The organism is Longimicrobiales bacterium (assembly GCA_028823235.1).
In the GTDB taxonomy this organism is placed as follows: domain Bacteria; phylum Gemmatimonadota; class Gemmatimonadetes; order Longimicrobiales; family Gaopeijiaceae; genus UBA2589.
Genome location: JAPKBW010000004.1, coordinates 57,672 through 115,342 on the forward strand (window position 1 = coordinate 57,672; position 57,671 = coordinate 115,342).

Annotated in this window: 49 protein-coding genes, 1 other RNA gene and 1 pseudogene (2 of these 51 cut by a window edge); 9 read left to right on the top strand and 42 right to left on the bottom strand. The window is 61.5% G+C overall.

What is annotated here, in order from left to right:
* The 3 genes in view from OSA81_03125 to OSA81_03135 are tightly spaced (at most 5 nt apart) and all read right to left on the bottom strand, a layout consistent with a single transcriptional unit that may run on beyond the window.
* Positions 1 to 503: the start of an alanine racemase gene (locus OSA81_03125; GenBank protein ID MDE0897986.1), read on the bottom strand. 592 nt of this gene lie to the left of the window's left edge; 503 of the gene's 1,095 nt are visible here — the first part of the coding sequence; its start codon is at positions 501 to 503; its stop codon lies beyond the left edge, outside the window.
* The gene (locus OSA81_03130) at positions 500 to 1,012 is read right to left on the bottom strand and encodes a TlpA disulfide reductase family protein (GenBank protein MDE0897987.1); all 513 of its coding nucleotides are present in this window, start codon (positions 1,010 to 1,012) and stop codon (positions 500 to 502) included. The genes OSA81_03125 and OSA81_03130 overlap by 4 nt, the downstream gene beginning before the upstream one ends.
* Positions 1,013 to 1,017: 5 nt before the next feature.
* A complete protein-coding gene (locus OSA81_03135) occupies positions 1,018 to 2,241 on the bottom strand; it encodes a sialidase family protein (protein MDE0897988.1) in 1,224 nt (407 codons plus the stop codon).
* A 241-nt stretch (positions 2,242 to 2,482) separates the two neighbouring features.
* On the opposite strand from OSA81_03135, the gene OSA81_03140 reads away from it, so the two are divergent.
* Positions 2,483 to 5,662 carry a hypothetical protein gene (locus OSA81_03140; GenBank protein MDE0897989.1) on the top strand — a complete coding sequence of 1,060 codons (3,180 nt, stop codon included), beginning with the start codon at positions 2,483 to 2,485 and terminating at the stop codon, positions 5,660 to 5,662.
* A gap of 131 nt (positions 5,663 to 5,793) precedes the next feature.
* Here the strand turns inward: OSA81_03140 and OSA81_03145 are convergent, their stop codons facing one another.
* Genes OSA81_03145 through OSA81_03155 form a run of 3 tightly spaced genes read right to left on the bottom strand, consistent with a single transcriptional unit; the run spans position 5,794 to position 8,321 of the window.
* Complete coding sequence (locus OSA81_03145) at positions 5,794 to 6,747, bottom strand: MlaD family protein (GenBank protein MDE0897990.1); 954 nt, start codon at positions 6,745 to 6,747, stop codon at positions 5,794 to 5,796.
* Position 6,748: 1 nt separating this feature from the next.
* Positions 6,749 to 7,513, bottom strand: a complete 765-nt coding sequence (locus OSA81_03150; GenBank protein MDE0897991.1) for an ATP-binding cassette domain-containing protein — start codon at positions 7,511 to 7,513, stop codon at positions 6,749 to 6,751.
* 10 nt (positions 7,514 to 7,523) lie between these two features.
* Entirely contained in the window at positions 7,524 to 8,321 is a 798-nt protein-coding gene (locus tag OSA81_03155) for an ABC transporter permease (GenBank protein ID MDE0897992.1), read from the bottom strand.
* Between the two features lie 374 nt (positions 8,322 to 8,695).
* Between OSA81_03155 and OSA81_03160 the strand changes: the two genes are divergently transcribed.
* Complete coding sequence (locus tag OSA81_03160; GenBank protein ID MDE0897993.1) at positions 8,696 to 9,448, top strand: SDR family oxidoreductase; 753 nt, start codon at positions 8,696 to 8,698, stop codon at positions 9,446 to 9,448.
* Between the two features lie 114 nt (positions 9,449 to 9,562).
* Here OSA81_03160 and OSA81_03165 read toward each other — a convergent pair whose 3' ends face one another.
* Positions 9,563 to 12,298, bottom strand: coding sequence for a M14 family metallopeptidase (locus tag OSA81_03165; GenBank protein MDE0897994.1), 2,736 nt, complete (start codon positions 12,296 to 12,298; stop codon positions 9,563 to 9,565).
* A 124-nt stretch (positions 12,299 to 12,422) separates the two neighbouring features.
* On the opposite strand from OSA81_03165, the gene OSA81_03170 reads away from it, so the two are divergent.
* Positions 12,423 to 14,453, top strand: a complete 2,031-nt coding sequence (locus OSA81_03170; protein ID MDE0897995.1) for an Ig-like domain-containing protein — start codon at positions 12,423 to 12,425, stop codon at positions 14,451 to 14,453.
* Between the two features lie 2 nt (positions 14,454 to 14,455).
* Here OSA81_03170 and OSA81_03175 read toward each other — a convergent pair whose 3' ends face one another.
* Entirely contained in the window at positions 14,456 to 15,652 is a 1,197-nt protein-coding gene (locus OSA81_03175; protein ID MDE0897996.1) for a YncE family protein, read from the bottom strand.
* 157 nt (positions 15,653 to 15,809) lie between these two features.
* Between OSA81_03175 and OSA81_03180 the strand changes: the two genes are divergently transcribed.
* Positions 15,810 to 17,834, top strand: a complete 2,025-nt coding sequence (locus OSA81_03180) for an Ig-like domain-containing protein (protein ID MDE0897997.1) — start codon at positions 15,810 to 15,812, stop codon at positions 17,832 to 17,834.
* 57 nt (positions 17,835 to 17,891) lie between these two features.
* Positions 17,892 to 19,139, top strand: coding sequence for a hemolysin family protein (locus tag OSA81_03185; GenBank protein MDE0897998.1), 1,248 nt, complete (start codon positions 17,892 to 17,894; stop codon positions 19,137 to 19,139).
* Here OSA81_03185 and lspA read toward each other — a convergent pair.
* Positions 19,131 to 19,691, bottom strand: coding sequence for a signal peptidase II (gene lspA, locus OSA81_03190; GenBank protein ID MDE0897999.1), 561 nt, complete (start codon positions 19,689 to 19,691; stop codon positions 19,131 to 19,133). The genes OSA81_03185 and lspA overlap by 9 nt on opposite strands.
* Before the next feature lie 282 nt (positions 19,692 to 19,973).
* Here lspA and OSA81_03195 point away from each other — a divergent pair, with 282 nt between their 5' ends.
* The 3 genes from OSA81_03195 to OSA81_03205 all read left to right on the top strand — a co-directional run bounded on the left by OSA81_03195 (position 19,974) and on the right by OSA81_03205 (position 24,806).
* Entirely contained in the window at positions 19,974 to 21,383 is a 1,410-nt protein-coding gene (locus OSA81_03195; GenBank protein MDE0898000.1) for a serine hydrolase, read from the top strand.
* Positions 21,384 to 21,563: 180 nt separating this feature from the next.
* The gene (locus OSA81_03200) at positions 21,564 to 22,262 is read left to right on the top strand and encodes an SGNH/GDSL hydrolase family protein (GenBank protein ID MDE0898001.1); all 699 of its coding nucleotides are present in this window, start codon (positions 21,564 to 21,566) and stop codon (positions 22,260 to 22,262) included.
* 390 nt (positions 22,263 to 22,652) lie between these two features.
* A complete protein-coding gene (locus OSA81_03205) occupies positions 22,653 to 24,806 on the top strand; it encodes a TonB-dependent receptor (protein ID MDE0898002.1) in 2,154 nt (717 codons plus the stop codon).
* 461 nt (positions 24,807 to 25,267) lie between these two features.
* Here OSA81_03205 and ssrA read toward each other — a convergent pair.
* Both ssrA and dusB read right to left on the bottom strand, forming a co-directional pair.
* Positions 25,268 to 25,625, bottom strand: a transfer-messenger RNA (tmRNA) gene (ssrA, locus tag OSA81_03210).
* Positions 25,626 to 25,729: 104 nt separating this feature from the next.
* Entirely contained in the window at positions 25,730 to 26,731 is a 1,002-nt protein-coding gene (dusB, locus tag OSA81_03215; protein MDE0898003.1) for a tRNA dihydrouridine synthase DusB, read from the bottom strand.
* Positions 26,732 to 26,861: 130 nt separating this feature from the next.
* Between dusB and OSA81_03220 the strand changes: the two genes are divergently transcribed.
* Positions 26,862 to 27,314 (top strand): PTS sugar transporter subunit IIA, encoded by a 453-nt coding sequence (locus OSA81_03220; GenBank protein ID MDE0898004.1) that lies wholly within the window; start codon positions 26,862 to 26,864, stop codon positions 27,312 to 27,314.
* Positions 27,315 to 27,347: 33 nt separating this feature from the next.
* On the opposite strand, the gene OSA81_03225 is transcribed toward OSA81_03220, so the two are convergent.
* From OSA81_03225 to OSA81_03375, 31 genes and pseudogenes are all read right to left on the bottom strand, one after another.
* Positions 27,348 to 27,797 carry a hypothetical protein gene (locus OSA81_03225; GenBank protein MDE0898005.1) on the bottom strand — a complete coding sequence of 150 codons (450 nt, stop codon included), beginning with the start codon at positions 27,795 to 27,797 and terminating at the stop codon, positions 27,348 to 27,350.
* Positions 27,798 to 28,033: 236 nt separating this feature from the next.
* Positions 28,034 to 29,932, bottom strand: a complete 1,899-nt coding sequence (selB, locus tag OSA81_03230; GenBank protein MDE0898006.1) for a selenocysteine-specific translation elongation factor — start codon at positions 29,930 to 29,932, stop codon at positions 28,034 to 28,036.
* On the bottom strand, positions 29,925 to 30,689 hold the full coding sequence (recO, locus tag OSA81_03235; protein ID MDE0898007.1) for a DNA repair protein RecO: 765 nt from the start codon (positions 30,687 to 30,689) through the stop codon (positions 29,925 to 29,927). The genes selB and recO overlap by 8 nt, the downstream gene beginning before the upstream one ends.
* Positions 30,690 to 30,691: 2 nt before the next feature.
* On the bottom strand, positions 30,692 to 31,813 hold the full coding sequence (locus OSA81_03240) for a hypothetical protein (protein ID MDE0898008.1): 1,122 nt from the start codon (positions 31,811 to 31,813) through the stop codon (positions 30,692 to 30,694).
* The gene (locus tag OSA81_03245) at positions 31,794 to 32,384 is read right to left on the bottom strand and encodes a bifunctional nuclease family protein (GenBank protein ID MDE0898009.1); all 591 of its coding nucleotides are present in this window, start codon (positions 32,382 to 32,384) and stop codon (positions 31,794 to 31,796) included. The genes OSA81_03240 and OSA81_03245 overlap by 20 nt, the downstream gene beginning before the upstream one ends.
* 78 nt (positions 32,385 to 32,462) lie before the next feature.
* A complete protein-coding gene (gene metK / locus OSA81_03250) occupies positions 32,463 to 33,641 on the bottom strand; it encodes a methionine adenosyltransferase (GenBank protein ID MDE0898010.1) in 1,179 nt (392 codons plus the stop codon).
* Positions 33,642 to 33,781: 140 nt separating this feature from the next.
* Positions 33,782 to 35,578: a phosphoenolpyruvate--protein phosphotransferase gene (ptsP, locus tag OSA81_03255; protein ID MDE0898011.1), complete on the bottom strand. Its 1,797-nt coding sequence runs from the start codon at positions 35,576 to 35,578 to the stop codon at positions 33,782 to 33,784.
* Positions 35,575 to 35,859 carry an HPr family phosphocarrier protein gene (locus tag OSA81_03260; GenBank protein MDE0898012.1) on the bottom strand — a complete coding sequence of 95 codons (285 nt, stop codon included), beginning with the start codon at positions 35,857 to 35,859 and terminating at the stop codon, positions 35,575 to 35,577. Before OSA81_03260 ends, ptsP begins: the two co-directional genes overlap by 4 nt.
* Positions 35,856 to 36,608, bottom strand: a complete 753-nt coding sequence (locus OSA81_03265) for a PTS system mannose/fructose/sorbose family transporter subunit IID (protein MDE0898013.1) — start codon at positions 36,606 to 36,608, stop codon at positions 35,856 to 35,858. Before OSA81_03265 ends, OSA81_03260 begins: the two co-directional genes overlap by 4 nt.
* Positions 36,605 to 37,270: a PTS sugar transporter subunit IIC gene (locus OSA81_03270; GenBank protein MDE0898014.1), complete on the bottom strand. Its 666-nt coding sequence runs from the start codon at positions 37,268 to 37,270 to the stop codon at positions 36,605 to 36,607. The genes OSA81_03265 and OSA81_03270 overlap by 4 nt, the downstream gene beginning before the upstream one ends.
* 8 nt (positions 37,271 to 37,278) lie before the next feature.
* The gene (locus OSA81_03275; protein ID MDE0898015.1) at positions 37,279 to 37,758 is read right to left on the bottom strand and encodes a PTS sugar transporter subunit IIB; all 480 of its coding nucleotides are present in this window, start codon (positions 37,756 to 37,758) and stop codon (positions 37,279 to 37,281) included.
* A gap of 8 nt (positions 37,759 to 37,766) precedes the next feature.
* A complete protein-coding gene (locus tag OSA81_03280) occupies positions 37,767 to 38,156 on the bottom strand; it encodes a hypothetical protein (GenBank protein MDE0898016.1) in 390 nt (129 codons plus the stop codon).
* On the bottom strand, positions 38,149 to 39,093 hold the full coding sequence (gene hprK / locus OSA81_03285) for an HPr(Ser) kinase/phosphatase (GenBank protein MDE0898017.1): 945 nt from the start codon (positions 39,091 to 39,093) through the stop codon (positions 38,149 to 38,151). The genes OSA81_03280 and hprK overlap by 8 nt, the downstream gene beginning before the upstream one ends.
* Before the next feature lie 28 nt (positions 39,094 to 39,121).
* Positions 39,122 to 39,448: an HPF/RaiA family ribosome-associated protein gene (locus OSA81_03290; protein ID MDE0898018.1), complete on the bottom strand. Its 327-nt coding sequence runs from the start codon at positions 39,446 to 39,448 to the stop codon at positions 39,122 to 39,124.
* Between the two features lie 46 nt (positions 39,449 to 39,494).
* Positions 39,495 to 40,649 (bottom strand): glycosyltransferase family 4 protein, encoded by a 1,155-nt coding sequence (locus OSA81_03295; GenBank protein MDE0898019.1) that lies wholly within the window; start codon positions 40,647 to 40,649, stop codon positions 39,495 to 39,497.
* The gene (nusB, locus tag OSA81_03300; protein ID MDE0898020.1) at positions 40,646 to 41,113 is read right to left on the bottom strand and encodes a transcription antitermination factor NusB; all 468 of its coding nucleotides are present in this window, start codon (positions 41,111 to 41,113) and stop codon (positions 40,646 to 40,648) included. The genes OSA81_03295 and nusB overlap by 4 nt, the downstream gene beginning before the upstream one ends.
* Entirely contained in the window at positions 41,110 to 41,607 is a 498-nt protein-coding gene (gene ribH, locus OSA81_03305; protein ID MDE0898021.1) for a 6,7-dimethyl-8-ribityllumazine synthase, read from the bottom strand. The genes nusB and ribH overlap by 4 nt, the downstream gene beginning before the upstream one ends.
* The gene (locus tag OSA81_03310) at positions 41,604 to 42,803 is read right to left on the bottom strand and encodes a bifunctional 3,4-dihydroxy-2-butanone-4-phosphate synthase/GTP cyclohydrolase II (GenBank protein ID MDE0898022.1); all 1,200 of its coding nucleotides are present in this window, start codon (positions 42,801 to 42,803) and stop codon (positions 41,604 to 41,606) included. Before OSA81_03310 ends, ribH begins: the two co-directional genes overlap by 4 nt.
* A gap of 10 nt (positions 42,804 to 42,813) precedes the next feature.
* Entirely contained in the window at positions 42,814 to 43,413 is a 600-nt protein-coding gene (locus OSA81_03315; protein MDE0898023.1) for a riboflavin synthase, read from the bottom strand.
* Positions 43,413 to 44,534, bottom strand: a complete 1,122-nt coding sequence (gene ribD, locus OSA81_03320; GenBank protein MDE0898024.1) for a bifunctional diaminohydroxyphosphoribosylaminopyrimidine deaminase/5-amino-6-(5-phosphoribosylamino)uracil reductase RibD — start codon at positions 44,532 to 44,534, stop codon at positions 43,413 to 43,415. The genes OSA81_03315 and ribD overlap by 1 nt, the downstream gene beginning before the upstream one ends.
* Positions 44,535 to 44,550: 16 nt before the next feature.
* Positions 44,551 to 45,498: a hypothetical protein gene (locus tag OSA81_03325; GenBank protein MDE0898025.1), complete on the bottom strand. Its 948-nt coding sequence runs from the start codon at positions 45,496 to 45,498 to the stop codon at positions 44,551 to 44,553.
* On the bottom strand, positions 45,495 to 46,523 hold the full coding sequence (gene purM / locus OSA81_03330; GenBank protein MDE0898026.1) for a phosphoribosylformylglycinamidine cyclo-ligase: 1,029 nt from the start codon (positions 46,521 to 46,523) through the stop codon (positions 45,495 to 45,497). Before purM ends, OSA81_03325 begins: the two co-directional genes overlap by 4 nt.
* The gene (locus OSA81_03335) at positions 46,516 to 47,445 is read right to left on the bottom strand and encodes a PfkB family carbohydrate kinase (GenBank protein MDE0898027.1); all 930 of its coding nucleotides are present in this window, start codon (positions 47,443 to 47,445) and stop codon (positions 46,516 to 46,518) included. Before OSA81_03335 ends, purM begins: the two co-directional genes overlap by 8 nt.
* Positions 47,446 to 49,131, bottom strand: coding sequence for an arginine--tRNA ligase (gene argS / locus OSA81_03340; protein ID MDE0898028.1), 1,686 nt, complete (start codon positions 49,129 to 49,131; stop codon positions 47,446 to 47,448). It lies immediately after the preceding gene.
* A gap of 2 nt (positions 49,132 to 49,133) precedes the next feature.
* Positions 49,134 to 49,445: a zinc ribbon domain-containing protein gene (locus OSA81_03345; GenBank protein MDE0898029.1), complete on the bottom strand. Its 312-nt coding sequence runs from the start codon at positions 49,443 to 49,445 to the stop codon at positions 49,134 to 49,136.
* Positions 49,446 to 49,532: 87 nt separating this feature from the next.
* Entirely contained in the window at positions 49,533 to 51,068 is a 1,536-nt protein-coding gene (locus OSA81_03350; protein MDE0898030.1) for a methylmalonyl-CoA mutase family protein, read from the bottom strand.
* Positions 51,068 to 51,292, bottom strand: a pseudogene (locus OSA81_03355) (2-oxoglutarate decarboxylase). Before OSA81_03355 ends, OSA81_03350 begins: the two are co-directional and overlap by 1 nt.
* Positions 51,293 to 51,588: 296 nt before the next feature.
* Entirely contained in the window at positions 51,589 to 52,887 is a 1,299-nt protein-coding gene (locus tag OSA81_03360) for a TRAM domain-containing protein (GenBank protein MDE0898031.1), read from the bottom strand.
* 2 nt (positions 52,888 to 52,889) lie between these two features.
* A complete protein-coding gene (locus OSA81_03365; GenBank protein MDE0898032.1) occupies positions 52,890 to 54,386 on the bottom strand; it encodes an acetyl-CoA carboxylase biotin carboxylase subunit in 1,497 nt (498 codons plus the stop codon).
* Between the two features lie 295 nt (positions 54,387 to 54,681).
* Positions 54,682 to 56,232 (bottom strand): acyl-CoA carboxylase subunit beta, encoded by a 1,551-nt coding sequence (locus tag OSA81_03370; GenBank protein MDE0898033.1) that lies wholly within the window; start codon positions 56,230 to 56,232, stop codon positions 54,682 to 54,684.
* Positions 56,232 to 57,671, bottom strand: the 3' portion of a protein-coding gene (locus OSA81_03375; GenBank protein MDE0898034.1) for an ABC transporter substrate-binding protein. The gene runs 537 nt beyond the window's last position; only the last 1,440 of its 1,977 coding nucleotides appear in the window; the start codon falls outside the window, past its right edge — the gene reads right to left on this strand; it ends in the stop codon at positions 56,232 to 56,234. The genes OSA81_03370 and OSA81_03375 overlap by 1 nt, the downstream gene beginning before the upstream one ends.

Below are 57,671 nucleotides of genomic sequence, written 5' to 3' on the forward strand. Positions count from 1 at the left end.
AACATCACGCCCCGGAAGTCGACTCCCGCCGTTTCGGCCGCGAGTCGTGCGAGGATGGCAACCTGGTCCGCTGCCCGGAGCCCGACCCGACCCATGCCGACGTCCTGCTCAACAAGGATGCCGACTGTACGTCCCGCAGCAGCGGCTGCAGCAGCAAGCGGCTGCAACACCTCAGGCGAGTCAACCGCAACCTTGAGGTCTACGGATTCCGGGAGCCTCGTCATCCGCTCCAGCTTGGCTGGCCCCACCTGGGGGTAGGCGAGCAGGATGTCGTTTGTGAGCGACGACATCACTTCCGCCTCACGGAGTGTTGCAACCGTCAGACCCTGCGCGCCTGCGTCGAGCTGAATCTGCGCGACCGTCAGCGACTTGTGCGTCTTGACGTGTGGGCGCCACGAAAGCCCATGCTGCGTTGCATAGGCCGTTACCTGCTCTGCGTTCGCTCTCGCTCGATCGAGGTCGACGACGCCTGCCGGCGTCTCGACTGTAGAAACATCGATCAAGACAGCACGTCCCCGAGTGCCTCGAGGAAGTCTGGATCGCCCTCCGGAATCGGCCCATAGCGCATCCAGCGCAGGACGCCCTCCCGGTCGATCAGGAACGTGGCCGGGAGTCCCAGTACCTGATAGAGCTCCATTCCCATCATCTGCGGATCGTGCAGAATCGTGTACGTGACTCCGTACTCCTCAACGAACATCGCGACGTCGCCTGCCGCGTCGCCGGTATCCATAGAGATTCCGACAATTTCGAAGCCCTCGGCCTTGTGCTCCTCGTAGATGTCCTGGAGGTAGGGCGTCTCCATACGACAAGGGGTGCACCACGTCGCCCACAAGTTGAGGAGCACCGCCTCACCACGCAGGGATTCGAGCGTGACCTCCTCTCCCGCCAGCGTGGTCGCCGCATATTCTCGAGCGGGCTGTCCAATCTGCGGAGGGCCAGCGTTGTCCGGCGGGACACAGCCCGCCACCATCACGGCCACGACCGCACCGATCACGATCTTCCGCATTTGCATCCTTATCATCTCCCCAACTGAAGTTTCGTCACACGCACCTGCGGCTCTCCACCTGACACATCCGTCCAAGCGAGCAGCAGGGCGCCGTCTCCGGTCTGGGCCAATCGCGGGAATCCACTCGGCCGCTCTGCGGACGTCGTAGTCACGGCCACGCTCTCGGTGACATCGCCGTCGGGCGTCACTCGCCGGAGCCGCACTTCGGCCCCTTCTCCTCCCGTGCCCTCAAGCCAGACGACGATCACAGAACCGTCTCCTGCCTGTAGAAGATCCACTCGACCCACCGGGCTGCCATCGTCGATCACGATCGGTGCGCCGAAGCTGGCGCCGCCGTCTTTTGAAAATGCTAGGTTGGTTCTCGGGACGTCACCGGCCCCCGTGAACCAGGCTACGGCGACCTCTTCACCCGACGCGGTTAGCGCCGGCCCGTTCACCGGGCAGCCCGCGATCTCCCACCCGTCATCATGAACTGGAGCACCCTCCAGCCACGTTCCGTCGACCATGCGCGCCACGTAGATGTCGCGGATCTCAGCCTCGGTGCGATTGCGATAGGCGACGACCGGCCCTACTGAGGTCATGCCGGTTGCAGTCTGGCAGCAATCGCACACTCGGCCGTCGATGAGCATTTCCGGCCCGGGCGTTCCATCGGAAGATACCGTACGGTATCTGACCGTCATTTCCTTGCTGCCAGGTGTCCCGTCCGGAAGGTCAGCGTACTTGCGACCGTCGAGCCAGACAAAACCGATGTGATCACCGTCTGCGGTGGCAGACACGAAACCGTGTTCGGTAGCGGAGGTGTCATCGTGCGGGGTCCACGGTTCGGACCAGGTACGTCCCTGGTCCGTGGAATGCGCGATGCGCACACCGTAGTCGTATCCACCCGCAGCACCGCGCTGGAGCCAATGGGCCCACAGGGTCCCATCCGGCCCGGGGCGGATCGAAGGGAAGTCAGCCCAGTTAACGAAGAATCGATCGCTGCTGGCGACAGTCATCGGTTCGTCCCAGCTGGCCCCGTCGAAGCGAGAGAACCTCAGATCATGTCCAGGCTCGGTCTTTTCGAGCCAGCTCATGTAGACAACGCCATCGGTCGACGAGAGGAAAGGCTCCCCGCTCGAAGTGCCAGCGGGAGAGACCTCCGGCGTGGCGGTGACAGTGAAGTCCTCAGCCGAATCCTGACTACAACCCAATACGAGTGCCGCAGCGGCGATGAAAGAAAGCGAGTGTCTACTCATGGCGTATGCATATCTGGCGAGAAGAGTGGCACCGGTCAGGCTTTCTGAAGGCGCGTCCGGCAATAGAACGGCGCGACCGGGCAACGTCGAGTGGAACCCATGGGTATCAGGGTGGGGTTTCCATTGACACGCGGCGTAGCAGGCTAACAAACCGTAGCTTTAGAGCTTGAGACAAAGAAGGCGGCTCCGGGGGCAAAGTGTGCAAGTCCCTGGCGAATGATCGTCAAGAGGAGTAGACCGGGTGGCAAAGAACTATATAGATGAGGTCGCGATGAAGATGTCCCTGCCGACGGCAAATATCCGCCGAGCACTGATGGTCCTAGCCATGGTGGGCCTTGGTGCCTCCTGGATGCCCTCCGAGGCTACAGCTCAATATTTTGGGCGAAACAAGGTTCAGTTCGACGACTTTGATTTTCAACTTCTGTCGACGGATCACTTCGACTGGTACTTCTATCCGGAAGAAGAAGAAGCCGTCATGGACGCCGTCCGCATGGGCGAGCGCTGGTACGAGCGACTGGCCAGGGCCTTCCAGCACGAGTTCGAAGCCTCGAAACCGGTCATCCTCTACGCTGATCATCCCGATTTTCAGCAAACCAATACGCTTTCCGGATTCATCGGTGAGGGTACCGGTGGCGTGACAGAGTCCATGAAGAACCGTGTCATCATGCCGATGACGGGTTCCTACTGGGACACCGACCACGTTCTCGGCCACGAACTGGTCCACGCTTTCCAATACAACATTGCCCAGTCGAGGCGAGGCGGAGGTCTCCAGGGTATGTCGACCCTGCCCCTCTGGCTCGTCGAGGGCATGGCAGAATATCTGTCGGTAGGACGGGACGATCCATTGACGGCGATGTGGATTCGAGACGCGATTCGTCGGGACGAACTTCCGACGATCGATCAGCTGACCAACGACCGCCGTTTCTTCCCCTACCGCTTCGGACAGGCCCTCTGGGCCTACATCGGCGGCACCTATGGCGACGACGCGGTGATGCAGATCTACCGCCGCGCGCTGCGCGTTGGATTCGAAGGGGCCATTCAGGGGGTCCTGGCGATGCCGACCGACTCACTGTCAGTCCGCTGGCGAGAGGCCGTCGAGGAGGAGTACCTCCCCTTCATGGAGGGACGCGACGAGCCCCAAATGGCCGGGAAGCCAATCCTCTGTCCATGCACGGGATCCGGGAAGGTCAACATCTCGCCGTCGCTCAGCCCGGATGGAAAGTACGTCGCGTTTCTTTCCGAAAAGGATCTCTTTTCGGTCGACCTCTACATGGCTGAAACCGCGACCGGGCGCATCATCCGCAAGCTTTCGAGTGCGAACTCCGACCCGCATATCGACGCACTTCGGTACATCGACTCGTCAGGGACTTGGTCGCCAGACGGAGCACTCTTCGCCTATGTGGTCGTGGCGGGAGGGGACAATCAACTCTTCATCGTGAGCGCCGACAACGGTGTCGTGCAGCAGCGGATCAGCTTCGAAGGGATTGGTGCCGCAACGAACCCCACGTGGTCACCGGATGGTCGAACCATTGCCTTCTCTGGATCCGTCGGTGGCATCTCAGACCTGTACCTGTACGACCTCGAGACCGACGACATCACGCAGCTGACGGACGACAAGTACGCGGACCTTCAGCCAACCTGGTCACCAGACGGTTCCACCCTGGCTTTCGCGTCTGATCGCGGACCCGAAACCGACTTCGAGAGACTGGTCTACAGCAAGTTCCAGCTGACGACTCTGGAAGTCGCGACCGGGGAGATCGAAGTCCTTCCCGTGTTTGGGAATGTCAAGCACATCAACCCACAGTATTCGGGCGATGGGCAGACGATCTACTTCATCTCCGACCAGGACGGGGTCAGTGACATCTACGGGCTGAGCATGCAGACCGGCTCTGTTGACCGTCACACGAATGTCGCGACGGGCATCAGCGGGCATACGTACCTCTCGCCTGCGATGTCGGTTGCCCCGAACGGGACTGTCGCCTTCACGATCTTCGATCAGCTCGAGTTCCACATCTATACGAACTCGGTGGACGAACCTGCGTCTCGAGTTACCGTGGTGGACAACGCCGCCATGCAGCCCGGCCGGCGGCTCTCACCCGCGAACCCGGACCGATTCAGCCGCATCGCGACGTATCTGACAGACGCCGAGACCGGCCTCATGCCCTCCGGCACGTATCGGCCCGAAGACGCCGAGGAGTACAGCCCGAGCTTGGGAATCGACTATGTCGGCCAGCCCACAATCGGCGCTGGTACGGATAGCTACGGGAACTACATCGGTGGCGCGACGTCTGCGTACTTCTCCGACATGCTCGGGGACAAGGTCCTCGGGGTATCCCTCCAGGCGCAGGGCACGTTCAAGGACCTCGGTGGGCAGCTCTTCTACGCAGACCAGTCAGATCGATGGAACTGGGTCGTGAGTGGTGGGCGCGTTCCCTACCAATTTGGCCAAATCTATTACTCGGCAGACGACCTCGGCACATATCAGGGCCTGGTGCGACAACGCATCTACATCACGTCAACGACGGGACAGATGCACTTCCCCTTCTCGACTACGGAACGGGTCGAATTCGGGCTCGGCCTCCAGAGATACAGCTACGACTTCGAGTTGGAGAAATACTATTACAACCAGTTTGGGTCGACCGTCGGATATGACAGGGAAAGCCTTGATGCTCCGACTCCACTCAGTCTGTTCCAGGTTTCCGCAGCGCTCGTTGGTGACAATTCCTATTTTGGCTTCGTGTCGCCGATCCGTGGCGGACGCTACCGCGTGGAGGTTGAACAGACCCAGGGCACGGTCGACTTTACGACGGTCATCCTCGATTACCGACGCTACTACGCACCTCATCAGAACTTAACATTGGGCGTTCGGGCAATGCACTACGGTCGCTACGGCCTCGCGCCCGATGAGCAGTCTTCAGATGGCTTCGGCATCCTGAATCCGCTCTTCCTCGGCTATGAGACTTTCGTAAGGGGGTACTCCTGGGAAAGCTTCGAGGCATCCGAATGTAGGAATGGGGCAACCACAGCGAACACCTGTCCGTCGCTCAACCGCCTGTATGGCAACCGGCTGGCCCTTGGATCCTTCGAGATGAGGATTCCCTTCATCGGTGCCGAGCAGTATGGAATCATCAACTTCCCGTTCCTGCCGACCGAACTGGTTGCATTCGTCGATGGCGGCTTGGCTTGGGACAACCAGTCCTGCTTCCGAGATCCGAATACACGTCAGTCCGTGTGCTCGATCTCTGAGCCGGTGCTGGAGTGGAGCCGGTCGTCGTCGGAACGCGTACCGGTCGTCTCTACAGGGTTCTCAGCCCGCATGAACATTATGGGATTCATGATTCTGGAAGCGTACTACGCGTATCCCTGGCAGCGACCCGAGCGCGGATGGCACTGGGGCTTCAACATGGCGCCTGGCTGGTAGCACCACCGGGCACGAATGAATCCGGGGCGGCTCGCGGAGACCTGAAGAGGCCGTTCCGCGGGCCGCCCCGTGTCACTCCCATGGACCGCCTGCGAGAGATATAGAGAGGCCGAAGCCCGGAGTGTCTAGGCCTAGAAGATCGAAATATTGATGTACTTCGACGGGTTCGCCTGCAGATCTTCGAGCAGCGCACTCAGCGTAAGGGCCGCGCTGTTCAGGCTCACGTAAAGCGTCTCGTCGGTCGAGAGACGCCCAAGAGTGCCTTCCCCCCGCTCCATTCGCCCAAGAACTGTGTTGAGTGATGCAACTGCTTCATCAAGGCTCTCACTCGTGCTGTTGAGCATGGCCATCGCGGAATCGGCCCTTGCGACAGCAGACGCGATGTCGGGCCCAGCCACAGACGCCGCTTCGAGGCCCTGGGCCGCGTTGGTCAGGCTGGCCGTGAGATCCGCGAGCGCACCGCGCTGGTCCCTGGTAACCGAGGACAGATCGCTGAGTAGTTGTTCGAGTTCACGTGCAGTCCCCTGCACCGACTCGACGGTTTCCTGATTAAGCATATCGTCGAATGATCCGAGGACCGACTCAGCACGTAGACTGAGCTTATCGACAGTTGCCATCATCCCACCACCTACGGCCCCTTCACCTTGGAGCGTGTCGAAGTCAGCATAAACTCCAGGGCCAGAGCCCCGCACGAGCTCGAGTGCTCGACCACCGAAGAGTCCAGATTCACCCATGACCGTTTCTGAGCCCACCGGAATCTGCCACCTGCCGTCAATCTCCATGGTGATCACGACCCGATCGTCCGCGACCATCTCGAAGTCGTGCACGCGACCGATGTTCACGCCCTGCATTTGAATGGGGTCGCCCGACCGGACACCGCCGGCATGGCTCACCTCAGTCACGAGCATATATCGCCCACGAAAGGTTGCCGGATCGGTCATGTAGAAAAGAACGACGATGGATGATATCAGCCCCAGCAGGACAAACATGCCTACCTGCGCTTCCTTGCCTCCCGCCCCTCGCGGCACTGCCGCAACGATGTCCTGATCTGACGCGCCTCGGCGTCGGCTCTCCGCATCTCTCATATCATGTCACAGCCATGTCGAGGGCGGCAAACGCTGCAGCCCGATCAACGAATGCCCGAACCACACGATCCGGGCTGTCTCTGAACTCTTGGGGCGTTCCGCAGAACCGAAGCGTGCCGCTATGCAGCATCGCAACCCGATCGCAAATGGTCAGACCCATTTCCACTTCGTGCGTGACCAAGAGCGAGGTCACCTCCAGCTCCCTCGAAAGGCGTTTGATCAGGCGTTCGACCGCCGCAGTGTTGATGGGATCGAGTCCGGTCGTGGGTTCGTCCCAAAGCAGGATCTCGGGACGACCCACGATCGCCCTTGCGATCCCAACACGTTTCTTCATTCCGCCCGACAACTCTGCCGGGAGTTTTCGTAGAATTTCCCGGGGCTCGAGGTTCACGATTTCCAGCGCATCCCATACCCGTCGCGCGACTTCTGCTCGCGACATTTTGATGAGTTCCTCTTCGGGAAGGCCCATCTCCACGTTTCCGAAAACGGTGAGGGAATCGAAGAGCGCTGCATTCTGAAAGACGTACCCAATTTTCTTTCGGATCGCCTCGAGACTTCCAGGAGGACCGTCGTAAACCGAGACGCCAGCGATCTCCACATCCCCGTAGTCGGGCACGATGAGCGACAAAGTCGTCTTGAGCAGAACACTCTTTCCGACGCCAGACGGCCCAAAGAGCGCAAACATTTCGCCGGTCTCAACCGTCAGGTCGACGCCTTGTAATACCGGGATGTCGAAGGCCTTGTGGATATCTTTGTATCTGATCATGGCGCGTGTCCTACTGCAGCAAGAGCGGCGGGAACATCGCGTCGACAATCAGGATCGTGAGGATCATGAACATGACCGCCTGCGTCGTCTGCAGCCCAACGCCCTCGGCGCCACCCTTCGTCCGGAGGCCCATGTGCACCGATATCAGCGGGATAACGAATCCGAACACGACAGCCTTGGATAGCCCATAGAACAGGTCCCAGCTATGCCAGAACAGCCGGGCACCGTAGAGGAATGTCTCCTGACCGAGGTCTGCTGATACGCCGGCCATTAGCATTCCGGCCCAGACACCGATCACATCCGCGAAGGCAACAAGGAGGGGCATGGTGATAATGCCCGCGATGATTCGGGGGGCAGCAAGGACCGCGATCGGATCTCGCCCCAGAGACTTAAAGGCGTCGATCTGCTCGGAAACCACCATAGTCCCCAGCTCGGCCGTGATTCTGGCGCCAATGCGACCGACAAGCACGATCGCCGTGAGCAGCGGACCAAGCTCAAGAACGATGCTTTGAACGACCAGTGTCCCAAGCACGTAACGCGGCGAAGACGACACCAGCTGATAGCCCCCCTGCTGGCTAGTTACAATGCCCGCGAGAGACGCCGTAACGAACACGATCGGGAGGCTCTGAACACCCATAACGTGCATCTGTGTGAGCACCTCTCTGCCGCTCACCTTGAGACGCACAATCGCCACAATGGAGGCCCAGGTAAGCATGCCCAGCGCACCCGCGTGATCGAGGGTGATGCGATAGGCGCGTCCGAGCTTGGCGAACCAGCCCGCCACGACGGATGTCAGAGGAAGTGCCACGACCCGGAGGCTACACCGATTATGAGGTGAGGTGGGATCTGGCCCATCAATCTAGGGCAGCATCCGCATGTACGAAAAATGAAATTTCGGCCCAAACATCTTGAAATTCAACCTTCGAGGGCATGAGCACGCACGCATCGGGTCGAGATACCGAGGGTGGAGTGCCGTGCGGTCTTGGCGCACAACGTCCTCGTGCGAGAGATGCGCCCGCGATCAGTCGAGCACCCAAGGAACCGGCACATGGGCGGGTGAACGATATACAACTAGGAACCCTACCCCCAAGCATCCCACTGGGTCTTCGCATGCCGTTGAACACGCTGCCCCATGGCGATACAGTCACCGGGTCCTCCTCCCTCTTCCTTCGCAGTGAATCCATGAGCAACACATCTCCACTCGCAGGTCGCACGGCACTCGTGACCGGAGCATCGGCCGGGATCGGCCTCGAGACCGCCCGCACACTCGCTCGTGCCGGGGCCGCCGTCGCGGTTACCGCGCGCAGGCCAGATCGACTCGAAGCCCTCTGCCAGGAAATCGAGTCAGCAGGCGGTCGCGCTCTGCCGATCGCCGGGGATGTGGCTTCGCTCGAGGACGTACAGAACGTAGTCGAGCGGACGCACGAAGCCTTTGGCAGCCTGGACATTTTGGTCAACAACGCCGGGATCATGCGCATCTCCCCGATTACGGAGAATCGCGTCGAGGACTGGGCCGCCATGCTAGATGTGAACGTGAAGGGCGTCCTCTATTTCCTGTCCGCCGTTCTCCCGATCATGACCGACCAGGGGTCAGGACACATCGTCAACGTCGGCTCCGTTGCCGGACGACGCCCGTTCCCGGGGGCGTCAGTGTATGCAGCGACCAAGTTCGCCGTTCGTGCCCTCTCGTGGGGTCTGCATCTCGAGCTCGGAAACGCTCACGGCATCCGCATCACCGATATCCAGCCCGGGTACGTGGCCACCGACCTGCTGTCGGACGACGCCGCAACCAGCGAGGCCTGGGACGAGGCATGGAAGGACCGGCGCACACTGAAGCCGGAGGATGTGGCCCGAACGATCGAGTTCGCGGTAACCTCACCGGACCATGTATCGGTCAGCGAGATACTGGTCAGGCCAACAGATCAACCCAGCTGACCGCTGCCGCCGTCAGCGACGATTCTTGCTGAACGAGCAACGGGGTGTCCAGCGTGAGCCGGACACCCCGTCTTATCAGCCCGTCACCGTGGAGGGCTCATTCGCCTTCACGGGCTACTGGGAGATCGGTCGTTCGTCCGTCGCACCGTAGTAGATGCCATTGAACAGGAAACCGAACGTGCCGTGCGGCTGGGCTCTGAACGTGATCTTCGGCCCGAACAGGAAGATCTTGCCCTGGCCGTAGTCAGCCTCGATTGCACCTACCCCGTCCTCTAGGTAACGCTCGCCCCATGCCCAGCCGCTCTTGAGTGGATTCGGTGTGTCGAACCAGCCTATGCGGCGGACACCCTGCGCTTCCGCACCTGCGGTAAGCGAGAACGTGGGGGAATGACTGAAGAGCACGTTCGTCCGGTCGGCAAAGCCATGAGTGAGCGGGCTCTCGTGCTCGATCTTCATGTCTAGAACTGAGCCGGGTGTGAAGTACTGCTCACGAGTCAACGGCTGGCCGTTCTCCACGAGATGGTTCTGGACGGGAAGTCCAGCATGGTACGCCAGATTCGCAGATGAACCGATCGCGATCGCAGCGCCACCCTCTCGAACGAAGTCGAGAATCTGCGGAACCGTGCCATCCTCCGTCACGCTTCCCATGCGGCGTCGGTACTCCTCAGGGACGGTCGCCGGATCCGGGCCACCACGGCCTCCGTATCCCCCACGACCACCACCGTCACCGGCCATCGCTGCCGGGAGCGGGATCGCTCCATCCTCGAACAGAAGAACGTCGTACTGATCCAGGTCGCCTGTGTCGAAGTCCGGCGGGAACAGCACGTCGAAGTCGAATTCAAAATCCTCGAGAATCATTCTCGTCCATCCGGACGGCATCGAACCACCGTACTGATCCCAGAGGCCGATCTTGACCGGCTCCAGCTCCATGGATGCGCCGAGTGGGACCACCCTAACGCCGATGAAGTCAAGTCCCTTTTCGGCGGCCAACGCCTCGATCAAGTCGCGATCCGCTTCGAGGTAGAAGGCACCCGCTGCGAACGCTGTCCCGCTCACGTCGATCGGATCGACAAACCATTGAACCGACCCACCAGCAGCTAATGCGCGATTGACTGCGACGAAGGCGTCATTGATGTGATCAGTTACGTATCCTATAGCGTTCGTGGGCCCGGCCACGACACCACCTGGAGGGGCGTCAACGACGTCGGGCACCAGCTCAAAGGGTCCGTCAAAACCTTCCATGACACGATCGAACTCGACACCCATCTGCCAAGCCAAGGTCCACCCGGTGTTGTCATACGGAGCGGTAGGAGGAGCACCAGGGAACGCAAAGTCGTTCGGATGCTGCTGCTGCTCGAACATGTCGAGGACGTGGGGACGGAATGCCTGATTCGCCTTCACCACGTATGAACCCGCAGGATATCCGGTACCCGCAACCATGAAGTCTGAAGTGGCCCGATGTACATCTACACCGTTGTACAGCAGCGTATTCACAAATTTTGTTGCGGTTAGAAAATCGCGCTGGTCCGCGGGGATAACAAAGCCACGGGGATTGCGGTCTGTCGGATCGCGGAGGATCCGCTCCCAATCGTCATGGTTCCCACGGTCCATGGCCTCGGCCGCCGCATCGATCTCGAATGGCAGCGTTGTCCACGAGTCCGTATTTCCGCGCTCAATGGAGTTCTGTCCCATCTGCCAGATGTTGAACAGAAGGTGATCGCTGTTTCGTGACGCGTAATCAAGCACAGCCCAGTTGGCGGTCTGTGAGTATTCAATCGACTGCCGGAAGTGCCAAATGCCGGGCTCAATCGGGAGCGGGAGGTCAGCCCGCGGCATCTGCTGCCGCGGGAGGAAGGGGATCTCGACCGGCGTCGGGTTTCCGATTGTTTCGGTCAACAGACCTATCATGTTCTTGAAATATGGCGTCGTGCGGAGGCCACCGTTCCACCAGGTAGAGTAGCTCGCTCCAGATCGCATCGTCGTTCCGCCCTTTCCCTCCAGCACCATACGTTGATGCATGTTCGAACCCACCCGGTCCAGTGACGTGATGATGAGCGGATCGAGATAGTGGTTCGGCGGGTCACGGAACGGCGGCGCGAACATGACAGTGCCCTGCGGTCCCGTCTGGTGATGATTGTAGACGATCTGCGGATACCACTCGCGGTACATGGAGCGGTTCATGTTCTGGCTCTCCGCCAGGGCCGCCATGTAGAAATCACGGTTGTTATCGTGGCCCGCGTACTTGTTGTACAGGACTGGAATCCCGCTGGAAGAGCGCGTCATCGGATCGTCCATCCGCATGTACCAGTCGGAGACCAGCGTCATTCCGTCTGGGTTCGCATGCGTCGCGAGGATGATCACATCGTCGAGAATTCGCATGGTTTCGACGTCTGTATACTCATTCAGCCGATAGACCATCTCAGTGAGCTGTGCCGCTCCCAACACTTCGGTCGCGTGCAGCCCCCCGTCGATCCAAATGACGGCCTTCCCTTCTGCGGCCAGCGAGAGGGCCTCTTCGCGGCTGACACCGTCCGCCTTTGCCAGCTTCGCGCTGATCTCACGGTAGCGGGCGATATTAGCCTGGTTCTCAGGCGACGTGATGATCGCCTGGATATGAGGACGACCCTCCTCGGTCAGACCGAGAGTGTCTAGCACCATTCGGTCTGACTGGTTCGCCAACGTGATGAAGTACTCGTGGAGGGCCTCGTAGTTGAACAACACGTAGTCGGCGCCAACCTCGTGCCCAAAATGCTCGGTGGGCGTGGTTACACGCTCCTGGGCGAATGCCTGCATGGCGGCGACGAACGCGACCACGAGAGGCAACGCGAAACGAACAGAGATTTTCAGCATGGCCTTCGATACTCCAAATCAGATAGCTGTGGGGAGCGCATTTCTGCACCCACGCCTTGCTCGGTACGCAGGCTCGCGCCGACATTGCGCCGTTGCAAAACGTTCCCGAGATCAAGGTTCCGTAATGTATAGACACGTACGTGCCCTGCCTCTGTTGAGTGCCGCGACAGCTCTCCTAGCCGGATCAGTCGAAGCTCAACAGTCATTGTATACGATGGTTGCGGAGCCAACGGCTGTTGAAGTCACGGTTGGCGCATCCGCGCCCCTGACGGTGACAGTGCTCGATGCGTCTGGTGCCACTCTGGAGATACCTGTCCGATACGCTGCCCCGCGTGGGTCACTTCGAGTCCGGGATGGTGTGGTCCAGGGCCTTGAAGCCGGAGATTTCGAGATCGTTGCGACGGCGGCGCTTCCGGCCGACTTCGCGGGTACCCCGCCCACACTGCGTATCCCGGTGTCGGTACGTTGGCCCGCGATCGCTCGGGTGGAAGTCACCTCTTCCTCTACATCGCTCTACGCAGGAACCACGATCACCCACTCCACCCGCGCCTTTCACGGAGATGACTCGAGACGGCCCGACATCGAGGCCGTCTGGCTGAGTTCTGATCCGAGCATCGCCAGTGTGGATCGGTTTGGATCAGTAACGGCACATGCCGCGGGAGGGGTGACCATTACGGCGACGATCGAGGGCGCGCAGTCCGAGGTTTCGTATGACGTTGCCGCGTTCCCTGCGACAGCACTGACGATTGAGGGCGGTGCAGAAACGGCGTTGACCGGTGACGTGCTTCATTTCGAGGCGGCCGGGATCGGAGAGGCGGGCACGGTAAGAGATCTCCCCGTGACCTGGGCCTACGCTTTCGTGCCAGATGACTCGATCCGGGCACCGGCCGCGGCCGCGACGGTGGAAAACGGCGCTTTCGTGGCCGAGATCCCAGGCCGGTACACTGTGCTGGCCCTGGCCGGACCTCTGGTGGCACGCGCTACGGTGGAGATTCATGGGCGGGAAGCCGTGCGAGAGATCGAGCTGCAGGGTCGCGGTTCGGTCAGCTCATCCCACACCTCCGACCTGTGGGTCTATGAAGGGCTCGACGGTCGTGACTACGCAGTAACCGGTACTTGGTCCGCATCGGGCTGGGCGTTCTTCTGGGACGTGACCGATCCGACGAACATCACGAAGACCGATTCCATTCAGGTCGACGCACGCACTGTGAACGACGTGAAGGTGTCCCCCGACGGCCGGTACGCGGCGCTTTCGCGAGAGGGTGCATCCAATCGCCGAAATGGTGTGGTCATCCTGGATCTGGCAGACCCTCGGCATCCGGTGATCGCGTCGACATTCGATTCGGACGGTGTCACCGGTGGCGTCCACAACATGTTCGCGACCAATGACTATCTCTTCGCGCTCGCGGGCGGCGACAAGTATGTGATCATCGATGTGCGTGACCCGTACGCGCCAACGTTCGTAAGTGAGTACAACCATCCGGACAGTCGCATCCACGATGTGTGGGTCCACAATGGAATCGCTTATTCCTCCGAGTGGCAGACCGGTGTAGTCGTCGTGGACGTCGGCAACGGAGAGTGGGGCGGATCTATCGAGAATCCGGTCTTCGTGACCGCAGTGCCCTACCCCGTTGGTGCGACACACGCTGCGTTCCCCTACCTCCAGGAGTCGACCGGACATTTCTATCTCTTTCTGGGTGACGAGATCAGCGGCGGTCGCAATCAGGCGTGGGCTGGTGAAGGCGCCGACAATCAGCCGTACGACCCGGAGACGGGCACGGGCGGTGTCCAAGGGCGCATGAGTGGATACCTGCACATCATCGACTTCACCGACCCCGAGAATCCACGTGATGTAGCACGCTACGAAGTTCCCCAAGCCGGTGCTCATAACGTCTGGGTCGAAGACGACGTGCTGTACCAGGCCTACTACAAGGGCGGGTTACGAGTAGTCGACGTTTCCGGAGAGCTCATGGGCGACCTGGGACGTCAGGGCCGAGAGATCGCGATCTACAAGCCGCAGGACCCAGCGGGATTCCTAGCGAATCAGGTGAGCGTCTGGGGCGGGCAGCCGTACAAGGGACACGTCTTCTTCAGCGACATGAACTCAGGACTATGGTCCGCGAAGCTCGCACCGAAGGGGCGGCCAATTTCTTGACGCTACTGGACCGGGTCCATCCGCCAGAAGATGATGCCCCCGGCCTGCTGCCCCACTCCGACGGATCCGACCATCTCGAAGCTCTGGAGATCGTAGACGTCAACCTTCCCAGGCTCAGCGCCCTTCCCTTCGACACTTACGAAGGCGTAGCGAGAGTCTGAGGTAACCGCGACCCCGTGCGTGACAGTCGTTGTGCTCGGTACGACTGCCCTGCTCTCGCCAGTGGCCGCATCGAAGAACTGTACTTGACCGGCGCTCTTCAGGGAGGCAACCAGCACGGTTCCGTCCGGCGTGATCCCCAGATTGTATGGCGCGCGGCCGGTCGGGAACTTCCGGACCAACGACCAGTCCGCGCGGTCGATCACGAGGATCTCGTCGGACTTGTTGCACGCGACGTAGAGCGTCTGATTGTCCGGAGCCGGCTCGACCCAGGTCGGCGAACACGAGGGTTCGGACATGGCGCCCATGGGCGCCATGCTTTCTGAGCCCCGAATCATCCCGTTCGGGCCAGTCAAGACCTCCGGGGCGGCATAGCCGGTGAGAGCAACCTCCCGGCCTGTCGCAACCATAAACCGCCGAGAGACCTCGAAGGTACGCGTGTCGATCTCGACCATCTGGTCGTCCATCATGCAGTTCGAATACGCGTACAGCCCGTCCGGCGACATGCGGAGTCCGTGCGGCATCGTGCATGTCGCGATCTGGTCGACTTCGACCATGTCAGGGGTGTAGACCACGGATACCGTGGACGCCACGTGCTCACCGTGCAGGTTGAAATTCGCGACGAAGGCATAGAGTCCGTCGGGAGTCAGATCGAGGGTTGCAGGGAAATTTCCGAGCAGAATCGGTGCAGCGACAAGCGTGTCGGGACCAGCCGCGAACTTCCACATCTTGCCGTCCGGCACCCCGTGCGCGGTGGTCATGTAGAGGTACTTCCCGTCCGGCGACACGTTCAGACCGTGCGGCCCCTCGGTCTCGACAGAAATCTCACCGACCGGAGTCGTTTGGTCGATCGACACGCCGGAGGCGTCAAACTTGATCCGGTGGATGAGATCGGCCGACTCCGCACCGACGTACGCGTAATACGCAGCAGCAGGCGCGGCCGAAGCAGGAGTCGGCGCCGACGTGGTACCCGCGGAGCCACCGCCACATGCAGTGAAGAGGAGAAGAACGGCGGCCGACTGGCAAATGCGTTTGTTCATGATCGACGATGGATCCTGATCGGTTGAGCGCCTCGGTTGCTGCCACGCAGGTTCAACACGATTGTATCAGCTTGGCGGCTTCCGGACTCCGGGGATGCTCCCCGCAGCGGATTAATAGGCCGAACACGATGGACCTTATCAAGGGAGCAGAAGCACGATGAGAAGGAACCTTGCTTGGACGCTCGTGGCCACGGCCCTGTGCGCGTCGCCCGTCATCGCTCAGGACGCCTCCCTCGATGCGGGCCTATTGGTCACTCAGCTGGTCGCCGAGCCCGCTGAAGTTTCATTCGAAGCCGGGACGAGCACACCACTGGTCATCCGAGCCCTCGATGCATCGGGCAACAGAGTGAACGCCGAGCTTCGCATTCGCGGGCGTGGCGTGAGCTACACGGATGGAATCGTCACTGCCACCGAGGGTGGTACTGCGATGCTGATCGTCTCCGTCGTTCTTCCAGCTGATGCGACCCAGCAGCCGGCAACCTTGACGTTGCCGATCAACGTTACTTGGCCAGCCGTCGCGACCGTCGAGGTCGCTCCCCTCCAGGAAGGGGTCCTCTATTCGGGCACTCAGGTGCGATACGGAGCCGCTGCATTTTTCTCCAGTGGTGAAGAGCACACGCAGCCCAGTTTCTCGTGGACGACATCGAATGCGTCAGTCGCCACGGTAAATTCGCGCGGTAACGTCACCGCACATGCGGCTGGATCCGTCACCCTGACAGCGTCCTTTGACGGCGTCCGCGGAACCGTTTCTCTCGACGTTCCTGCACTCCCGGCCACCTCGCTCGAGATCGCCGGCGGGTCGGACCAGGCCCGACAGGGTGACGTCCTGAGCTTTGACGCCGTGCTGACCGGTCAGGGCGGTCCGGTCACCGATGCGCCCGTGTTCTGGACGGTGTCCTTCCAGCCGGACGACTCGATCAACGCCCCCGGCGGTGGTGGGATCATCAGCAGCGGGAAATTTGTCGGAGAGGTGCCGGGCCTCTACACCATCATGGCTTCGGCTGGAGACCTCGTGGCTCGCACCACGGTCGACGTGGCACCTCGCGAGGCTGTGCAGGAAATTCAGGTTCACGGTCAGGGATCGGTCTCGGATGTCCACACCTCCGACCTCTGGATCTACGAGGGCAACGATGGCCGAGACTACGCAGTAACCGGCACCTGGGGCGCCAATGGCTGGGCCTACTTCTGGGACGTGACCGATCCGACGAACATCGCGAAAACGGACTCGATCCTGGTCGATGCTCGTACGATCAACGACGTGAAGGTCTCACCCGATGCCCGGTATGCTGCCTTGTCCCGTGAGGGCGCCTCGAACCGCCGGAACGGTGCAGTCATTCTGGACCTCGCGGACCCGGCGCACCCGATTATCGCCTCGACCTTCGACACCAACGGCGTCACAGGCGGGGTGCACAACATGTTCGCCACCGAAGACTACCTCTTCGCGCTCGCCGGTGGTGACAAGTACGTCATCATTGATGTGACTGACCTGTCGAATCCGACCTATGTGAGCGAGTACAACCACCCTGACAGCCGGATTCATGATGTGTGGGTGCACGACGGCGTGGCTTACTCGTCCGAGTGGCAGAACGGGGTGGTAGTCGTTGATGTCGGGAACGGCCAATGGGGTGGATCCATCGACAACCCGGTCTACGTCACGAATGTCCCTTATCCCGTCGGCGCGACCCACGCCGCCTTTCCCTACTATCAAGAAGACACGGGCAAGTTCTACCTCTTCCTCGGTGACGAGATCATGAACCGCGAAGGTGCAGCGTGGGGCGGCGCCGGCCTGGGCGGTATCCCGCAGCAGGGCGGGACACCGTCAGTTACACGGGGCTACATCCACATCATCGACTTCACCGACCCGGAGAACCCGGTCGATGTTGCTCGGTATGAGGCCTCCGAGTTCGGCACGCACAACCTGTGGGTCGAAGACGACATGCTCTACGTCGCCTACTACGAGGGCGGCGTACGCACGGTGGACGTCTCCGGCGAGCTGATGGGCAATCTCGCGACGCAGGGACGTGAGGTCGCTGTCTACAAGGCGAACGACCCCAACGGATACGTGTCCAACGCTCCGATGGCCTGGGGCCCCCAGCCCTACAAGGGCAACCTGTTCTTCAGTGATTTCAACTCCGGCCTCTGGTCAGTCAAAGTGATGCCGAAAGGGCGCCCGATCTCTTGAGTCAGTGAGTGGGGGCAGTCGCCATCCGGTGGCTGCCCCCGTTAGCTTTTCCACACGATGGCTACGCTATTGCTCATAGTCGGGGTCGCACTCGCGATCTCGTTCCTCTGCTCGATTCTCGAAGCAGTGTTCCTCTCCATCTCCCATTCCTACGTCGCGATCTTGAAGAATCGCGGTGAGTGGTCGGGGGAATGGCTGGAACAGGCGCGCAAGAATGTCGACGAGCCAATCGCGGCGATCCTGACTTTGAACACGATCGCGCACACCGTGGGTGCGACGATGGCGGGCGCGCAGGCAGCGGTGGTATTCGGGGAAGCGAAAGTGGGCATCTTCTCGGGTGTCCTCACACTGGCGGTCCTGCTCGCGACCGAGATCATCCCAAAGACCATCGGCGCAACGTACTGGAAGAGACTGGCGACACCATCCGCGTACGTGCTTCAAGGAATGGTCCTAGCGATGAAGCCGGTGCTGATCCCCCTTGGTTGGCTCTCGGGGCTGCTCACCGGACACGCGCACGGCCCCACCGTCAGTCGTGCCGAGATCCAGGTACTCGCAGAGATTGGTCGCCGGGAAGGCACCCTGGACGACGACGAGTTCTCGGTCGTGTCCAACGTGATCGGGCTAGACGAGGTGTCGGTCGGCGAAGTGATGACGCCTCGGACCGACATGATCGGAATCGCTGCGAGTGCCACGATCGAGGACGCCCAGTCCATGATGCTCGACACCGGCCATCTGCGGCTGCCCGTGTTCGAGGAGAACCTCGACAACATCACCGGGGTGATCCTCGGCCGGGATGTATGGCGGGCCCAGCGCGACGGCCGAGTGTCGCTGCAAGGCGTGATCCGGCCGGTGCCGTTCGCGCCGAGCTCCAAGCGCGTCGAACACCTGATCCCCGAAATGCGGGCACAACTCACCAAGCTGGCCATCGTGGTGGACGAATTCGGTGGAACGGCCGGGCTCGTCACCCTCGAAGATCTGATCGAGGAGATAATCGGCGAAATACAGGACGAGCACGAAGGTGATGAACCATCCGCCTTCCAGGAATTGCCGGGAGGCCGTGTCCGGGTGTGGGGGGGGACGTCTCTCCGAGAAAGCTCTCAGCGACTCAATTTTGAGCCGACCGAGGATGAAGAAGATGGGTTCGAGACGATCGGCGGCCTAGTATTCGGTCGCCTCAACAGGATTCCCGTGGTTGGCGACGAAGTCCTGCTCGACTCAGGTACGCTCCTAGTCACCCAAATGAGTGGCCGCCGGATCGAGTATCTGCTGTTTCAGGCAGTGGGCGCGGAGTCTGGGTCAGACTGAGCCGGTGGGCTCTCGGCCGACACCACCGGGGGCTGAAGCGTCACCCTCTGCAGTCTTCTCAGCGGCCTCGCGGGCTCGCTCTTCCTGCTCCTCGAACCAGAACGAGATCGCAAGCAGAATTGCTCCGCACGTGATCGCCATGTCAGCGACGTTGAAGATCGGAAAATCCCACAGCCAGAGATCGACCGGGCCAAGGAAGTCCACGACCCCTTCGCTCCACCTCATGCGGTCATAGAGGTTCCCGACCGCGCCTGACACGACAAGAGAAATCGATCCGATTCTCAGGTAGTCACGGTCCTCCGCCTGGCGGAACAGCACGGTCAACAAGCCAAGCGCGATGATCGTGACCGGAATGAAGAACCAGCGCGAGTCCTCGCCCACCCGTATGCCGAAAGCAGCGCCCTTGTTGAAGGCGAGAGTCAGCGGGAGCAGTCCTCCGAAGAGCTCACTGCTCTCGAACTCCAGTGCAACCAGCGCCCAACTTTTCGTCATGACATCGAGTGCAATGATAGCCGGGAAAGTGAGACCGAAAATGAGATATTTAGGACGCACGGAGTTCGTTCCTGAGCAAGCGGAGAGTCGAGCGAAATCTGGGACCCGAAGGCGCGATCCCCAACGTCTCCAGAACCGTTAAAGTAAAAGGCACTTACGCCGTCTGGACTCGATCGTTCCCCCGAATCGCGCAGGCTACATGACAGGGTTATGCCCAGCTGCTTTTCAGGCTCCAGTCTTTGGCCGGAGGGCGGTGAAAAGTGCAGACTAAAAGGAGTTAGTTGGCCCGACTCGATGGTTGTTGTCAAACGCCCGTGCTCTTCTTGCCTTGGGGAAATCCAGATGAGAGTAATCCTAGCAACCGTCCTCGCAGCCCTCGCTGCGTCACCGGTTCATGCGTTCCAGCTCGACCGGGAGACTGAGTCTCGCATTGACGCTGTGTTTGCTGAGTATGACCGGACGACGGGACCGGGGTGTGCGCTGGGGATCGTGAGCGACGGCCGCCTCGTGTTCGACCGAGGCTACGGCATCGGCCATCTGGACCACTCCATACCGCTTCGAAGCTCATCTGTCTTCTACCTAGCGTCGGTCTCGAAGCAGTTCACGGCTGCTTCTGTGTTGATCGCCGCTCACGAGGGATTCCTCTCACTGGATGACGAGGTAGGGAAGCATCTACCAGAGTTTCAGGACTACGGCACGCCGGTCACCGTTCGAAACTTGGTCCACCACACCAGCGGGGTCCGCGACTACCTCACATTGATGAGCCTCGCAGGTATCCCGTTCGAGAATATTCTTTCCGACGAGGACATGCTCGGCCTGATCGTTCGGCAGACGGAACTCAACTTCGACCCCGGAGCCGAGTATCTCTACAGCAACTCCGGATACGTCATGTTGGCCGAGATCGTGAAACGAGCCACGGGTCGGTCTCTGCGGGAGTACGCCGATGAGAAGATCTTCCGGCCACTGGGCATGATGGACACGCACTTTCACGATGACCGTGTGCACGTAGTGACCGACAGGGTCTTGAGCTATGACGAGCGGGATGAAGGGGGATGGGCCACCAACTATCTCATGAACTTCGACAAGGTTGGGGATGGAGGCCTCTACTCAACGATCGAAGATCTGGCTCGGTGGGACTCCGCGTTCTATGAGGACGTCTTCGGCATCGCAGACTTTGCCGACAAGATGTACAGGAGAGGTGTCCTCGTCGGAGGTGACACTATCAACTACGCACGTGGGCTTGGGGTTGGCGTTCGGCGCGGCCTTCCGCGAGTGGCCCACGGTGGCGGCATGATGGCATTCCGGACCATGCTCGCGAGATATCCGGTTCAGCGAACCACAGTGATCACCCTATGTAACCAGGGTTCCGCTAACTCGGGGGCGCTGAGCGCTGCGGTTGAGGACATTGTCCTCGAGGCGGCCTTCCTCGAGGACTCTCCACCAATACAGACCGAATCCGGTGCGGAGGAAGGGGGGGCTGACCACCTCATCGTGCCGCAGGCGGTTCTCGAGACCCTGGCGGGGGCATACGCTTCGGAGGAACTGGGCTCCACCTGGGTACTTGAAGCCAGTTTAGGCGAGCTGATCCTGAAACATCCGGGTGCAGATTCTCTCAACTTGACCGCGGACAGTGAGACCGAGTTTTCCAGTTCTGGACTTGTCTTGAGCTTCGTGCGCGAGGGTGATCGGGCCGTGGCCTTTGTTCTCCAAGCGGGCCGCGTGCAAAACTTGCGTTTCGACAGGGTGCGTTAGCTGACCATCTCGTGTCGGAGGCCTCGAGCCACCTAACAAGCCATTGCTACTGGCACGGGCTCGCTGGACGGGTAAGTCAGGTCACTGTTGTGGTTTGTCACGAGGCCGCCCGTGCAGCAGAATGACGAGACGTTAGGAAGCCTCTTTCTGGGATTTAGACCTATCCGCTGTCGAATCGGCATGAGATCTGGATTGACCGTCGCGTGCGCGGGCGTGGCCTGCTTGCTAAATCCCCCTCCGGCGGCGGGGCAAGCGGAGGACTGGGGCTCTCTGGATCGGTACCGCGAGGCTAACGAGCGCCTCGGTCCACCCTCACCGGCTGAAGCCAGAGTGGTGTTCTACGGTAATTCCATCACCGAAGCGTGGGCTGTCCATTTCGAAGAGATGTTCCCGGGCAAGCCATACGTGGGGCGAGGCATCAGCGGGCAGACCACGCCGCAAATGCTGGTGCGTTTTCGCCAAGACGTGATCGCGTTGGAGCCCTCGGTTGTGGTGATCCTCGCGGGGACGAACGATATCGCGGGCAACACGGGTCCATCGACTCAGGCCATGATCCAGGACAACCTCGCCTCGATGGTAGAGTTGGCCCAGGCGAATGGGATCAGCGTCATACTGTCGTCGGTGCTGCCGGCGTCGGAGTACCGTTGGCGACCGGGTCTCGAGCCGGGCCCCAAGATCGTCGCCCTCAACGCTTGGATACGAGACTACGCTGACGCGCATCGTGTCGTGTACCTCGACTACCACACCGCGATGGCGGACGAAGATCTGGGCCTCGGACAGGAGTTGTCGCCGGACGGTGTGCATCCCAACCGGTCGGGCTACCGATTAATGGCGCCGCTTGCCGAGGCCGCGATCGAGAAGGCACTACGCGAGAGATGATATGGAGGTCCGACCGCGCGGCTTCCTAACAAGCGATTGCTACTGACACGGGTCACCTGATGGGCAGCGGGCCACTCGCCTTCGGCTCGCGCCCCTTGTTCGCATGCGGTCCGTGCAGCAGACTCGCGAGACGTTAGGCGGCGCCAAAGCGGGTCCCTGTCATGGATCAGGAACCCCTTCCCCTTGACCGGGTTGACGCTGACGAAGGGCCTGTGGTATTACTTGCGGCTGCTATTTTCTCGACCGACCAGAATCATGTCCCTCGCCGATTCTCCCCCTGTGCTCGTGAACACTAGCCCTCCCCACGGACCTTCTGACCCATCTCGCCCAGGGGGCTTGAGGCTGCGGACTCGGCCCAGCGTGCGGGCCGGAGGCGTGAATCGCGGGAGAGTGCGGCGTCTACTCCGAGCCTTTGCACCGGGTTTGTTGCTACTGGCGGTACTGGGTGGCGCGGCGAGCGCTCAGGACGTACGGGTTACGGTGCGGGTTGAGAGCGAGGGCACGCCCGTCGAGGGAGCGCAGGTTTCGTCTGAGAGCCGCGGTGCGGTGACTGACGCGACCGGCGTGGCGGTTGTACGCCTCCCGGCGGGAGATCACCTGCTACGGGTGACGCGGATCGGGTACGCCGCGGCGGAGATCCCGCTGACGGTCTCGACCCTGGTGGACACGACGGTCGTGGTAGAACTCGAGCAGGAGGCGATCGAGGGCGAGGAGATTCTCGTCCTCTCCACCCGTTCGGGGCGCCGGATTGAAGACGAGCCGCTCCGGGTCGAGGTCGTGTCACGCGAGGAGATCGAAGAGAAGCTCCTGATGACTCCGGGAGACATCGGCATGCTCCTCAACGAGACGGCCGGACTTCGCGTCCAGCCCACGGCGCCCTCCCTGGGCGGTGCGAGTGTGCGGATTCAGGGGCTGCGGGGAAGGTACACGCAGATTCTGTCCGACGGCCTGCCGCTCTATGGTGGCCAGACGGGCGCGCTCGGTCCGCTCCAGATCCCACCTATGGACCTGGGCCAGGTCGAGGTCATCAAGGGGGCAGCCTCGGCGCTCTATGGTGCGACTGCACTCGGGGGCGTCGTGAACCTCATTTCGCGGCGGCCGAAGAACGAACGTGAATTCCTGTTGAATCAGACGACACTGCGGGGGACGGATGCCGTTCTGTGGCTCGCTGGCGAGCCGACCGAACGATGGGGCTACACGCTTCTGGCGAGTGGACACCGCCAGGACTACGCGGACGTCGATGACGATGGGTGGGCAGACCTGCCAGCGTTTCGACGAGTCACGGCTCGGCCGAGGCTGTTCTGGAACGATGGGGACGGCAGTTCCGTGTTTGTGACCGTCGGGGGCATGATCGAGGACCGCGACGGCGGTACCGTCCCCGGAGGCACCACTCCAGCGGGGACCGAGTATGTGGAGGCGGTCGAGACGAAACGATTCGACGGGGGACTCGTCGGGACCTGGCTGCTCTCCGGCACGCGACGGGTCGCGGTACGCGGATCCGCCACGCTACAAGACCATGACCACACGTTTGGGCTGGCGCGGGAGCGAGATGTGCACTCGACCCAGTTCGGGGAAGTCGCTCTCTCTGGGCAGGACGGGGACCATCTGTGGGTGGTCGGCGCCGCGCTGACGCACGACGGCTACGACGCGGAGGACGTACCGGCGTTCGACTTCAACTACACCACCCCGGCGCTCTTCGCACAGGACGAGTACTCGCTAAGCCGGAGTGTCACTCTCTCGGCGAGTGCCCGCTTCGATCACCACAGCGAATACGGTGCGTTCGTCAATCCAAGGCTGTCGGCTCTGTTTCGGCCCGGCGCGTGGGTGATGCGTGCCTCCGTGGGTAGCGGATACTTCGCGCCATCCCCCTTCACCGAAGAGACGGAGGCCGTGGGGCTGGGTCGACTCAATCCGTTCAGTAGTCTGGAGGCGGAGCGTGCGGTGAGTGCGATGGCCGATATCGGGCGCGCCTGGGGTCCCTGGGAAGCGAACGCCACGCTATTCGGATCCAGGGTGGCCGACGCCCTTGTCGTGACTCCAGACGGAACCGGAAATGTGACGCTCTCGAATTCGTTGGAACCGGTGCGCACGTGGGGTACCGAGCTGTTGGCCCGTTACCACAACGGCCCGATCCACGCGACCGGAACACACGTATACACGAACTCGACGGAGGGCGTCCCCGCGGGTGGAGGCAGGCGGGCGGTGCCGCTCACGCCGCGACACACGCTCGGGCTCGTCGGCGCATGGGAGTCCGAGGACAAGGGTCGCTTCGGAGTGGAAGTCTACTACACGGGTCTCCAATCACTCGACGAGAATCCCTACCGGAGTGAATCGGAGCCGTATTGGATTCTCGGCTTCCTGGTCGAACGCCGCTTCGGCCCGGCCCGGCTATTCCTGAACTTTGAAAACATCCTCGACGCTCGACAGACGCTGCACGAGCCGCTGGTTCTTCCGTCTCAGAGTCTGGAGAGTGAGTGGGTCACCGACGTCTGGGCTCCGCTCGACGGTAGGACGCTCAATGGCGGGGTGCGCCTGATGTTCTGACGGCGGCATGGAGTCCGTCTGGCACACCGTCTGCTTCCCTCCCGTCCTATTCGAAAACTCCGACGAGCGTCAAAGCGAATGCGGACAGCAGGTTAGTCGGCCTGGATCCGCGGATCGTGGGTCCGGGTTCGTGCGTTTTGGAACGGGGCAGGGTGCAGACGTTTCTCTACGTGTTGGCGCTCCTCAGTCTGGCGAAAGCCGACGACCATTTACGCCAGTTCGGTGAACTTTCCCCCAAAAGTTCGCCAAAATGGCAAAAATGGGGGTGCCATGATTCTGCTTTGCCATCAGATGGCGCGCATTTGCCGGCAGCCGAAGCCATCAGAGAAGGTCGCACTCGCGATGCAACTTGCTGATCTGTGGAAGCGAGCATGAGAGCAACCTGCACAGTTTGCCCAAATACGAAGCGGGCCAACACCATGAAGATGTTGACCCGCTCCTAGTTGCGAGGTTATCGCAACCAGTGGAGGCGGCGGGAGTCGAACCCGCGTCCGCCTTTGAATCCAGCAGAGCCGCTACGTGCGTAGACCACTATCGATCTCGCCGCGGTCGGTCAGTGGTCAACCGGGTCCGCAGCCAGCCACCTTAAATCTCGTTCCCTAACCCGGTGGCATGACCAGGGAACCAGCCCGAATTATCGACGTCTCGGAGGACCGCCTCAGGCGGGCGATCCAGGAGACGGGCTACTAAGGAAGAACCTTAAGCGGCCATCGCCATATCAGTGTTGGCAATTAAAAGTTTTCCCAGGGTTTAACGAGGACCAAGAACCTCGGCACGCTGCTCCACGTTCACCAAACACGTCGAAACCGGGACGCCCCCGATGACAGTGCGACCGGCCCTGGGGCCGTCCGCTTCGTGGATCTGTCAAACATCTTTGTAGAATCTAACACCAGTGCGCGACAGAGGTTCGAAATGCAGGTGAACTACCCTGCCTGAGCCGTCGCCAGATGCTGCTCCCGGTACGCCTGAAGCAGCACCTCCACATCCTCGAGTGTGGTCGACTGGAAGAGTTCCGTCCGCAGTGTCCGCCCATCGGGAAGTCCCTTGGTATACCACCCAAGATGTTTGCGGAAGTCGATGATGGCCCGGTCGGGGTCTGTCTCGAACGAAATTGCGTTACGAGCATGCTCGAGGCAGATCTCGAAACGCTCGTCCACTCCCGGTTCAGGCGGCACGGGCAGGCCGTCAAGCGCAGCTCTGGCCTGCGTGAAGATCCACGGGTCACCGTGTGAGCCTCGGGCGATCATGATCCCTGCGCACCCAGTCTCTTCGCGCATGCGCCGGGCGTCCTCTCCGGTTTTGATATCGCCGTTCCCGATGACCGGGACTTCCAAGGCTTCGACGAGATCCGCAATTTCATGCCAGCGTGCGTGCCCGGAGTACATGTCGGCCCGAGTCCGCGGGTGGATACACAGGGCCTTCGCGCCAGCTTGCTCGCACCGGAGGCCAATGGCTACCGGATCTCGAGTCGACTCGTTGAATCCGCTCCTGATCTTTACCGTCGTGGGCAGGTCGGTGGCATCGTCTACCGCGCGAATCAGGACATCGACCAGATCCAGATCGCGAAGGCACCCTGACCCACCGTTCCGCTTCACGACCTTCTTCACAGGGCATCCGAAATTGATGTCGATGAAGTCTGGTCCGTAGCTCTCCGCCACAAATGCAGCCGCGTCTGCCATCATCCCTGCATCCGCCCCAAAAATCTGAATCCCGATCGGGCGTTCCGCTTCGTCGAAGCGGAGGTATTCACGAGATCTCTTGCTATTCATGACGATGCCGGCCGCGCTGACGAACTCGCTCACGAGCACGTCGGCCCCGAACCGCCGGCAAAGCCTGCGGAACGGGGATTCACTCACACCGGCCTGCGGAGCCAGGTAGAGGGGCACGGAGTCGCCAGCAAGCAACTCGAGAGCGTCAATGGACATGTTAGAAGCTACCACAGCCCGGAATCCGAAGAAGGATTCCGGGGTACAGGGATGCTCCTCGGGGCCGTGTGTTGTATTGTCGCCCCGCTACATCTCTCATGACCGATCGACAAACGCCGGGAGGCGGTACATGAGGTTACGGGAACTCTTCACGGAAGACGCCGTGAAACTCGACCTCGAATCCGATACGAAGGACGGCATTCTCAGCGAACTCGTCGGGTTGCTTTGGCTCGACGGAATCTCTGCTTCAAAGCTCTACCAAACCTTGAAGCGGCGAGAGAATCTCGGATCGACGGGTATTGGAAAGGGGATCGCCATCCCTCACTGCCGCTCACTCGTCGTGAATCAGCTGCGACTGGCTTACGGCCGCCGAACTTCGGGAATGGACTTCAATGCAATCGACAACGCGCCAGTCCAGAATTTTTTCCTGATCATCGCGCCACCGCTCGAGGTTTCGAATCAGTACCTGCCGGTGCTGGGCAAGATCGCGCAGTTCGCGAAGGACCCGGAGGTCCCGGGCCTGCTGGCGGGACTCGACTCAGTCGAAGGCTTTCTCTCGCTTCTCAGCGAGAAGGCACCGTAGGCGAAACCTGGTGAAGCGACCCGAACGAGCGTCCTACTTCCTCACGTACATCTTGCGCGTGATCGGCTTGAGTCCGTTGACCGAGAGTTGCATGAGGTAGATGCCCGACGAAACTTGGCGGCCCATCTGATCGGTGCCATCCCAGTAGGCTTCGTACCGACCCGGCTGTGTATACTCGAGTTGATCGACGGCGACACCTTGCCCGGACGGATGCCTGAGCGCTACCGGGCTCGCGACAATCTGCGTCAGAATGTTGAAGATGCGGATGGACACAACGGCAGAACGCCCCTCGACGAAGAGTCCCTCCGCAAGCGTGAAGGGAATGTTGGTCTCAGGGTTAAACGGGTTTGGATAATTCTGATCGAGCTGGAATCCGTCCACCTGTCCGCTTTGCAAGGGTCCCCCGGTGTCCTGAGCGGACAGGCCAGCGGCGGCGCAAAGCAGGACTAGGAGGACAGACAAGACGCCAGTCGTGCGCCTCATCGGGACCTCCGTAAACCAATTGTGCAGTAGCTAAACGTCAATCGCGCTCCAAGTGTGATTGCCTTTGGCACGCATCCCTGTTGCATACTACGGACGGCCTTCGCGAGGGGTCAAGCAACGGCACGAATTCGAGGTAAGGAACGAGGGGTTCATGCACTATGATACCGTGTCAGCCACAATTCGTTGCCTCGACAGCCGTAGTTCGGTCGCGATCAGCCTACGGGCCTAGCCTTTGATCAGGTTGGAACGTCCCTGCCCCGATCATGACGAACGGTAGAGCCACGCCCGTCAAAGTAATTAAGTAGCGGAATGAGGTGTTTTCTCGAAACCGGTAGCGCATCGCGAAACGCCCCTGGCCCGAGATCTGACTTGCCGGCCAATGTCTCGTGGATGCGGCCCTCGGCCGCGTCGAGGGCCGCCGAGGGGATGTAGAGCCCGTCTGCGATGGCCCTGACCTCGTCGAGGCTTTCAAGCCGACGAAGGAGTGATTTGAAGTCAGCATGCGTCCGGACAGACTCTGGCAGTTCCTCTAGGAACGGGGCGGCCAATCCATCCACGGACAACGCCTCCATGAGTCTGGCCGAGGCCTCGCTCTGTTCTGGCGTCGGTTCTGGCCGAAAATCCGGGAGGCGCACACCGCCCTGTACTTCCTCCAGCCGCCCATTCTCGACAAGTCGACCCAGACAGGCGTTGGCCAGCTCAATCGGCGCCCAGGCCGGGAGCACAGCCCGCACCGCAGCCAGCGGCGCTTCGACACGAAGCGAATCGGATGCGTGGGCGACAGCCACTCCTGCCAGCAGACGACGCTCCGCTTCATCGGCGACTGCTGCTGAGAAGACCATTGAGCCGGCAGTGATTGCGCCATCCGCAAGCAGCGACTCTAGTGCCTCCGCCACACCCTGGGGGTCAAGACCCGTCCGTATGGGAAGCGCCCCTCGAGCCAGTCCAGCCCAAGTTGCGAGGGCCAGACAAGCCTCGACCTGCTCTAGCGGTGAACCGGAAACGATCAAATCGAGGTGCGTCCGCTCCTCGTCGGACAGGCGATTGCGCTTCGGTGGGGCAGGTTCGGCAACGAGACCACCACCCATCGTGATCACAGGAGAGTAGGCACGAATGACCAGACGATCGCCCGCCCGGGCCACCAGAGGTGTTTCGAGACGCAGCTGCACCCATCCGGCATCGCCAGCTGCAAGCGGATGAGCTTCCAGCAATGCACAGCGGGCCAGAACCTCAGCCGTCCCATGGTGAACATGCACGCGCTGGTTGTGCTCCAGCTTCCAAGGGGTGTCTTCGATCAGCGTCATGCGGGTCGTGAGCATCCACGAGGACTCCCACTCGGGCGCTGTGACCAGCGTTGCCCCGCGTGACACCAGATCTCGGTCTCCACCCTCACCGGTCAGAGCGACTGCCGTGCGGTCACCGGCGACGGCTCGCTCGGCTTCCCGGCCGTGGACCTGTAGCCCTCGCACTCGGGCAGACAGATCGTCAGGGAGTATCCGCACCTTGTCCCCGGTCTTCAGCTCACCACTCCAGAGGGTGCCCGTGGCGACCGTGCCCGTCCCCTGGATCGTGAACACGCGATCGAGCGGCAAGCGAGTCATGTCCCCGACCCCTGTAGCCTGTGCCCGACCCGCAGCTTTGACCAGTTCGGCGAGCAGCGCTTCAAGGCCCGTCCCCTCGGTGGCCGAGGTAGCAACACGGGGGGCGCCCGCATATCGGGTATGGGACAAGACATCCTCGACATCCGCGTCCACAAGTTCCAGCCACTCGGGATCGACGCCGTCGCATTTGGAGAGCGCCACCACGAGTTCGGGGACGCCGAGCAGGTCGACGATCGAGAGGTGTTCTCGCGTTTGCGGCATGATTCCCTCGTCCGCGGCGATCACGAGAAGCGCAACGTCCATACCCGCCGCGCCGGCCACCATCGCCCGCACGAAGGCTTCGTGCCCGGGCACATCAACGACACCGAAGTGAGGGCCTCCGTCCACCGCGAGTTCCGCGAAACCCAGTTCGATCGTGATGCCTCGCGCCTTCTCCTCTTTCAGGCGATCGGTATCCGTGCCGGTAAGCGCTCGCACCAGTGCGGTCTTCCCATGATCGATATGGCCGGCGGTCCCGAGTACGACACTACGCATCGGCATTCTCGACATCCCGCGGCATCACGCCTCCGAGAAAGCGAAACGACTTGAGCGGCCGACCTACCACGTGGTAGGAGACGAAGTCCGATACCAGACCGAGATGCTGCCGACTGTGGCTCAGGCCGCCCGGAACCCGGCCCGCGATCAGTTCCTTGAGTTGGGTCCTGGCCACGGGGCCCACGCGGGGGCCCGCGGCATCCTCCCCGCACTCCAGACAACGCACCCCGCCAGCCGCGAAATCAAAGCGGCCGACTTCATCATCTTCAAGATGGGTGTCACAACGGACGCACGGCTCCAGTTGGGGTGCAAAGCCGAATGCCTCCGTGATGGCCCACAACGCCGCAAGCACCGATCCGGGAAGGCACTCAACGGGGGTGAGCGACAGGTCCTCGAGAGCCCGTTCAAGAGCCTCGAAGACACCCAGCTCTTCCTCCTGCTCCGTGTGCGCGAGCACCAGCTCGGCCACGGCCGACGCTCCGGCAAACCGCAGTATGTGACCGGCCAATTGATCCCGGAGCCGCGAACACGCGAAGTCTTTCATCGTATGAAGATCACGCTGTGGCTTCACGTAAGCTGTGAGCTCTCCGGAAGCGAAGCTCGCCAGTGCGGTCGTACCCTTCCCGGACTTTCCGCGAATGCCCTTCGCCATAACGCTGAGAAGACCGAAGTCGCGCGTATAGAACCGGAGGATGCGGCTGGTGTCACCATAATCATGGGCGCGGAGGAGCACGGCGGGCGTGGAAACGGCGGCCACGGTCAGGCGTCGTCGCGCAGGCTTCGGAGCAGCTCAGCTCTCCTACGATCGTAGACCCTCCGCTCTTCAACCGTGGGGGAACTCGTGACAAACGCTTCGTCGAGTGTCGCGACCTCGAGCAGTAGACTCTGCCGACTTCTAGGAGCCTCCTTGGCCGTAGCTGGGCCAGACCGAAGGACCAGCATACCACTTCCCGCGAGTATCATCGCGAGGATGAGCGCTGCCCACTCTACCGGAGGTGTCGCGGGCCCTTCCGTCTCGACGATGTTCACTGCCCCAGCGGTCACGTCCGTGCCCGCATAGCGCGAGTACGTCGACCCCGGCTCCAACTCGATGGGATCGATCAATTCCAGGCCCTCCACTTCGATCGAGGGGGCCGGCTCGCGAATCAGCACGTCGAGTGCCTCCGCCAGCCCCTGATTAGGAATCGAGATGATTGGCGAGTCGACGTGATATCGAACGACGAAGAGTCGCTCACCCGGCGGAATCGCAGCGCGTACGACGAGGCGGCCGTCTTCATACTCCGCCGCGTCAAACGCAATCTCGCCCTCGCCAGCGGTCACATCGGTGGCCTCCGCCGGAAGAAGATGGCTCCAGACAATGCCCCCCGTCCGAGTCACGACCGTACGCGCCTCGTCATTGCGCAACTGAAATAGGTCTGTAACACGCCAGCCGACGGTATCGGGTTCGAAGAACACGCTCCGGGACTGGATCGGGAGTGCCATGCCTGCGGCCGGGGCCAGGATCGTATCGTACGTGTGGATCTCATACGCTGAGTCCAACTGAGCTACGTCGGTAATCGCCGGACCGAAATAGAGCACGCCGAGATGTCGAATGGACGCAAAGAATACGTCCCGCCCCACCTGATCTGGCACCTCGGGGAGCGTGAATGTGAAGGCTCCACCTGAGCTCAGAGAGAGTGAATCAAGCCCGCCCTGCTCACCATTCGAAAGATGATGCAGTACGACGATCCCGGCCGTCAGAGCGGTATCGCCTACGTACGCGCTCCCGTTCAGTCGAAGCTCGGCCTCCTGCGCGTCGAGCGGAAATGTCGACGTGACGGCCAGCATCAGGAAGAGGAGCGCCCGGCGTGCACCGGCCGTCTCAGAGCGTGAAACGACCAAAGTCCTCTGGGTTCATCGCCCTAAGGTGTTCCTTGAGCTGATCCGCGTTCAGGCTTGCTTCTGCTGAGTCCCCAACTTCAACGTCGACCGCCAGGCCAGGGGATGCGTCGCCCTCAGCGATCTCAATATCGGTGTGGTCGAGGAGACTGTCGTCTGCGAAAAGGGTGGCCGCGCAACGAAGCGCGATCGCAATCGAATCCGAAGGTCTGGCGTCGAAGGAAATCACGTCCCCGTCCTGCTCAACCACCAACTCGGCGTAGTACGTACTCTTCTCGACTCCGGTAATGAGCACCTTGCGCACCTGTCCACCGAGCTTCTTCAACATGTCGCAGAGCAGATCGGCCGTGAGCGGACGCTGAAATGGGGCACCCGCCATATACGTGGCGATCGCTTTCGCTTCCGCCGGTCCGATCCAGATGGGAAGCAACCGCCCCCCGCCCGTCTCCTGCAGGATGACGACCGGAGTGTCTGTGGTGCTATCCACCGCAAGGCTGTGAACCTCGACCTCGACCAACACGTTGAGGGACCCTCCGGACGACGGAAACATGAGCCATGACAGGCGCGATTCCACCAATACTCCCGAAAGACCCTAGGGTTCAGCCTCCCCAGATCAAATCGCCCGGTGCGGACCGGCTCCGAGTCCTTCCGATCAGCCTCCGACGGCAGTTTTAAGATCATCTGTTCGGTTCGTCAGTTCCCACGGGAAGAACTGAACCTCAGCTGAACCACCTGCTGTCGGCACACGCATCTCCGGTGTGCGGCCGAAGTGCCCGTAGGCAGCGGTCGCTGTGTAGATCGCGTTTCGCAGCCCGAGCGTCTCGATAATTTGAGCCGGACGAAAGTCGAATACGTCTGAAACAGCCTTCGACAAGTCTTCGTCCGGGATCTCGCCCGTGCCGAACGTCTGCACATGTACTGAAACCGGCTCGATGACGCCGATTGCATAGGCCAACTGAATCTCACACCGGCGAGCGAGACCGGCAGCCACGACGTTCTTGGCAGCCCACCGCGACGCGTAAGCGGCCGAGCGGTCGACCTTGGTCGCGTCTTTTCCAGAGAACGCACCGCCGCCGTGACGGCCTACGCCACCATAGGTATCGACAATGATCTTCCGACCCGTGAGGCCGGCATCGCCGTGAGGCCCACCGATGACGAAGCGGCCGGTTGGGTTGATATGCAGAGTGCAGTTATCCGGATCGTATAGATCCACCGGCAACGCAGGCAGCACAACCTTCTCCACGATGCCAGCGACCAGATCCTCCTGGCGCACCTCCGGATCGTGCTGTGTGCTGACGACCACGGTGTGAATGCGCACGGGCCGATCGCCATCGAACTCGATCGTGACCTGCGCCTTCCCGTCCGGGCGCGCCCAGGGGAGTTCGCCGCTCTTCCGCACGGCAGCGAGCTGCTCGGTGAGAGCGTGCGCGTATTGGATCGTCGCCGGCATGAGTTCGTTCGTTTCGTCGGACGCGTAGCCGAACATCATCCCCTGATCGCCAGCCCCGCCGGTATCCACACCCATCGCGATGTCGGGCGACTGCTGGTCCAGACTGGTGAGAACTGCACACGTCGACCCGTCGATGCCGAAGTTCGCGTTCGTGTAACCAATGCGCTTCAGCGTGCCACGAATTACATCGGGCAGGTGTACGTACCCGGTCGTCGTGACTTCGCCAGCGACCATCACGAGGCCGGTGGTGACGAGTGTTTCGCACGCGACCCGTGACGCTGGATCCTGAACCAGCATGTGGTCGAGAACCGCGTCGGAAATCTGGTCCGCCATCTTGTCTGGATGGCCTTCGGTCACGGACTCGGAAGTAAAGAGCGTCAAGCTCACAGGTACTCCGTGGAGAATGCAGAAAGGGAACAACAGGCGAGCCGATGACAGGGCCTGCCATCGGCAAAATCAACCAGAACCCTACACAAACGCCCGGCGACTGACAACGGATACCGCCAAGTGCATTGGGCCGCCTATTCCCCCGCGTGTTCCGGGAGTGAAAGGCTCCATCGCCCCGAGAATGCCTCGAGGTCCACAGCACCCCCGATCCCCTCGACCAGACAGTCGATGACGTCCCGGCTCGTGGGCGCGGCAAGGGCCTTCCGTGCCGCTGTGCGGGCGTCCTCGATCCGGACAGCCCGAATGACCTTCTTGATTTCAGGAAGCGACGGCCACGCCATCGAGAGAGCCATAATGTCGAGACCCAGCATAAGGAAGGCGCCCAGAGGATTCGCCGCCATCTCACCACAGACACTGACCTCGATCCCGGCGGCCCTGCCCACTCGGGCGACTTGGTGAAGCTGGCGTACCACCGCAGGATGGAAGGGATTGTAGAGCTTGGCGAGGCGTGTATTTGTCCGATCGACGGCCAGCGTGTACTGAACCAGGTCGTTGGTACCGATGGAAAAGAAGTCGCTGTACCTCGCCAACTCAGCGGCATCGAGAGCCGCCGCGGGCGTCTCGATCATGACGCCAACCTTGTATCCCGCATTGTAAGGAATTCCCGCGCGAGCCAGTCCGGCCGCCTCCTCCTCCAGAAGGGCCCGGACCTGCCGAATCTCCTCCACGTCATTGACGAGAGGCACCATGAATCGGACGTCACCGTGTGCCGTCGACCGCAACAAGGCACGTAGCTGAGTTCGAAACAGCTCAGGTTCGTCGAGACAGACCCGAATCGCCCGCCACCCGAGGAAGGGATTCTCCTCTTGGGGCATGTGCAGGAACATCGGGAACTTGTCGCCCCCGAGGTCGAACGTCCGGATGTAGACAGCGCTCTGCGGGAAAGCCTCCGCGGCCGCCCGGTACGACTCATACTGCTCCTCTTCGCTCGGCATCGTATTTCGCCCGACGACGAGGAACTCGGTGCGGAAGAGCCCCACCCCCTGCGCTCCGTGCGCAATCGCCTGCGCAGACTCACCCGGGAGATCAAGATTCACCCGCAGCTCCACCTGCTGGCCATCTCGTGTGACCGGCTCGAGCGCGGTCACGATCGCGATCTCCTCCTCCCACTCCGAAATACGGGACAGACGGGCATCGAAGCTCCGGAGCTCGCGCTCGCCTGGATTCACAACCACACGTCCAATGCGCCCGTCCAGGATCGCCTGCTGACCGTCGTCCGTCGTGCTGGAGATCGTACCGAGACCCACCACCGCTGGGACCTGAAGTGATCGAGCGAGCATCACCCAGTGGGCGGTGCGTGTGCCCTGATCCGTCGCGATCCCCACCACGTAGTCCAGATCGAGCTGCATGGTCAGACTCGGCGTCATATTCTTCGCCACGATGATGACCTTCTGTCCCAGCTCGGCGAGATCGGTCGGATCGTTCTTTCCGAGGAGCCTGTGAAGAATCCGGATCATGAAATCTTCAAGATCGTTGAGCCGGTCGAGCACCATAGGATGCGACGTGCGATTCCACATCGAGCGCAGCTCAAGCATGCGCAGTTCGAAGGCCCGCTCCGCCGACAGCCGGTTCTCCCGGATGTATCGAAGGGTGCCGTCTAGGACCTCCGGGTCCTCGAGCATGAGGAGCTGCGGGTCGAAGATTCGTGCTTCTACAAGGCCCAGCCGGCCCTCCGTGAGAGCCTTGAGTTCATGGAGGTGCTCGCCTGCCCAGGAGAGCACCTCCTGGAAACGCGCGATCTCCCGATCTACTTCGGCATCTGCAATTGACTGGTGGGGCACGACCGGCACGCCCCATTCCAGCTGGAAAACCTGACCCGCGGCCATACCTTCCGACGCGGGGGAGCCATCAAGAATGGTCGAGACCGTCACGCCTCCACCTCCCCAAAGCCCCGCCCCACCAGAGCCGCGAGCGCGCCTACTGCGTCGACGGCGTCCTCCCCTTCGGCCGAGATCCGGAGCTGACTCCCCATTTCGGCCGCGAGCATGAGCACCCCCATGATGCTCTTCCCGTTCACCTCGAGCCCGTCCTTCTCGAGTCGTACCTCTGACGAGAAAGTGCCGGCCAGCTTGACCAGTTCGGAAGCCGGACGAGCGTGCATACCCGCGTGATTCACGATCTCGACAGTGCGTTCCACGTTGGTCTCATTCATCCGGACACTCCCCATGCGGCGATCAGACCGATCGCGGATACCGTGGCAATCGCGGCGGGCCGCCACGTCCTGTGTCCACCAACCACCCCTGCACCGAAGCCACACGCTGCAAGGCCGACCCAACCCGCCCCCGACTCGCCGAGCCCTCCCTGCCCTCCAATGAGAGCCCCTGCCAGTCCCCCGAGAGCGAGGACCAGCAGCGGTTGCAGTCGAGCGGTGAGGCCCGTCAGGTCCGCCTCAGCCAGTCGGCGACCAACGTTTCGGCCTGCTTCAAGCCCAGTCCGCAGCCCCCATGCCCGCAGCCAGAGATGGCCGACATTGTACACCACGAGGAAGAGACAGATCGCCGCCCAACCGGGCAAGCCGATCCAGAAGAGGGCCAGGGTGCTCACAGACACAGCGGGCAACCAGGTAGCCCAGACCAGAGCGTCTCCCAGGCTGCCGAGCGGGCCGCGGACGGCAATCTTGAAACGGCGAATTGTTTCGGCGTCTTCTCTCTCGCTCTCCATACGGAGAGATGCCCCCAGAGCAACCGACGCCAAGTAGGGATGTGCGTTGAAGTGCTCCAGGTGTCGGTCCAGGGCCGCCTCTACAGCCGCCGGGTCGTCCGGGAACAGTCTTCTCAGGCCGGGCAGCATCGAGAAGCCGAAGCCGGCGCCCAGCATCGTGTGATAGTTCCAGGCGCCCTGGATCAGAAGAGATCGAAGGAAAATACTGATCACCGTGGTTCGCGGCAGCTTGCCAGTCACAGGAGTCGCGCCCCTATGATTCCGAGTGTGATCCCTGCCGCGAACAAAGTGCGACGACGACGAAATCCCCCGAGGTCGTGCAGAAGGATGCCTGCGGACACCGCTCCTCCGACGAGTAGAAGCCCGGTCGATGCGGACGAGGACAGCGGCCACCGATCTACGACAGAGCCGATAAGCAGGCGTCCCGAGAGCACACCGGTCATGGTCACCGCGCTACCACGGAGAAAGTCCGCCGCGATAGCGATGAGGTGAGAGAGACCCGGCGGAAAGCCCGAAGCCGTGTTGGACCCGGGTTCGGGAACCAGCCATGAATTGAAATGCCGTTGTGCATTCACGGAAGCACCCCCGATCTGACCCCAGACAAGCCCAACGGCAACCGCGACCGGGACTGCTCCAGCCCCCGAGAATGGCGCAGCCACCGCTACCGCCACGGCGGTGGCGGTGGCCCCTTCTGGAAAACGAGCTCCGCCCGTTGGAAACGACACCAGGAGATAAAGCTCGAGGACCGCCCCGATCCCAATCCCCAGTTCCATGTCACCGACCGCCCACCCCATTACAGCCCCCACGACGAGGGGCCTTGAGATCATGAACTGACCCACAGCAGTACCATCGAGACCTAGGAGTCCACCGAGTAGGCCGAGGCGAAGAAGATCTGGTGGCATGCGTTGGATCAGTCCTTGAGCAGCGTCGAAAGACTGACTCGATGGGCATCAGGAAGGTCACGAGCGCTCAATTCGACCCCTTCTGCGGCGATCGTGCGCAGGCTCTCGCGGTCCTTTTGGGTCACATATAGATAGGGAAGCAGCTCTTTGCGGCCGGGGCCATGGTGAATTCCGCCGAGGTTGACCTCTTCACCCGAGAGTAATCCCCCTTCGGCAAGGCGTCGCATCGTTCCGATGTCACGGGTCAGCAGAATCACGCGACGGTCAGACGTGCCCCATTCGGGGAGCCGGTCACGCGCATCGTCGACGTTGGCAAAGATGACCTCAGGCCCACCAGCAGCCAGTTCATAGAGCTGCTTTTCCCAGTCGCTGTCCGCGAGTTCATCATCGACGAGGACAAAGCAGTCAGGACGGAGCTGGTGACCCCAGCCAATAACTACCTGGCCGTGAATCAGGCGTTCATCGATCCGGCGGAGAACGATCGACACGCCTGTTCTTATCGCTTGACGAGGGATTGACGAATCGCCTCGCGGCCATGGTCGATCGCTCGCTCCGCCAATTCGTCGATCGGGAGTTCGCGATGGAATACGAAGTCGAGGAGCATAGGAAGATTCACTCCGGACACGACCACTCGTCGGACGCTGCCTCGGCATGAAGAGAGAGCGGCCACCCCACAACTTCCTGCCTGCAAATCGACGAACAGGATGACTGGCCCGTCGCCCAGTGCCTGGTCCAGGTCGGCCCGAAGCTGGACCGGGTTCTTGCCATCATTCGACAGAGGATGGAGTCCGTCCGCGGCACCGCCAGCAATCTTGCGAACCGCGTCGACCATGGCTCTCGCCATAGGGCCATGCGCCAATACGACTCCGCGCACCGACTTACTCATAGTCCTGCTCCAGGTACTGCTTGAGCTTCGTGTCGAACGCTCGGGCGGAGTGGACGCCGCTGAACTTCAGGAGGTGGTTCATGGCCACGACCTCGGAAATGACCGTGATGTTTTTGCCCGGATTGAGCGGGACCGTCACGCGAGGTATCTGTACTTCCAGTACCTCGAGAAAATCTTCCTCCAGCCCCGTGCGAGAGTACGAGCGATTTTGATCCCACAGCTCGAGATTCACGATGACCTCGATTCGCTTCTGCTGCCGCGTGGCGCGGACGCCGAAGAGAGCCGAAATGTCGATAATGCCGACGCCTCGAATCTCCATGTGGTGCCCCTGGCGCTCGTGCGCTCGCCCCATGAGGACATCGTTTCCCTGGCGACTGACCATCACCAGGTCGTCGGCGACCAACCGATGGCCTCGTTCGACGAGATCGAGCACACATTCACTCTTTCCGACCCCACTCTCGCCGACAAATAACAGTCCAACCCCGTACACGCTGGCGAGTGAACCGTGGAGAGTAGTCGACGGCGCCAAGGACAGCTCGAGAAACGGCTTAGCGAAGCGGTACAAAGCCTTGGTACTTCGAGGCGTCCTCAGGACTGGCACCCCGTGACGGGTCGCAGCCTCCAGAAAGTAGGTAGGGACGTCTAGCCCTTTCGAAACGAAGACCGCCGGCACGGAGAACGCGAACAACCCGTCCAGTACGGTACCGGCAGCTTCAGGCTCGAGCGTCCCGAGGTATGTCATCTCCGTCTCACCGAAGACCCACATGCGGCCCTCCGGGACGCGGTCAGTGTAGCCGACGAGCGCCAGGCCCGGCGAGGTGATGTCAGCGTCGCCCGCCTGACGATCTAGCGGAGCCTCAGGATTAAGGTGCTCAAGAGCCAGAGTCTCCTTCTTGGCGTCCAGGATCTCCTGCACGGAGATGGTCTTACCGCTCACTCGTCGATTTCTCCCGCGCTAGGTCGGTTCACTCCGTAGCGAGCCCTTCCGAGAGAGGCGTCCCCTGATGATCAACCCGCTTCTCGCGCTGATCTTTCAGAATCCGCTTCATCCTGTCCAGCACTTGAGTGAGAGCCTTCCCGAAACCCTCACCCTCGCCTCGCGCAGCCACCTGAGGCTCGCGATCTACGTGGACGATGACCTCGACCTTCTGAGTGTGCTTCTCGTCGGTATATATGACGTCCGCATGGGTGGCCCGTTGGTCGAACTTGTCGAGCGCTGCGAACGTTTTCGCGGTTCGTGCCAGAACTCGGCGCGGGACTTCACAATGCCTTTCGGTGATCGTGACCTTCAAGTCACACCTCCTTGAGGGACCTGTGGTATCGCACTCCAATGGGAATTTACCGAGTGGGGGAGTCAGCGACCACCCGGTTGAGTACACCTTCGAAGGCCTCAGCAGAGGCATCCCAAGAGAACCCCTCGGCAAAACGCCGTGCTGCCCTTCCCATTTCCTTGCGCGTCTCAGGGCTGGCGATCAAATCCGTCAGCGCCGCCGTGAGCGCGCCGACGTCCCCGTGTGGCACCAGACGACCCGTCTCTCCATCTCGCACCGATTCGCGAAGCCCGGGGGAGTCACTCGCAACCGTCGGTGTCCCGCATGCGGCGGCCTCAAGGTTGGAGATCCCCCACCCTTCCTTGGGCGAAGTGAGAACGTGGATCCAGGACGTACGGAGAAGCTCCAGCTTTTCCTCCTCGGAAACGAACCCGGCAAACCGAACGCGATCCGACACCCCAAGGCCGTCCACCAGAGACGTGAGCTCCTCGAGCTGGTCCCCACTTCCCCCGACCACAAGCTCTACGTCGGTTCCGGACTCGGCGAGGCGGGCGACAGCCTCTATCACCAAGTCCACGCGCTTGTACTTTTTCAAACGGCCAAGGAAGAGAAGTGTCGGCCGAACAGCCCGCTCGACGTCCTCTCTGGGCGTGTACCAATCCAGGTCGATTCCATTCGGAATCACCTCGATCTGCTCCGCGTTCAGCCCCCTGGCGACAAGGTCATCCTTGGTGCTCTCCGACACAGCCACCGCGGGCGTGTCCCGGAACACATGGGGTATCGGCCGTTCTAGCAGCCACGTAGCCAACGCAACCGGAACAGACGCCGCCTGGAAAGCAGTCGTACCGAAGAGGTGATGAGCCACGAGCAGGACGGGAGTCGGACTCCACCAGCCCGTGAAGAGCGGGACCTTGTTCAGATCCTCGACAACGACATCGAAGGTCCGAGAAGCGAGATGGGCCTTGAAATACCGTGGTCCTGCCATAGAAAATGTGTATCGATGGCCGGCGCGGTGAATCTCGATGCCGTCGAGCTGCCTCTGGGGGTCACACTCCGACCAGCCTGACACCAGCGCGGTGACCTCGTGCCCCCTGGAGGCAAGCCGGCCGAAAATTTCGTGCAAGTGCTCCTCCGCCCCACCCGCCTGCGGGTTTTCCCGGTCGAGCCAATTGACGACCAGAATGCGGAGAGGTCTGCCTTCCTGCGCCTCGGCGGCGGTCACGCCCCCTCCGGGCGTCCCTTGTACAGGGCGTCGAGTACCCCGTTCACGAAGCCAGGGGACTCGTTGCCACCATATGCCTCAGCCAGTCGAATCGCCTCTTGAATCGCCACCTTGGGCGGCACGTCTCCGCCGTAAAGGAGCTCCGCCGCTCCGATCCTCAGGACAGCGCGATCCATCGATGAGAGCCGTTCCAAGCTCCAGTTGTCGAGATGCCTCCTGATAGCTCCGTCGAGTTCCGGCATGTGTTCATCCAACACGGTCATCAGGCCACGGATATAGGGCAGCCTTCTGGGAGCGATCCGTCGGGTTCCGGTCGTTTCGACCAATGCGTCTCGGAGAGACGTTTCGCTACCACCGCTCTCCCATCGGTAGTGAATCTGGAGAGCCCATGCGCGGCCCCGCGCACGATCGATCCGCTCGGAGCGGCTGAGCTTGGGCTGCTCGGCCTTCTCGGAGTCCATCATGTCTGATCACCACGTAGCGACAGATACACAGGCACCATCTCCAGAGCTGCCATAGCGGCTTCATATCCCTTGTTGTCTTTGCCTTCACCTGCGCGAGCCTGGGCCTGAGCGAGGTCGTCCGTCGTAAGCACGCCAAACACCACAGGAACACTGGACGCGCGTGCCACGGAACCGAGGCCACGACTGGCTTCCTGACAGACGAAGTCGAAATGGGGCGTCTCACCCCGGATAACACACCCGAGCGTGATTACTGCATCGAAACGCCGAGACGCTACGGCCTGCGCGGCCGTCGGCGGAAGTTCCCATGCCCCCGGAACACGAATCTCAGTCACGTCTTCTGGCCGGACCCCGTGTTCGATAAGAGCCTCTCGAGCCCCCCTGAGAAGAGGCTCGGTAATCTCGGAGTTGAAGCGAGACGCGATGACGACAACACGCATGCCCTCTCCCCCAGCGACGCCCCTTCGATCATCGACCGGCGAGCCCTCTGTACTCAAAGGAGGTGTCCCATTTTGGCCCGCTTCGTTTCGAGGTAGCGCTCATTGTGTTCACCAGGCTCGACCTTTAGCGCCTCCTGTCCGGTGATCTCGATGTCGTAGCCATCGAGCCCGACAATCTTCTTCGGGTTGTTCGTGAGCAGCCGGATGGAGTGCAACTCTAGATCCAGCAAGATCTGCGCACCAATCCCGTAGTCACGAAGGTCGGGGGCAAAGCCGAGCTTCTCATTGGCCTCCACCGTGTCGAGGCCCTCATCCTGGAGATGGTACGCCTTGAGCTTGTTACCGAGACCGATCCCTCGCCCCTCTTGCCGCAGGTACACGATCGCGCCGACGCCCTCTTCTTCGACTTGCCTCATTGCAGCCTGAAGCTGCTCGCCGCAATCGCAACGCATCGAACTGAATACGTCACCCGTCAGGCACTCGGAGTGCATGCGCACCAGCACGTTGCTCTTCCCGGCGACTTCACCCTTCACGAGCGCGACATGCTCCCGCCCGTCCATAACGCTGCGGTATCCAATTACGTCGAAGTCTCCGAAGTCCGTGGGCATTTTCGCTGTCGCGATTCTCTCAACCAGTCGGGTCCGTGTAAGGCGATACGCCACGAGCTGCGCAACCGTAATGAACTTCAGGTCGTGCTCCTCCGCGAGCGCCTCGAGTTGCGGTCGGCGGGACATCTTTCCGTCGGAATCGAGGATCTCGCAGATGACCCCTACCGGCTCCAGTCCCGCAAGTCGCGCGAGGTCGACCGATGCCTCGGTCTGGCCAACCCGCCGGAGCACGCCTCCTGCCTTGGCGCGGAGCGGGAAAATGTGTCCCGGGCGCCGAAGGTCAGTTGGGACCGTGATCGGGTCCGCGAGGAGCTCGATGGTCTTCGAGCGATCCTGGGCACTGATCCCGGTCGTTACGCCGAAGCGTGTGTGTCCATCGACCGAAACCGTGAACGCCGTCCCAAGAGGGTCGGTGTTGTCATCCGTCATCAGCGGCAAGTCGAGCTCGTCGGCCCGCTCGGGCGTCAGCGTCACGCAGATCAGGCCACGTCCATACTCAAGCATGAAGTTGACGCGCTCCGGCGTCATCGCAGATGCGGCCATGACGAGGTCACCCTCATTTTCACGATCCTCGTCGTCAGCGACGATCACCATGCGGCCGCGACGAATGTCTTCAATGGCGTCTTCGACGCGGTCTAACTTCATATCAAACACCTCATTCCGCGCGCTGAGCGAGGATTCTGGCTACGTATTTTCCGATCAGATCACCTTCGACGTTCACGGCGTCTCCGGGCTCGAGGAGCCCAAGGTTCGTATGCGCGAACGTGTGAGGAATCACCCCGATACGAACCCTCGAATCGGGAAGGAGTTCACTGACGGTCAGACTAACCCCGTTGAGCGTCACCGACCCGTGATCAATCGTCTCTGAATGGACCGCGGAAGGTAACGAGAAGTCCATGGTCCAGAACGCCCCCCGCTTCGTGCGATCGGTGAGGTGTCCGATTGCATCTACATGTCCCTGAACGATATGGCCATCCAACCGAGAGCCCATTTTAAGGGCACGCTCAAGGTTGACCCGTGTCCCATCGTCATAGCTGCCAGTGATCGTCCGCTCCAGGGTCGTGCCGATCACGTCGACGGAGAAGCTTTCGTCATCGACCGAGGTAACCGTCAGGCACCCACCGTCCACAGACACGGAATCACCGAGGGACAATTCACTCGCAAAAGCTGGAACCTCGACCCGGAAGCGCCGGGTCGTCTCTCGGTCTTCGACGCTTCTGATCGTACCGATCGCTTCGACAATCCCGCTGAACATCAGCCGTCCTCCTTTCGGTCCAGGATAAGCAATGTATCCGGTCCGAACAGCTCAGGTTCAGCAGACAGCGAGTACGCGTTCCAATCCAGTTGCTCGAGGCCCTCTGCGAAAGCCGGTAGTCCATTCTGCCCAATCACATGAGGGGCGATCCACAGATAGAGACGCCCAACCAGATTCTCCCGCAGAAGGGCCGCCCCCAGCGCGCTACCGCCCTCGCAGAGGATGGACTGGATGCCCAGTTCTTGGCAGACCGCAAGAACAGATTCCAGGCGAAGTCCAGTTTCGTCAGCGGGAACCGGATGCACATGAACTCGGGCCGCTTCCAGTCGCTCGATGGCGACCTCGGAGGCATCGACGCCACAGAACACATGGACCGGCGCGTCCTCAACTTCTTGCAGCAATCCCGCGTCCGCCGGAAGATTTGCATCGGGAAGGAGCACGAGACGCCTCGGCGCGGTGCTTCCCGGCGGAACGAGTCGGACGGTGAGCCGTGGGTCGTCTGCTCGTACGGTACCCGCACCCACAAGGACCGCGTCAAAGCCCGTCCGTAGTCGATGGACCTCTCGCTCGGCATCCGTGCCAGTGATCCGGGTCGCAACGCCCGGGGCAGCGGCGATCATCCCGTCGAGGCTCATAGCGAGTTTGAGCGCGACGAAAGGGGTCGAATGGCGTGCAGCATGGAAGAATGCCGGATTCTCCGCTCGTGCCTCGGCCATACTTCCCACGGGTCCGATGACGCTAAGTCCGGCTTTCTGGAGGGCGACTGCCCCGCCACCTGACTTCTCACCGGGATCAGAAGCCGCGTAAACCACTCTCTTCACTCCCGCGTCGATCAGCGCCTGGCTGCACGGCGGCGTTCTTCCATGGTGATTGCACGGCTCCAGGCTTACGTAGGCAGTGCTGCCATCGGCGGTCAAAAGCGCTCGTTCGAGCGCCACGACTTCGGCATGCGGCCCGCCATACACCTCATGATGTCCTTCGGCGATCACTTCACCCGCCCGAACTAGAACGCATCCGACCATGGGATTTGGGGAAACCCGTCCCCATCCCTGGCGACCGATTTCTACCGATCGGGAGAGGTGGGCCAGGTCCTCGAGGCTCAGCGCCGTGTCCGGGATCATTATTGCCTCGTATTGGTCAAAGCGTCAGGCGAATGGACGCGGATCCAAACGCCGCGCCACCGGCTGGATCATACTCACCCGAATAGCCCGGGATCGCCTCAAAGCCCTCTGCCCACCCACCCTCGAGGGAAAGCATGAGCAGAATGCTGAACGTCATCGCAGCACTTCCGAAGTACAGGCGCCTGCTACCGCTCATGTCCCCGAGTGCCGAACCTCGCCCACCAAAGCCATCGTTCACTTCCAGGATGCTCGTCCCGATGTACTCCTCCCATCCCATGCCAGCAAGCAGTTCGACCGCATGGATATCCTTTCCGATCGTGGCACGAATCGAGGTGATCGACGGCTCCACCTCGAACGCCGACGGGGAGACCCCGGGCTCGCCGACCTCGATCGCGCCGGAGAACCGACGCGCCCATGACACGGAGAGTCCAGGAATGGAGAAGCCTTCGCGAAAGATCCCAACTCGAACACCGACCCCGTAGGACTTGGCGTTGCCGACGAACCCCGCTTCGCTAGGCAGCAGCACAATGCTTCCACCTCCGAATACATCCGTCGCCAGAAAGCCCCCGACGGTGGGCATCAGTCGGAATCCATCGAAGAGCCCCAGCGTGACGCCTGCGTGAAGCGCTGAAGCCCTGAAGCCTTTCTCGGCTGTCCCAGCCACGTCGGCAAGGTCGATCATACCGGCATCAACGATTCCTGCCCTGAGCGTGAAGGCGATCCGAGGACCGCCACCCACCCTGGTGCCAAGATTGGACGCCGTTCCGGTCACCTCAGAGCCGAGCCCTGTCGCCAGCCCGACATGTCCGAGCACCGCCTGCGTAGAGACTGCTCCACCGAGACAAAGTGTTGCAGGTCCTCCAGTGCGGACGCATTCCGACGCAAGCGCAGAAGGTGTCTGAGCCCCCAGCGACGAGGCGGCCATCGCCACCACCGCGACCGCCAAGACTCCTCGGAGCGTCACAGGTAGGTGACCCCTTCACCCTCCACCGTCGACCCGATCATCCACGCCTCGACACCGCAATCGGCCGCAGCGTCCAAGATGACGCTGACATCGGACGAGTCGACTGCGACGATCATGCCGACGCCCATGTTGAACACACGGTCCATCTCTTCCCGCGCGACACCGCCCGCGGCCTGCATCGTCTGGTACACGGCCGGGACTTCCCAACCTGCCCTGTCCACAGACGCACCGATCCCGTTAGGCAAAACGCGCGGCAGGTTACCGGGGACGCCTCCCCCGGTGACATGCGCGAGGCCCCGCACGACACCATCCGCCAGGGGACCGCGAAGCGCCGTCAGGTAGCTCCGGTGCACGGCCAGAAGTTCGTCACCTACAGCGTGACCCGTGCCGGGCATTTCGTCTTCGATGCCTAGTCCCATGACCTCGAACACGATCTTGCGAGCCAACGTGTAGCCGTTCGTATGCAAGCCCGTCGAAGCGAGGCCGATCAGGGCATCTCCAGCCCGAATGGCGGAACCATCGATGATCTGGTCACGTTCGACCGAACCCACGATGAAGCCCGCCAGGTCATACTCGTCTGCCGCGTAGAAGTCGGGCATCTGCGCGGTTTCGCCACCGAGCAGTGCGCAGGCATTCTCTCGACACGCAATCGCCACGCCTCGTACAACGTCCTGTACGACAACCTCGTCCATCTCACCGGTCGCGAGGTAGTCAAGGAAGAACATGGGCTTCGCGCCCTGCACCAAGATGTCGTTGACGCAGTGATTCACGAGGCACTGCCCCACGGTGTCGTGGCGGCCCGTCGCAAAGGCGAGTTTCAACTTCGTGCCTACGCCGTCTGCGCTGGACACAAGCACCGGCTGATTGATGTCGTCCGGCACCTGGTACAGGCCCCCGAACTGGCCGAGTTCCGAGAGCGTGAAGCGGTCACGGGTCGACGCGACGAGTTCCTTCAGACCTTCTTTCGTCCGCTCTGCCGCATCAAGGTCTACACCGGCATCCGCGTAACTCAGTCCATCAGACATGGTCCGCTACCCTCACATGGGTTTCGAACGCTGTGATCTTTCGAAATTCTTCGACCCTGGCGAGCACGGAGGTCTCTTCGAGGTCCCGGAGCATTTCAACGCTGAACTTCTCGCAGGCGAACGATCCGAGCGCTGACCCGAAGACCATGGCCCGGCGGAGGTTGTCGGGTGACAGCGAGCCTGAGCGTGCGAGGTGTCCCATGAAGCCACCCGCGAACGAATCGCCCGCGCCAGTAGGATCGAACACCTCCTCGAGCGGGTATCCGGGCACATAAAACAGCCAGTCGTCAGCGAACAAAATGGCTCCGTGCTCACCCTTCTTCACAATCACGATCTCGGGGCCGCGCTCCTGAACCCAACGCGCCGCCTTGAGCAGATTCGGCTCGTCCGCAAGCTGACGAACTTCCTCGTCGTTCACCATCAGGATCCGGACACGAGGCAGGAGATCGAGAAGTCGCTCGCGAGCGCCATCGATCCAGAAATTCATCGTGTCGCAGGCAACGACCTCAGGTGCCGCCACCTGATCCAGGACATCGTGCTGGAGCGAGGGGTCGATATTTCCCAGAAATACGAACCGTGCGTCACGGAAAGAGTCGGGGATTTTGGGCTGGAAGTCGGCGAATACTCCGAGCTGTGTGTCGAGCGTGTCCCGAGAATTCACATCGTTGTGGTAGCGCCCGGCCCAGAAGAAGCTGTCACCCTTCGCCTTCTCGATGCCCGAGAGGTCCGCGCCACGGCTCGCGAGAAAGTCCAGATCCGCCATTGGGTAGTCGTCACCAACGACTCCGACGACCTGCACAGGATGAAACAGTGTCGCGGCGGCCGAGAAATACACGGCAGAACCACCGAGCACACGCTCAGCCTTCCCGAACGGAGTCTCGACCGAGTCGAGTGCAACGCTGCCCACACAGAGAATCGACATCTATTCGCCTTGTTCGTCCCGCACCATGCGCACGGGAGCTTCGATAGCTAGGAGTTCGAGTCCGTTCCGTAGAACGATTTGCACAGCACGTGCCAGGGCCAGCCGAGCGCCCCGTAGCGCGGGATTTACAGTTAGGACCGCAAGTTCTGGATTGCGACTGGGGTTGCCCGCGTGGTACCACGAATTCGCGACGCTCGCGGTCTGCTCAAGGTAGTCGCACACGATGTGCGGCGACGTCTGTTCAGCTGCGCGGGCTACCACGCCGGGGAAGTCCCCCAGCTGTTTGACCAGCTCGCGCTCCACCTCGTTGCTGAGAAGAGACACGTCGGGCGAAGATACGTCCGCGCCAACCTCCTCCTCCGCCTTCCGGAAGATCGAACACATGCGCGCATGAGCGTACTGGATCTTGTAGACGGGGTTCTTGTCAGACTGGTCGAGGGCCACGTCCAAGTCGAACAGGAGATGTCCGTCGGGCTTCCTCATCTGGAAGAAGTATCGTGCGACATCCACACCGACCTGGTCGTACAGCTCTCGAAGCGTCATGCCCGAACCTGCGCGCTTCGAGAACTTCACCTCTTCCCCGTCCCGTATGACCCGCACCATCTGGTGAAGCACGTACTCGGGGTACCCGGCGGGAAGTCCTAGTGCCTGGAGGCCAGCACGGACCCGGTCGACCGTTCCGTGGTGGTCGGACCCCTGTACGTTGACCACCCGCTTGAAGCCGCGATTCCACTTGCTCATGTGGTACGCCACGTCGGGCACGAAGTACGTGGGCAGCCCATTACTCCGGACCATGACGCGGTCCTTCTGGTCTCCGAACCTGGTCGATTCGAGCCATGTCGCTCCGTCCTTTTCGTACACGAGGTCGGCGTGTCGAAGTTCCTGAATCGTCGAGTCAACGAATCCGTCATCGTAGAGCGAACTCTCGAGGAAGTACTCGTCGAAATGCACCCGGAAATCCTCAAGGTCTGCGTCCTGCTCGGCTCGAAGGACGCGAACGGCGTGACGCTGAACTTCCCCGAGAGCTTCCTCAGAGTCGTCCGCCAGAAAACGGTCCCCGACTTCGGCCGCGAAGCTCTCGCCTACGTCCCTGATGTAGTCCCCGCGATATCCGGCATCGGGGACGGAATCATCCGCTCCGAGTCCCTGCCGATAGCGTGCCCGAACACTCAGAGCCAGTAACTCTATCTGACGACCGCTGTCGTTGTAATAGTACTCTCGATGGACAGCCCATCCGGTCCATTCGAGGAGTGAGGCAATCGCGTCCCCGAGTGCGGCTTGGCGACCGTGGCCGACATGCAGCGGGCCGGTCGGGTTCGCTGAAACGAACTCGACCATCACGGACTGTCTTGCCCCGGTATCGTTGCGTCCCCACGCTGCGTCCGCCGAGAGAATGTCCTCAACGACGGATCCGACCGCAGCCGAGGCAAGCCTGAAATTGAGGAAGCCCGGTCCGGCAATCTCAACAGATTCCAGACCCGCTGATTCGAGATCAAGTCGCGACACAATCTCTTCGGCGATGTTGCGGGGAGCACGCTTGAGCACGCGGGCAAGTGTCATGGCCACATTGGTGGCAACGTCCCCATGCGCTGGGTCCCGGGGCCGCTCCAGTTTCACCTCCGCGTCCCCTGCGCCCATCTCGGCGAGAACTGCGGAAAGTGCGTACTGAATCGATTCGTTCGACATCGTCAGGAGTCCGACGAGCCGGAGGATCCACCCTTGTCGGAAGATCCGCTGGATTCGGCCTTCGTGCTCGGCTCCTTGGGCGCCGCCTCGGAAGACGATTCGCCCTTGTCAGCCGAGGCCTTCTTCTTGTACTCGTCGGAGCGGGTCTCTGTGATGTAAAAGCCGTCACCCTTGAAGAGAAACCCAGCCCCACCAGAGATCTTACGCTGGGCGGCCGCGCCACAGTCAGGGCACTCGGTTACGGGGTCATCCGACATCTTCTGAAAGATCTCGAAGCGATGGCCCTTCTGGCACTCGTAGTCGTACGTCGGCATGGAAGGCGGACGGTTGGTCGGACGCGGAAACCGCTCCGATGGGGCGACTTGGAAACCCAAAAAATTAACCCTGAGAGCGAGCGGTTGCTACCCGTCCCATGTGCCCCATTCCTCGCGCAGTGCATCACTGATCTCACCGAGCGTCGCACCCTTCTTCACGGCGCCGACGAGCGCGGGCATGAGGTTCCCATCCGATGCGGCCAACTGGCGAACCGCATCGACCTCTGAGCGCACCGCACCGTCGTCGCGTGCCTCACGAAACGAGCTGAGTTGAGCGACCTGACCGGCCTCGAGCGTGGAGTAATCGGGTTGACCGATTCGGGGAGACCTTTCGTCTTCGGCATGGACATTCACGCCGACGACCGGCCGGGCTCCCGACTCGATCTCCATCTGGAATCGATACGCCGCCTGATGAATTTCTTCCTGCATGTACTCGATGGCCTGAGCGGCTCCGCCCATCTCATCGATGCGCTCGAGGTATTCCACGGCGAGGCGCTCGACCTCATCCGTCAGCGCCTCCACATAGTGCGAGCCACCCAATGGGTCTGCGGTCCGGGTCACCCCAGACTCCGACGCCAGAATCTGTTGGGTACGGAGTGCCAGCTTCGCAGACTCTTCGGTCGGGAGGGCCAAGGCCTCGTCGTAGCCATTTGTGTGAAGCGACTGCGTGCCGCCGAGTGTCGCCGCCAAGGCCTGCACCGCGACTCGAATCACATTGTTGAGCGGTTGCTGAGCAGTGAGCGTCGACCCTCCCGTTTGTGTGTGGAACCGCAGACGACAGGCGTGATCAGAGGCTCCGTAACGCTCACGGAGAAGCCTGGCCCACAAACGACGTGCCGCCCGGAACTTCGCGACCTCTTCAAGCAAATCATTGTGGGCCGCGAAGAAGAACGACAGGCGAGGCGCAAAGGACTCCAACTCGAGGCCTGCGTCGAGTGCTCGCTTCACATATTCCAGTCCGTTTGCGAACGTGAAGGCGATCTCCTGCGGTGCCGTGGACCCGGCCTCACGGATATGGTATCCCGAGATGGAGATCGTATTCCACTTCGGTACCTCGTGGGCACAGAAATCCATGATGTCAGTGATGAAACGAAGGCTCTGGTCCACGGGATAGATGTAGGTACCGCGAGCGATGTACTCCTTGAGTACGTCGTTTTGAATCGTCCCACTCAACGCCGAGCGATCGACTCCTTGTTCGTCACCGAGCGCGACGTAAAAGGCCAGCAGGATGCCCGCTGTTGAGTTGATCGTCATCGATGTCGACACTTCGCCAAGCGGGATCCCGGCGAGGAGTCGTCGCATGTCATCAAGTGAGTCGATCGCTACCCCGACTCGACCGACCTCACCGGCTGCCATGGAGGCATCCGAGTCGTATCCCATCTGTGTAGGCAGGTCGAACGCGACGGAGAGTCCGGTCTGGCCTTGATCGAGCAGATACCGAAAACGCTCATTCGTCTCTTCAGCCGTCCCGAAGCCAGCGTACTGCCGCATCGTCCAGACGCGCCCCCTATACATGTCCTCGTACACGCCCCGTGTGTAAGGAAACGCGCCGGATTTTTCCTCATTCCCGTAAGAGCGATCCACTTGGATCCCCGAATCGGTCCGCTTGATCTGATCAGACATCAGTCTGTATTCTCCTCAGCCTCGATCGGCGCGAGGTCCACGAGAAGCTGATCTTTCTCAACCGCCTGTCCTTCCGCCACCATCACCTTCGTCACAATGGCGTCAGCTTCAGCTGTGAGTTCGTTCTCCATCTTCATGGCCTCGACGATCACGACGCCCTGACCGGCTCGAATCGTATCTCCCTCGGATACCTCGATCCGCATGACCATCCCGGGCATCGGCGCAACAATCGGGCATGGGCCCACAGAGCCGCTCCCGGCACCTGTCATGTCCCGGATCGCTCGCGTGCGTTCATCGACGGCTTCGGCCCGAATTTTCCGTCCCCGTAAGTGCAGATCCCAGGTCTCGGGACCGGTCCGTCGGGCCGAGATGCGATGCGAGACACCATCCACGATCAGGGAGCGAATCGGACCACCCTCGAGGTGGGCGAAGTCCACGGCACATGGCAGCCCGTCGACCAAGACCTTCGGGCCATTGAGCTCGACCACGTGGGTTCGGTCACCCACAGCTACGTGGTAGATCACGCCCCGTCCTCCACCCGCCTCAGCGCGACCAGTGTTTCCACATGCGCCGTCTGCGGGAACAGGTCAAATGCTTTCACGCTCTCGACCTCGTACCGAGACTCTAGAGCGCGCAGGTCGCGAGAAAGCGTGCCCGCATCACAGCTGACGTACACAATCCGCTCGGGTGGATTGTTCAGGATCAAGGGTGGCACACTCGCATCGAGTCCTCCGCGAGGCGGGTTCACCAACAGCACATCGGCCGGCAAAGTGTCTGGCAACAGCATCTCAACGGAGCCACGCACGACGGAAAAACCCTCGGGCGCGTCGTTCTCTGCCAATTCCACCGCCGACGCGTCCAACTCGATCCCGACCACAGACCAGCCGCGGGAGGCCAGTGCCCGCCCATACGTCCCATTCCCGCAGTACGCGTCGACGAGCTCCACAGCTGATTCGTCCTTGTCAGCACCCTCTTCGGCGAGCAGGTGAGAGGGAGCTCCGACGACCTCCAGCACGTAGTCACGAAGCGCGACCGCGGCATCCCGGTTCACCTGCTCGAACGACGTACCTCCGCGAGCACCAGGCGTACCCAGCACGAGTGACGGACCCTTCTCCGTGCCGGCCGCCTCGTGCCACACGGCAACAATCGCCGGGACCCGCTCGACCAGAGCCCGACCTGTCCAGCCCCTGGCACCACCCTGCACTACGAGTTCCACTCCATCGTCTCCGAGGCGAAGCGTCAGCCGAAGCCGACCGGCCTCCGGGAGATGTCGAGCACCGGGCCCCCAGCTTTCCCGCAGTGCCTCCCACACGTTTGTCAGTTCATCGAGTGGCAGCAGGCATTCTCGACCTACCTCAATGACGTGAGCCGGCTTTCCAAGGGCATGGAATCCCGCAACGACACGGCCCCCTCTCAGCCGCCGAAGAGTGTAGGTGACACGGCTCCGATACCGCTCCTTGCTCGGGGACGGAACGACCTCCGGCGGCTCAATTCCTTCGAGACCACCGATGCGCCCAAGGGCGTCCGCTATGAATCGCCCCTTCCATTCAATTTGCCGCGCGTACGGAATGTGCTGCAGCTGACAGCCGCCGCACTCCGAGTACAACGGACACGAGGCCTCGATGCGGTCCGGCCCTGGCTCGAGCAGCGCTTCGACCGAACCGGTCGCCCAACGGGGCTTACTCTTCTCAATCTGGATTCGAACCAGATCTCCCGGAGCAGTTCTCTGGATGAACACGACGCGGCCATCAGGCAGGTCAGCAACGCCACCGCCGCCTGACCCGAGCGCTCTGACACGGACCTCTGGATTCTCGCTCACTATCAGTCTCCCCCTACGCTACCGGTCCTGCGCCACGCGGACATCGGTGATCCACTGTTCATTCTCATTCGAGGTGCTCGACGCCGACGGTGCTCGTCTTCGAGCATCGCGGCCGCGATGGCCGCAGGGACCATTTGATCCTCCGGACAGTCGGGTTCGAGCAGGTCTGGGTGTTCTTCGAGGTATCGGATAGTGAAATCCCCTGATCGGAAATCGGCCTCGTCCATGACGCGGCGATGGAACGGTGCGCAGGTCTCAACACCCGCAATGACGAGCTCGTCCAGGGCTCGCGCCATGCGGTCGATCGCCCCGCTGCGGGTGGGCGCTGATACGATCAACTTTGCCAGAAGAGGGTCGTAATATAGCGAGACCTCTCCACCTTCGAGCACGCTTCCATCCCACCTTACACCCGGCCCAGTCGGCACCTCGAGGTGCGTGACTGTCCCGGTCGAGGGGAGAAAGCCGCCGATGTGGTCCTCCGATGTGATTCGGCACTCGATCGCGTGTCCGCTGAGCCGAACGTCCGCTTGGGCGAAGGCCAGCTTCTCCCCCGAGGCGACCCGGAACTGCCACTCCACAAGGTCCAGCCCCGTCACAAGTTCGGTCACGGTGTGCTCGACCTGAAGGCGCGTGTTCATCTCGAGGAAGAAAAATTCACCGTTCTCATAGAGGAACTCGATGGTCCCGGCGCCCCGGTAGTCCACCGCCTGCGCGGCCCGAACTGCGGTTTCACCCATTCGAGCGCGGTCCTCCTCCGACAGCACCGGCGACGGAGCCTCCTCAATGAGCTTCTGATGCCGTCGTTGAATGGAGCACTCACGTTCGCCCAAGTGTACCAGATTGCCATGTGCGTCGCCGAGTACTTGGATCTCGATGTGCCTCGGTCGCGCGAGGTACCGTTCCAGGTACACGCTGCCATCACCGAACGCCGCGAGTGCCTCGCGCGACGCAGCCTCGAATGCCCGTTTCAGGTCGTCAGGCGCCTCGACGACCCGCATGCCCTTCCCGCCCCCGCCAGCCGAAGCTTTCAAAAGAACCGGATACCCGATGATATCGGCAGCTTCGGCCGCCTCGTCGGGGCCCGCCACGGCATCCGTGAGGCCAGGCACGATCGGAACCCCGGCCGCAGCCATGCGGCGACGCGCTTCAGTCTTGTCCCCCATCGCTGCGATCGTCTCGGAGGTCGGTCCGATGAAGATCAGACCGGCGGCCTCGACCGCGGCCGCGAAATCGGCCCTCTCGGCAAGGAATCCGTACCCGGGATGGATCGCCTCTACCCCTTTGGCCAAGGCGAGCTCAATGATCGCGTCGCCCCGCAGATAGCTCTCCGCGGATGGCGCGGGGCCAATGCAGTAGGCCTCATCGGCCTCAAGCACATGCGCGGCCAGTCGGTCGGCCTCGGAATACACGGCGATTGTCCGGATCCCACATTCGCGGGCACCTCGGGCGATTCGGACGGCGATTTCGCCGCGATTTGCGATAAGGACGGAGCCGATCAAGACGTGGCCGGGATCAGAGGGATGCGATCAGGGGGAGGTACTGAAGCCCCTGAAGTTATCAGCCCACGTCAGAAAACAGGTAGGCGGTCGCCCGGTCTGCGCGCAGAGAGTGCCACACGCGTCCTAGTACCATGCCGCCCCTGTTACGACAGTCCCTTCGCCGCTGCAGATAATATCGGAATTGATGTCTTCTTCGTCCCCGTAGCTGGCCAGAATGCTCCGGAGCCGATCCGGCGTGTCTAGGGTACGATGCCCTGGCGACGGCGGCGGGTTCCCACCCAACGTGCAGGCCCTTCTAAAGCGGGATGTTTCCGTGCTTCCTGGCCGGATTTTCATCTCGCTTGTTCCGGAGCATATCAAGCGCGGAGATGAGGCGCGGACGCGTATCCCGCGGGTCGATCACGTCATCGACGTAGCCACGGGCAGCCGCCACATAGGGGTGGGCAAACTTCTCGCGGTACTCTTCGATTCTGGCCTCCGTTGCCGCCTGGGGGTCTTCTGAGTCGGCGATCTCCTTCCTGAAAAGAACCTCGACGGCACCCTTGGGACCCATCACCGCGATCTCAGCCTGAGGCCAAGCTAGATTCACGTCGCCCCGGATGTGCTTAGAGTTCATGACATCGTAGGCTCCACCGTACGCCTTCCGAGTGATCACCGTGAGCTTCGGCACCGTTGCCTCGGCGAACGCGTACAAGAGCTTCGCCCCATGCCGGATGATGCCACCGTGCTCTTGGGCGACCCCAGGCAGAAAGCCCGGTACATCTTCGAGTACCACCAGCGGGATGTTGAACGCGTCGCAGAAACGGACAAAGCGAGAGCCCTTTACGGACGCATCGATGTCGAGCACACCGGCCAGTGCAGCGGGCTGATTCGCAACAATGCCCACCGCGTGTCCACCGAGGTGCGCAAAGCCAACGAGCAGATTCCCGGCGAACCGTTCGTGCACTTCGTAGAAGTCACCCTCGTCTACGACATGCCCTATCACTTCTCGCATGTCATAGGGATGATTGGGGTTATCCGGAACAACTTCGAGCAATTTTTCATCTCGTCTGTCGTACGGATCTTCGCAGCCCGCATCCGGTGCGAGGTCTCGGTTGTTCTGTGGGAGAAAGCGGATCAGGTCACGAACCGAGGCCAGGCACTCGGGCTCCGAGTCACAGGCGAAGTGTGCCACGCCCGACTTCGAGGCATGGACGTCTGCTCCCCCAAGCCCTTCCATGTCGATGTCCTCGTGGGTCACTGTCTTAACAACATTCGGGCCGGTCACGAACATGAAGCTGGTCCCGCGGACCATGTACACGAAGTCAGTGATTGCGGGGGAGTAGACCGCCCCACCCGCACACGGCCCGAGGATCACGCTGATCTGGGGAATGACCCCGGATGCCATGGTGTTCCGCAAGAAGATGTCGGCATAGCCCCCGAGGCTGGCCACACCTTCTTGAATTCGAGCGCCCCCCGAGTCGTTGAGCCCAATGATGGGCGCCCCGTTCTTGAGGGCCATGTCCTGAAGCTTCACGATCTTTTCAGCGTGCGCCTCAGACAGAGAGCCTCCGAATACTGTGAAGTCCTGGCTGTACGCATACACGAGGCGGCCGTGGACCGTCCCGTATCCAGTGACGACCCCGTCTCCGAGTACCTTCTGATCGGCCAGCCCGAAATCGGTCGACCGGTGCGTCACGAACCGATCGAGCTCTACGAATGATCCCTCGTCCAGTAGTAGGTCGAGGCGTTCTCGAGCCGAAAGCTTGCCGCGGGCGTGTTGCGCCTCGATTCGCGCCACCCCACCACCCAGTTCAGCCTGCGCCGAAAGCTCTGCGAGGGTCTCTAATTTTTCGTGAATCGACATCAGCGTCTTCCCTGATCTTCCCGGCGGTTATTGGCTGCTTCATCCTGGCTCCCCAAAGTATCCTCGGGCGCCGGCCGGAGCTCCAAAGGCGTCAGCGCACGGTTCTGGATTCGAACGACTTCCGTCCCCCTAACCACTCGACCGTCGATCACAGAGAAGATCCCGGTCGCGCCCTCAATCGCTTCAAGGGAGCCAAACGAGGCTTGGACTTGCTCCGGGGACACCCGCCCCGGCCGCAGGGCCTCCAGCAGCAGTAACAGGGCGTCGTACCCGATCGACGCTGTCGATCCGACCAGACTGCGCTGGAAGTACTTCTCGTACGCCTGCCGAAAACGAAAGTCACCGGCGGAGCCAACCCCGGCGCCGACTGCGGCGGTCGCGACCACTCCTGTCGTATGGCGCGTATCCACGACCTGGAGCGTCTGGGGATCAGTCCAAGCGGAAGTTCCAAGGATCTCGATCGCGAGCGTGTCGAGTCCAAAATGAGTCACCTGGGGAGCCAGAAAATCGATGTCTTCCAGGGGAACCGGAAGGAAAATCGCGGTCGGCTGAAGCTCCTCCACATGCAGCGTGTCGTCTTCGGTAAGACCAAGCGCAGTAATCTCATCCCGACGCAGAGCGTCCTGGGCAGCTTGAATCTGCGGCTCAAAGAAGGTGGCTCCGGCCTGATAGCCGAAGCGCCCGACGACAGGCATGCCCATCGACGCAGCAGCCCTTTCGAACGCATCGGCCTCCGCCTCGGCTTCGGGCGTCTGCGGATGCACGATCGCGATACGCTGGAACGCTCTCGATACGGCATAGTAGGCCAGGGACGCCGCCGCCTCGATATTCGCACCCTCTAGTGAGTAGGCACCCTGTCCCGCCCTGTCAGCGCTTCGAGCGGTCGGCGAAACCAAGGTGACATCGTAGTTCCTCACATCGCCCGCCAAAAGCAGATCGCCGTCCTGCAGCATGCCTATGATACCCTGGACGCCCTCCGCTTCGAGTTCCTGTACGGCCTGCGCCGTCAGCTCAGGATCCCCTTGGTCGTCACGAACGATCAACTCGACCTGGTAGTCATCCCCAAGCGCAGTCGCAGCTGCGACCTCGATCCCCTCCGTAAGGAGCATCGAGAATTCCGCGAGCGCTGGAGGGCCTCCCATTGGTAGAACTACGCCGATCCGGAAGCTGGTCGTCCGGCCCCTACCTGCAGGCAGTTCGCCCGCGAGTACGCCCCGAGCCCAGAGCAACTCCTCACCGGCTACGCCGTCATCGATCGATCGCTGGGCGTAAATGGTGGCTGATTCCGTCCGATCCATCTCAAGGAAGCCGACCGACAGCCGGGCCTCGGCTATCGGCGTCAGCGGTCCACGGACTGAGACTCCGTCCACAACGCTCTGGATTTCAGCTAACTCGAGCGAGTCCGTTGCCATTCGTACCATGGCCACGGACTCCTCCAT

Bases quoted from the DNA above. Each gene is read 5' to 3' on its own strand.
- OSA81_03130 (MDE0897987.1), bottom strand. From the start codon at position 1,012: ATGCAAATGCGGAAGATCGTGATCGGTGCGGTCGTGGCCGTGATGGTG.
- OSA81_03135 (MDE0897988.1), bottom strand. From the start codon at position 2,241: ATGAGTAGACACTCGCTTTCTTTCATCGCCGCTGCGGCACTCGTATTG.
- OSA81_03145 (MDE0897990.1), bottom strand. From the start codon at position 6,747: ATGAGAGATGCGGAGAGCCGACGCCGAGGCGCGTCAGATCAGGACATC.
- OSA81_03150 (MDE0897991.1), bottom strand. From the start codon at position 7,513: ATGATCAGATACAAAGATATCCACAAGGCCTTCGACATCCCGGTATTA.
- OSA81_03160 (MDE0897993.1), top strand. From the start codon at position 8,696: ATGAGCAACACATCTCCACTCGCAGGTCGCACGGCACTCGTGACCGGA.
- OSA81_03165 (MDE0897994.1), bottom strand. From the start codon at position 12,298: ATGCTGAAAATCTCTGTTCGTTTCGCGTTGCCTCTCGTGGTCGCGTTC.
- OSA81_03170 (MDE0897995.1), top strand. From the start codon at position 12,423: ATGTATAGACACGTACGTGCCCTGCCTCTGTTGAGTGCCGCGACAGCT.
- OSA81_03175 (MDE0897996.1), bottom strand. From the start codon at position 15,652: ATGAACAAACGCATTTGCCAGTCGGCCGCCGTTCTTCTCCTCTTCACT.
- OSA81_03180 (MDE0897997.1), top strand. From the start codon at position 15,810: ATGAGAAGGAACCTTGCTTGGACGCTCGTGGCCACGGCCCTGTGCGCG.
- OSA81_03185 (MDE0897998.1), top strand. From the start codon at position 17,892: ATGGCTACGCTATTGCTCATAGTCGGGGTCGCACTCGCGATCTCGTTC.
- OSA81_03195 (MDE0898000.1), top strand. From the start codon at position 19,974: ATGAGAGTAATCCTAGCAACCGTCCTCGCAGCCCTCGCTGCGTCACCG.
- OSA81_03200 (MDE0898001.1), top strand. From the start codon at position 21,564: ATGAGATCTGGATTGACCGTCGCGTGCGCGGGCGTGGCCTGCTTGCTA.
- dusB (MDE0898003.1), bottom strand. From the start codon at position 26,731: ATGTCCATTGACGCTCTCGAGTTGCTTGCTGGCGACTCCGTGCCCCTC.
- OSA81_03220 (MDE0898004.1), top strand. From the start codon at position 26,862: ATGAGGTTACGGGAACTCTTCACGGAAGACGCCGTGAAACTCGACCTC.
- OSA81_03225 (MDE0898005.1), bottom strand. From the start codon at position 27,797: ATGAGGCGCACGACTGGCGTCTTGTCTGTCCTCCTAGTCCTGCTTTGC.
- selB (MDE0898006.1), bottom strand. From the start codon at position 29,932: ATGCGTAGTGTCGTACTCGGGACCGCCGGCCATATCGATCATGGGAAG.
- OSA81_03260 (MDE0898012.1), bottom strand. From the start codon at position 35,859: ATGAATGAGACCAACGTGGAACGCACTGTCGAGATCGTGAATCACGCG.
- OSA81_03270 (MDE0898014.1), bottom strand. From the start codon at position 37,270: ATGCCACCAGATCTTCTTCGCCTCGGCCTACTCGGTGGACTCCTAGGT.
- OSA81_03280 (MDE0898016.1), bottom strand. From the start codon at position 38,156: ATGAGTAAGTCGGTGCGCGGAGTCGTATTGGCGCATGGCCCTATGGCG.
- nusB (MDE0898020.1), bottom strand. From the start codon at position 41,113: ATGATGGACTCCGAGAAGGCCGAGCAGCCCAAGCTCAGCCGCTCCGAG.
- OSA81_03310 (MDE0898022.1), bottom strand. From the start codon at position 42,803: ATGAAGTTAGACCGCGTCGAAGACGCCATTGAAGACATTCGTCGCGGC.
- OSA81_03315 (MDE0898023.1), bottom strand. From the start codon at position 43,413: ATGTTCAGCGGGATTGTCGAAGCGATCGGTACGATCAGAAGCGTCGAA.
- ribD (MDE0898024.1), bottom strand. From the start codon at position 44,534: ATGATCCCGGACACGGCGCTGAGCCTCGAGGACCTGGCCCACCTCTCC.
- purM (MDE0898026.1), bottom strand. From the start codon at position 46,523: ATGTCTGATGGACTGAGTTACGCGGATGCCGGTGTAGACCTTGATGCG.
- OSA81_03335 (MDE0898027.1), bottom strand. From the start codon at position 47,445: ATGTCGATTCTCTGTGTGGGCAGCGTTGCACTCGACTCGGTCGAGACT.
- argS (MDE0898028.1), bottom strand. From the start codon at position 49,131: ATGTCGAACGAATCGATTCAGTACGCACTTTCCGCAGTTCTCGCCGAG.
- OSA81_03345 (MDE0898029.1), bottom strand. From the start codon at position 49,445: ATGCCGACGTACGACTACGAGTGCCAGAAGGGCCATCGCTTCGAGATC.
- OSA81_03350 (MDE0898030.1), bottom strand. From the start codon at position 51,068: ATGTCTGATCAGATCAAGCGGACCGATTCGGGGATCCAAGTGGATCGC.
- OSA81_03370 (MDE0898033.1), bottom strand. From the start codon at position 56,232: ATGTCGATTCACGAAAAATTAGAGACCCTCGCAGAGCTTTCGGCGCAG.